The organism is Veillonellales bacterium (assembly GCA_039680175.1).
GTDB lineage: Bacteria > Bacillota > Negativicutes > JAAYSF01 > JAAYSF01 > JBDKTO01.
Window position 1 is genome coordinate 1 of record JBDKTO010000038.1, and the last position, 49555, is coordinate 49555.

The 49555-nt window shown below is 46.1% G+C and carries 43 protein-coding genes, 1 CRISPR repeat array and 1 other annotated feature; of the genes, 10 read left to right on the top strand and 33 right to left on the bottom strand.

Annotated features, from left to right (window positions below; all coding sequences use genetic code 11):
* Positions 1 to 428 precede the first annotated feature (428 nt).
* From ABFC84_06085 to ABFC84_06095, 3 genes are all read right to left on the bottom strand, one after another.
* Complete coding sequence (locus tag ABFC84_06085) at positions 429 to 1211, bottom strand: IclR family transcriptional regulator (protein MEN6412321.1); 783 nt, start codon at positions 1209 to 1211, stop codon at positions 429 to 431.
* Positions 1212 to 1312: 101 nt separating this feature from the next.
* A complete protein-coding gene (locus tag ABFC84_06090) occupies positions 1313 to 2755 on the bottom strand; it encodes a sodium:solute symporter family protein (protein ID MEN6412322.1) in 1443 nt (480 codons plus the stop codon).
* 178 nt (positions 2756 to 2933) lie between these two features.
* On the bottom strand, positions 2934 to 4649 hold the full coding sequence (locus tag ABFC84_06095; protein MEN6412323.1) for a methyl-accepting chemotaxis protein: 1716 nt from the start codon (positions 4647 to 4649) through the stop codon (positions 2934 to 2936).
* 361 nt (positions 4650 to 5010) lie between these two features.
* Between ABFC84_06095 and ABFC84_06100 the strand changes: the two genes are divergently transcribed.
* Positions 5011 to 5358, top strand: coding sequence for an ASCH domain-containing protein (locus tag ABFC84_06100; protein MEN6412324.1), 348 nt, complete (start codon positions 5011 to 5013; stop codon positions 5356 to 5358).
* A gap of 37 nt (positions 5359 to 5395) precedes the next feature.
* Here the strand turns inward: ABFC84_06100 and ABFC84_06105 are convergent, their stop codons facing one another.
* A complete protein-coding gene (locus ABFC84_06105; GenBank protein MEN6412325.1) occupies positions 5396 to 6622 on the bottom strand; it encodes a GDSL-type esterase/lipase family protein in 1227 nt (408 codons plus the stop codon).
* A 169-nt stretch (positions 6623 to 6791) separates the two neighbouring features.
* The gene (locus tag ABFC84_06110; protein MEN6412326.1) at positions 6792 to 8477 is read right to left on the bottom strand and encodes an FAD-dependent oxidoreductase; all 1686 of its coding nucleotides are present in this window, start codon (positions 8475 to 8477) and stop codon (positions 6792 to 6794) included.
* A gap of 197 nt (positions 8478 to 8674) precedes the next feature.
* Here ABFC84_06110 and ABFC84_06115 point away from each other — a divergent pair, with 197 nt between their 5' ends.
* Positions 8675 to 9094, top strand: a complete 420-nt coding sequence (locus ABFC84_06115) for a Fur family transcriptional regulator (protein MEN6412327.1) — start codon at positions 8675 to 8677, stop codon at positions 9092 to 9094.
* 105 nt (positions 9095 to 9199) lie between these two features.
* On the top strand, positions 9200 to 10159 hold the full coding sequence (locus tag ABFC84_06120; GenBank protein MEN6412328.1) for a zinc ABC transporter substrate-binding protein: 960 nt from the start codon (positions 9200 to 9202) through the stop codon (positions 10157 to 10159).
* Positions 10160 to 10191: 32 nt separating this feature from the next.
* Here the strand turns inward: ABFC84_06120 and ABFC84_06125 are convergent, their stop codons facing one another.
* The 12 genes from ABFC84_06125 to ABFC84_06180 all read right to left on the bottom strand — a co-directional run bounded on the left by ABFC84_06125 (position 10192) and on the right by ABFC84_06180 (position 21432).
* Positions 10192 to 10944 carry an MBL fold metallo-hydrolase gene (locus ABFC84_06125; GenBank protein MEN6412329.1) on the bottom strand — a complete coding sequence of 251 codons (753 nt, stop codon included), beginning with the start codon at positions 10942 to 10944 and terminating at the stop codon, positions 10192 to 10194.
* A gap of 45 nt (positions 10945 to 10989) precedes the next feature.
* Positions 10990 to 11826 (bottom strand): DUF6282 family protein, encoded by an 837-nt coding sequence (locus ABFC84_06130; GenBank protein MEN6412330.1) that lies wholly within the window; start codon positions 11824 to 11826, stop codon positions 10990 to 10992.
* 27 nt (positions 11827 to 11853) lie between these two features.
* A complete protein-coding gene (locus ABFC84_06135; GenBank protein ID MEN6412331.1) occupies positions 11854 to 13104 on the bottom strand; it encodes an MFS transporter in 1251 nt (416 codons plus the stop codon).
* A gap of 279 nt (positions 13105 to 13383) precedes the next feature.
* Positions 13384 to 14079: a cytochrome b/b6 domain-containing protein gene (locus ABFC84_06140; GenBank protein ID MEN6412332.1), complete on the bottom strand. Its 696-nt coding sequence runs from the start codon at positions 14077 to 14079 to the stop codon at positions 13384 to 13386.
* Between the two features lie 36 nt (positions 14080 to 14115).
* The gene (locus ABFC84_06145) at positions 14116 to 14427 is read right to left on the bottom strand and encodes an iron hydrogenase small subunit (protein MEN6412333.1); all 312 of its coding nucleotides are present in this window, start codon (positions 14425 to 14427) and stop codon (positions 14116 to 14118) included.
* Positions 14428 to 14445: 18 nt separating this feature from the next.
* Positions 14446 to 15705 (bottom strand): [FeFe] hydrogenase, group A, encoded by a 1260-nt coding sequence (locus ABFC84_06150; protein MEN6412334.1) that lies wholly within the window; start codon positions 15703 to 15705, stop codon positions 14446 to 14448.
* Positions 15706 to 15819: 114 nt separating this feature from the next.
* Complete coding sequence (gene ldhH, locus ABFC84_06155) at positions 15820 to 17994, bottom strand: L-lactate dehydrogenase (quinone) large subunit LdhH (protein ID MEN6412335.1); 2175 nt, start codon at positions 17992 to 17994, stop codon at positions 15820 to 15822.
* A 14-nt stretch (positions 17995 to 18008) separates the two neighbouring features.
* Entirely contained in the window at positions 18009 to 18611 is a 603-nt protein-coding gene (locus tag ABFC84_06160; GenBank protein MEN6412336.1) for a lactate utilization protein, read from the bottom strand.
* Positions 18612 to 18660: 49 nt separating this feature from the next.
* Entirely contained in the window at positions 18661 to 19803 is a 1143-nt protein-coding gene (locus ABFC84_06165; GenBank protein MEN6412337.1) for an iron-containing alcohol dehydrogenase, read from the bottom strand.
* A gap of 2 nt (positions 19804 to 19805) precedes the next feature.
* Positions 19806 to 20762, bottom strand: a complete 957-nt coding sequence (locus ABFC84_06170; protein MEN6412338.1) for an L-lactate dehydrogenase — start codon at positions 20760 to 20762, stop codon at positions 19806 to 19808.
* A gap of 53 nt (positions 20763 to 20815) precedes the next feature.
* Entirely contained in the window at positions 20816 to 21016 is a 201-nt protein-coding gene (locus tag ABFC84_06175) for a CooT family nickel-binding protein (GenBank protein MEN6412339.1), read from the bottom strand.
* A gap of 2 nt (positions 21017 to 21018) precedes the next feature.
* A complete protein-coding gene (locus ABFC84_06180; protein MEN6412340.1) occupies positions 21019 to 21432 on the bottom strand; it encodes a DUF3842 family protein in 414 nt (137 codons plus the stop codon).
* A 358-nt stretch (positions 21433 to 21790) separates the two neighbouring features.
* Here ABFC84_06180 and ABFC84_06185 point away from each other — a divergent pair, with 358 nt between their 5' ends.
* A complete protein-coding gene (locus ABFC84_06185) occupies positions 21791 to 22621 on the top strand; it encodes a polysaccharide deacetylase family protein (protein MEN6412341.1) in 831 nt (276 codons plus the stop codon).
* A gap of 43 nt (positions 22622 to 22664) precedes the next feature.
* Here ABFC84_06185 and ABFC84_06190 read toward each other — a convergent pair whose 3' ends face one another.
* The 5 genes from ABFC84_06190 to ABFC84_06210 all read right to left on the bottom strand — a co-directional run bounded on the left by ABFC84_06190 (position 22665) and on the right by ABFC84_06210 (position 27595).
* The gene (locus ABFC84_06190; protein ID MEN6412342.1) at positions 22665 to 23273 is read right to left on the bottom strand and encodes a DedA family protein; all 609 of its coding nucleotides are present in this window, start codon (positions 23271 to 23273) and stop codon (positions 22665 to 22667) included.
* Positions 23274 to 23397: 124 nt separating this feature from the next.
* The gene (locus ABFC84_06195) at positions 23398 to 24180 is read right to left on the bottom strand and encodes an aldolase/citrate lyase family protein (GenBank protein MEN6412343.1); all 783 of its coding nucleotides are present in this window, start codon (positions 24178 to 24180) and stop codon (positions 23398 to 23400) included.
* Positions 24181 to 24201: 21 nt separating this feature from the next.
* Positions 24202 to 25110: a fumarylacetoacetate hydrolase family protein gene (locus ABFC84_06200; protein MEN6412344.1), complete on the bottom strand. Its 909-nt coding sequence runs from the start codon at positions 25108 to 25110 to the stop codon at positions 24202 to 24204.
* 270 nt (positions 25111 to 25380) lie between these two features.
* Positions 25381 to 26220, bottom strand: coding sequence for an MBL fold metallo-hydrolase (locus ABFC84_06205; protein MEN6412345.1), 840 nt, complete (start codon positions 26218 to 26220; stop codon positions 25381 to 25383).
* Between the two features lie 34 nt (positions 26221 to 26254).
* Positions 26255 to 27595 carry a gluconate:H+ symporter gene (locus ABFC84_06210; GenBank protein ID MEN6412346.1) on the bottom strand — a complete coding sequence of 447 codons (1341 nt, stop codon included), beginning with the start codon at positions 27593 to 27595 and terminating at the stop codon, positions 26255 to 26257.
* Between the two features lie 207 nt (positions 27596 to 27802).
* On the opposite strand from ABFC84_06210, the gene ABFC84_06215 reads away from it, so the two are divergent.
* The 5 genes from ABFC84_06215 to ABFC84_06235 all read left to right on the top strand — a co-directional run bounded on the left by ABFC84_06215 (position 27803) and on the right by ABFC84_06235 (position 31608).
* Positions 27803 to 28996 carry a sugar diacid recognition domain-containing protein gene (locus tag ABFC84_06215; GenBank protein MEN6412347.1) on the top strand — a complete coding sequence of 398 codons (1194 nt, stop codon included), beginning with the start codon at positions 27803 to 27805 and terminating at the stop codon, positions 28994 to 28996.
* Positions 28997 to 29171: 175 nt separating this feature from the next.
* On the top strand, positions 29172 to 29615 hold the full coding sequence (locus ABFC84_06220; GenBank protein MEN6412348.1) for a 4Fe-4S binding protein: 444 nt from the start codon (positions 29172 to 29174) through the stop codon (positions 29613 to 29615).
* A 214-nt stretch (positions 29616 to 29829) separates the two neighbouring features.
* Positions 29830 to 30411: a DUF1847 domain-containing protein gene (locus ABFC84_06225; protein ID MEN6412349.1), complete on the top strand. Its 582-nt coding sequence runs from the start codon at positions 29830 to 29832 to the stop codon at positions 30409 to 30411.
* Between the two features lie 310 nt (positions 30412 to 30721).
* Positions 30722 to 31087, top strand: a complete 366-nt coding sequence (locus ABFC84_06230) for a NifB/NifX family molybdenum-iron cluster-binding protein (GenBank protein MEN6412350.1) — start codon at positions 30722 to 30724, stop codon at positions 31085 to 31087.
* Between the two features lie 158 nt (positions 31088 to 31245).
* Positions 31246 to 31608, top strand: coding sequence for a NifB/NifX family molybdenum-iron cluster-binding protein (locus ABFC84_06235; protein MEN6412351.1), 363 nt, complete (start codon positions 31246 to 31248; stop codon positions 31606 to 31608).
* Positions 31609 to 31775: 167 nt separating this feature from the next.
* On the opposite strand, the gene ABFC84_06240 is transcribed toward ABFC84_06235, so the two are convergent.
* The 9 genes from ABFC84_06240 to ABFC84_06280 all read right to left on the bottom strand — a co-directional run bounded on the left by ABFC84_06240 (position 31776) and on the right by ABFC84_06280 (position 45444).
* Positions 31776 to 32801, bottom strand: a complete 1026-nt coding sequence (locus ABFC84_06240) for a branched-chain amino acid aminotransferase (GenBank protein MEN6412352.1) — start codon at positions 32799 to 32801, stop codon at positions 31776 to 31778.
* 57 nt (positions 32802 to 32858) lie between these two features.
* Positions 32859 to 33124, bottom strand: a binding site (T-box leader).
* Between the two features lie 320 nt (positions 33125 to 33444).
* A CRISPR array of direct repeats spans positions 33445 to 34734; the repeat unit is 32 nt; unit sequence GTTTCAATCCACACGCCCGCGAAGGGCGTGAC.
* A 165-nt stretch (positions 34735 to 34899) separates the two neighbouring features.
* On the bottom strand, positions 34900 to 35190 hold the full coding sequence (cas2, locus tag ABFC84_06245) for a CRISPR-associated endonuclease Cas2 (protein ID MEN6412353.1): 291 nt from the start codon (positions 35188 to 35190) through the stop codon (positions 34900 to 34902).
* Positions 35191 to 35200: 10 nt separating this feature from the next.
* On the bottom strand, positions 35201 to 36232 hold the full coding sequence (cas1c, locus tag ABFC84_06250; protein ID MEN6412354.1) for a type I-C CRISPR-associated endonuclease Cas1c: 1032 nt from the start codon (positions 36230 to 36232) through the stop codon (positions 35201 to 35203).
* Positions 36229 to 36921, bottom strand: a complete 693-nt coding sequence (gene cas4, locus ABFC84_06255) for a CRISPR-associated protein Cas4 (GenBank protein MEN6412355.1) — start codon at positions 36919 to 36921, stop codon at positions 36229 to 36231. The genes cas1c and cas4 overlap by 4 nt, the downstream gene beginning before the upstream one ends.
* A 196-nt stretch (positions 36922 to 37117) precedes the next feature.
* Positions 37118 to 39307 carry a DEAD/DEAH box helicase gene (locus tag ABFC84_06260; GenBank protein ID MEN6412356.1) on the bottom strand — a complete coding sequence of 730 codons (2190 nt, stop codon included), beginning with the start codon at positions 39305 to 39307 and terminating at the stop codon, positions 37118 to 37120.
* Positions 39304 to 40188 carry a type I CRISPR-associated protein Cas7 gene (locus tag ABFC84_06265; protein ID MEN6412357.1) on the bottom strand — a complete coding sequence of 295 codons (885 nt, stop codon included), beginning with the start codon at positions 40186 to 40188 and terminating at the stop codon, positions 39304 to 39306. Before ABFC84_06265 ends, ABFC84_06260 begins: the two co-directional genes overlap by 4 nt.
* Entirely contained in the window at positions 40178 to 42328 is a 2151-nt protein-coding gene (locus ABFC84_06270) for a hypothetical protein (protein ID MEN6412358.1), read from the bottom strand. The genes ABFC84_06265 and ABFC84_06270 overlap by 11 nt, the downstream gene beginning before the upstream one ends.
* Complete coding sequence (gene cas5, locus ABFC84_06275) at positions 42322 to 43023, bottom strand: CRISPR-associated protein Cas5 (protein ID MEN6412359.1); 702 nt, start codon at positions 43021 to 43023, stop codon at positions 42322 to 42324. Before cas5 ends, ABFC84_06270 begins: the two co-directional genes overlap by 7 nt.
* Before the next feature lie 705 nt (positions 43024 to 43728).
* Entirely contained in the window at positions 43729 to 45444 is a 1716-nt protein-coding gene (locus tag ABFC84_06280) for a methyl-accepting chemotaxis protein (protein ID MEN6412360.1), read from the bottom strand.
* 389 nt (positions 45445 to 45833) lie between these two features.
* Between ABFC84_06280 and ABFC84_06285 the strand changes: the two genes are divergently transcribed.
* On the top strand, positions 45834 to 46247 hold the full coding sequence (locus tag ABFC84_06285) for a helix-turn-helix transcriptional regulator (GenBank protein ID MEN6412361.1): 414 nt from the start codon (positions 45834 to 45836) through the stop codon (positions 46245 to 46247).
* Positions 46248 to 46399: 152 nt separating this feature from the next.
* Here the strand turns inward: ABFC84_06285 and ABFC84_06290 are convergent, their stop codons facing one another.
* Together ABFC84_06290 and ABFC84_06295 are read right to left on the bottom strand one after the other, a co-directional pair.
* Positions 46400 to 48115 carry a methyl-accepting chemotaxis protein gene (locus ABFC84_06290; GenBank protein MEN6412362.1) on the bottom strand — a complete coding sequence of 572 codons (1716 nt, stop codon included), beginning with the start codon at positions 48113 to 48115 and terminating at the stop codon, positions 46400 to 46402.
* Positions 48116 to 48156: 41 nt separating this feature from the next.
* Positions 48157 to 49401 carry an HD domain-containing phosphohydrolase gene (locus ABFC84_06295; GenBank protein ID MEN6412363.1) on the bottom strand — a complete coding sequence of 415 codons (1245 nt, stop codon included), beginning with the start codon at positions 49399 to 49401 and terminating at the stop codon, positions 48157 to 48159.
* Positions 49402 to 49555: the final 154 nt, after the last annotated feature.

The window sequence follows — 49555 nt, forward strand, 5'->3', positions numbered from 1 at the left end:
TGGTGAAAGGCGTCGCCATTGCTGCATTAACTCCACTTGGTATGAACAATTATGTCACTTCCCCCATCTAGTATATTTTTCTGAGAGTCAACTTGAGATTCTTTAGAATCCTCTAAATCCGCCATCCCAAATTACTCTTATATCTGCGAATTGAGCTGCAAGCAATCCTTCTCTATCGATGGATTGAGCATTGTTCTTAATTCATATATGCGAATCAAGTTCGATTAGTTGCTTAACAATTTATTTTCCTATCTATCGCTTCCTTCCAGTTCAATACACGCCTTAAATTCACCAGTAATTTTGTCTTGTCTTACCTAAAGGCACGTATAAATAATATTTTTTGATTCGCATATATGAATTAAGTTCGCTATTATTTCTGAAAAATTTGATTCATTTTCATGAATCAAATTTGTAAATTATAATGGATTTTATTTCTCAAAATATAAAGTGTTTCTTCTGAAACCAAGTCTCTTTGATATATCCAAGGCGCTCTTCATAATTTCTTTGCCCAGCATCTCTATTCTATTCTTATTTATTTTAAAATAAACTGTTGCTATACTAATAGCGCCAACGGCATTATCCGTTCGGCCATAAACCGGTGCGGCTACACAGAATATCTCATCTTCCATTTCACGATTATCAATAGCATAGCCCCGTCTTCGCGTTTGTTGGATATCTGCAACCAAATCGTTGTATTCACGAATTGTATTCTTGCCATAAACTTTAAGATCAGCCCTATTCCATATCTCTTCCACCCGATTGGCAGGATAAGTAGCTAACAACGCCTTCCCTAAACCTGTACAGTACATTGGCCGCCTAATCCCTAAACCTGCAGAAGTAGTTATCGAACTGCTTTCTTCAACTCTATCTAAATATACGATATCGCCCTTGTTTTCGACTGCCAAAAATACTGTCTCCCCCATTTTCGAACTTAAATCTTCAAGAATGGGACGGGCCATTGTTGTAAGATCAGCTTTTTCCAGAACAGTCATACCCAGCTCAAAAAGTTTAAGACTTAACTTAAAAGTCTTTAAATCCTCGTTATCAAACTCAAGCATTCCCTTGTCCAAGAGTGTATATAAAAGTTCGTATGTGCTGCTTTTGGGTAAATCCAGCATCTGACTAACTTCCAGCTGGGTTAAAGGTTTCTTGCTCTTTGCAAGCAAATTTAATATCTCCACACTTCTAGCTGCTGATTTATTTAATTTCAAATAGCCATCCCGCCTTTAAATTCACATATGATAATCAAATTCGCAAATACACCTTTTATGGCGATAATATCATTCTTCAGAATATTCGTCAAGTATAAATTTTATAAATTGTAATTACTTTTGGAATTTTCTCTGTCAGCCGGAAAAGCATACATCATCACCAGCATAATGATCACTGTCAACAAAATGGCCGTCGATTGCCCATTCAAAATTCCCAGTCCTTTCCCGCCATTGCCAAATTGCAAACACACGGCGGTGATAATTCCGGCAATAGAGGAAATAAAAGCAGCCGTCGTGCTGGGACGCCGGGAAAACAGGCCAAACAGCAGCGGCGCCGTTAAGCACACCGACATTAAGGAATAGAAAATCGATAGAGCTGTGATAATGTTCGGCAATAAAACAGCCAGTGCGATGCCGATGAGGCCGGCAGCCACCGAAACGACCCTGCCGGTCTTTAAAAGGGCTTTATCCGAAATATCAGGCCGAAGAAAAGCTTTATACAAATCTTCAGTAAAGGAAGAAGTAATCATATATAAAACCGCATCTGCCGCGCTAACCTCAGCCGAAAAAATAGCTGCCAATGATAGCGCCGAAGCCCAAAAGGGCATACAATCCTTCATAACGATGGGCAGCGCCAATTCCCGCTCTGTTAAATTCGGCACAACCGCGGCAGCAGCCATGCCAAGGACAGTGGGTACAATGGCAAAAGCCAGCATGATCAAACCACATAACAGCGCACCGATTTTTACCGTTTTTTCATCCTTAGCCCCATATACCTTGCCGATTAATCCCGGTGAAATAAAAAAGGACGGGGTAAGCATCAGAAAGAAGCCCAGAATCGTTGTCATTCCTGCCCCATCGAAGCTAAAATATGCGGCAGATTTCACCGTATCCGCCATGTTGGCGGCAATCGCAGTTTCCATACCGTTCCAGCCGCCAACAAAACTGAGAACAAAGGGTATGGCTATAGCAAACCCGACCAGCTTAACCGATGCTTCAATAATATTGACATAAGCCGCCGTAAGCAGTCCGCCGGCACCAAAATAGAGGACAACGACCACTGCCCCAATTAAAATGCCTGCTGCTTTCGACGTTCCGGCAATAGCGGATAATATCCAGGATATTCCCATCAGCTGTCCGGCAAAAATGGCAATCGTACCAATCGCCATCATTAAAGAAATCAATCCGCGGAAATTCCGATTATAGCGATAATCCAGATAGTCTCCCAGGGTATAGAAATTGTGCTTTTTCGCCAGCCGCCAAATAGCCGGTCCAACGAAAAAAGCTAAAATGAAAGTGCCTACCGCCGAGGCAATAATCCACCAAACGGCGGATATCCCGATTTTATATCCCAGTCCGGCTACTCCAACTGTAGATCCCGCACCAATATTAGGAGCCACCAGAGTAATAAACAGCAGTGCCGGTCCAAACTTTCTGCCGCCGACAAAAAAATCCGCGGACCCCTTTACCCGCCTGGTAATCAGGAAGCCAATCCCGATCAACAGCAGCGAATAAAGCAAAATCGCCCAAATATAACCATTCACAACCCCATCTCCTTTGTTTTAATCCTATTTCTCTTTCTTGCTATTTTAAATAATTCCTTTATTCCTATGTCTAAATACGCTATATCGACAGTAAAAGCAAGGCGTATCTTTTTGATATGCCTTGCTTTTACTCATCTATCTTTCTGCCGCGTTTTTACCCATCTTTCATTTTCCCTGATTATATCTGAAACTTGCTGACAGTTTCCCGCAGTTCCATCGCCAGATGAGCCAAAGCCTGGCTGGAAGAAGCAATTTCTTCCATGGAAGCCGATTGCTCTTCGGTAGCTGCCGATACCGTCTGGGTTTCTCCTGATGCCTTTTTACTCAACTCATCAATCCGTTCTACCGAACCGACAATCTGCTGGCTGCCAGTTGCCATTTGTTCAATTGCCGCCGATATCTCCTTAATCTGACCGGATACGTGAGTGACCAGATCCGCGATTTCCTGAAAGGCTTTCCCGGCAGAATTAACCACTTCCGCTCCCAGCTTGACTTCCCGAGTACCATCGTTCATGGCGGCCACAGCTTGATCGGTATCGCCCTGAATTTCACCAATCAGATCGGCAATTTGCTTAGCCGATTCCTGGGACTGCTCGGCGAGCTTGCGCACCTCTTCTGCCACTACGGCAAAGCCACGTCCGTGTTCACCGGCACGGGCTGCCTCAATAGCGGCATTCAAGGCTAGGAGGTTGGTCTGACCGGCAATCCCGGAAATCGTACCTACAATCTGGCCGATTTCCTTAGACCGTTCCCCTAACTTATCTACTAACTGAGAGGAAGCAGTAACGGTATGGTCAATTTGAGCCATTTGATTTACTGCTTTATCCACCGACTTATTGCCTTCATTGGCCTTGTCAGCGGCCTGAGCCGATTGACCGGCTACTTCATTGGCATTAGCGGCAATTTGCTGAATACTGGCCGACATCTGCTCTACGACGGCGGAAGTATCATTGGTTGCCGCCAACTGATCCTCCATGCCTTTCGCCACATCGGTAATCGAAGCCGCCACCTGATTGGCAGCCTGAGCCGACTGATCGGCGCTGGCATTCAGTTCCTCAGAAGACGCCGCCACCTGTTCCGATGATTCGTTGACCTGCTTCATCATAATACGGAGGCTGCCCCGCATGTCGACCAAAGAATCGGCCAATTGGCCAACTTCATCTTTTCTCAATAATTTTCTTGGTTTATCACGAAAATCCCCGGCCGCGAGTTCTTTACAAACCAACACCATCGTATGCAGAGGTCCGGCAATCATCTTGGTAATGAAGAATCCGCTCAGTCCTAAAAACACAAAAGCGATCACAAGCATACCCAGCATAATTTGCGTTGCACTCTCAAATGCCGCCTTGTTGTCCTTGTTCATTTGCTCAGATAACTTTGCGTAATAATCGGATAGTTCCTCTAAGTTGCCAACAAATTCATTGGCTAGTGGCGCAACAGCCTTAACATAGAGTGCATAGGCTTCTACATCTTTGTTTTCCATTGCCAGCTGAATTACTTCTCCTCTGGCTGTACGATATTTTTCCAGAGAAGTCCGTACTTTATTTAATAATTCCTTTGCTTTAGGATCTAAGGGTCGTTTTTCAATCTCGGTAAGAGTATTCGTCCCTAGCTTAGCTTGTTCATCGACAACATTTTTTAACTCCTGATTCTTTTTCTCATCGGTTGTGAGCATTAATTCCAATATTGCTGTATTCGCTGTCTTAGTAGCCACACGAGTTTCATTTAAGAGTTTTACCGGAATCAATCGTTCTGCGTACATTCGATTCATGTCTGCATTTGACTTCTGGAGATAATAATACCCGTTATACCCGATAACTCCCATTAATACAAAGGCGACAAGAATCAAGATACTCAGCTTCATGCTTACTTTCAAATTGTTAAAGAAACTCATTTTGAATTCTCCTCCAAGCATCATTTTATTCGTCTAACTGATAATAGAATTTTTTGCCTGCAAGAGGATTTTATCGCTAAACTCCTTTGCAAAGAAATTGGCAATCTTTATGACATCATTCGTCATATTTATACATAATCCTTCATATTTTGCGAACTTATCGGTATATTTTTTTCTGTTTCCTGTTTAATCTCAATTTGTCGTTTATTCTGTCATTTCCGTCCATATATTCCCCTGCCGGAAGCCGGCTACCGCCAATATCTCTCTGATCGCATTGACATTCATTTCGATGTCATATACTATTAAATTATATTGGGAGATTAACTTTCCTCGAACACACACAACAGAGAGGAGAAATACTATGTTTGCCTTAAATTTTCAAGCTGCTTATCACGAAGAAATGTTGCGTAACCGTACGAAAAACTGTACCGTCCGGCTGGGGGATGTCCGCGATACCTATCCTGAGAACTCCATCGTTTGGGTCACCTTCGGCAAAAAGCAATGTCCCCGGCAAAAACTGTACCGGGCCATTATCGACAAGGTACGTGTCAAACATTTCTCCCAGCTGACCGCCGAAGATCTGGCCCACCAAAACCCTAACATTAAAACAGTAGACGAATTAATTGCCGATTTTGAACAGCTTTACCGTCGGTCCATCACGCCGGAGGATTATGTCAGCGTAGTTTATTTCTCGGAAATAATAGATTAAAAAGCTGGCTGGGAAATTTTCCAGCCAGCTTTTTAATCTATATTTTTAGAAAAGACCGCACGGCACGCCCCATAATTCTCTTGCCGGCAATATCGGGATGCAGCCCGTCCTGAGCATATTTTACCGGCAATATTCCCTGATCATTGACCAATTTAGCATAAATATCAATGGAATACGTCTGGGCTTTGATATACTGATTGACTTTAGCTAATTCTTCCTGCCAATTATCCGTCGTTGGCTGATTAAAGACCCGTGAAATCCGCTCCGGATTTACCGGTGGCAGTGTCAAAAAAATCGGCGTGATGCCATTTGCCCGGCATTTTTGCTTAATCTGTTCCAAAGATTCAATCACGTCCTCAGCACTTACACCTTCCCGGATACTGTTGCTTCCCCCCAGAATAAACAAATACCTGGGGTGAAAAGGCAAAACATCACTTTCAAATCGTTCTGCCAAATCAGCCGCCGTATCGCCGCTTCTGCCCAGATTTTTTACCGGGAAAGGCAGATAAGAAGAATAATCAAACCGGGAATCCGACGGCGGATTAGAGATGGCCCCACCGCCATGAGTAATACTGTCGCCAAAAACGGCCCAATTACGGGGACCGGTCTGAACCTTAAAAGAAATGGCATCTGAATAGCCGCCGAGGGGTTGACCGTCTCCGTCAAAGGCAATCACGCGCCAGTAATAAATGCCATCTTCCGTATAAGCATGAGTGTCATAGCAGTCGAATCCATGATCGACCGAATAGGAGCGTATCCGGTAACAGGACGGCGAAGTCCCATTGGGATTTTCCGGTATTCTATCGGTGATTTCCACCTCATACCGGGCTGCGTTCAACACCGGAATCCAGGAATAAACCGGATATAGAGGGGTAAGCCGCCTGTTAAAATAAGCCGTCGGCGTAGGCTTAGGCGGATTGAAATTTCCCTGGGACAAGGCCGCCGGCTGAGTAAATGCAGCAATGGGATTCTTGTCAAGATCTAATGGGCGGACGCGATAATACAGCCTATTTTGATTTTGTCCGTCAAACAAGTCCAGATCCAGCTCAATCCCCGGCGTATATACCTCCGTCGTCCGGTACACTGTCAGGCTCTGCGGTGCCGGCTGATTGCCCCGGAGCGGAACAGTGGCAATTTCAAGCTCATACATCACGGCATCTTCGGCATTTTGCCATAATAACTGCACTTTGCCTTCCTGGGCATAAGCTGTCAGCGAAAAAGCGAGCAACAATACTGTGATAAAAGCAATGCGCAATAACTTCATGGTTTCCTCCTTTCTTTTATCCATAGACAAGTATACCACAATTTTTCTTGCTGGTTAATAATGCTGACACCCCGTCAAAAACGGAGTAGTTCCCTCTATTGCAGCTAAAAATTGAACCCATCCAACGAAAACGGATGGGCTCAACTTTTATTACTGGATTACACGACAGTTATAAATCTTCGTAACGGTAAATTCCCCGGTTTGATTGTTCCTGCACGGCTGCGTGATAGGTTTTGTAACCGCCGCTTAAGTTTTTCAGATTTTGATAGCCGTTTTGAATCAGTATCCGGTAAGCCAGATAGCCGCGTAATCCGACCTGACAATATATAACAATGTCTTTTCTCTTTGGAATCTCCTCCATTCGCTGCCGCAGTTCATCCACCGGAATATTCACTGCGCCCTGAATATGCCCCTGCTTGAATTCTCCGGGAGTCCGCACATCCAAAAATACTGATTTTTCTCTGTCCAACGCCGCGATTTCATCCCAATGAATGACACGGCAATCTTGTTTCATGATATTGGACGCAACATATCCCGCCATATTGACCGGATCTTTGGCGGATGAATAGGGGGGCGCATAGGACAATTCCAGTTTTTCCAGGTCGAATACGGTCATTCCCATGCGAATTGCCGCAGCGATTACATCAATTCGTTTCTCCACCCCCTTCATACCTACTGCCTGAGCCCCCAGTATCTTGCCGTTTTCCGGCGAAAATAGCAATTTTAATGAAATAGGCGTAGCGCCAAGATAATAACCGGCATGGGACAAGGAGTGAGTATATGACTTTTCATAGGGAATCTGGAACCGCCGGAGCATCTTTTCATTATTACCGGTAGCAGCCACCGTTAAGTTAAACACCTTTAACACCGAAGTGCCTTGTGTTCCCTCGTATTTTTCCTGCAAACCGAATACATTGTTAGCCGCAATCCGCCCCTGCTTGTTGGCAGGACCGGCCAACGGAATCAACGCCGGCCGGCCGTTCACAAAATCAATAACCTCAATGGCATCCCCCACCGCATAAATATCCGGATCGGATGTCCGTAAATATTCATCGACTTTAATGCCGCCGCGTTCGCCTAACGCCAGATTCGCCAGCTTAGCCAGCTTAATATCCGGCGTCACACCAATTCCCAGAACGATCATATCCGCTTTTATTTCCGTCTGACTGCTCAGCGTAACAACCGAATAGTTTTCTTCCTGCCGTATGGACTGAAGACCGTCCTCTAAATAAAATTCAATATCATTCAGTTTCAACTGCTGGTGAACCAGCGCCGCCATTTCAAAGTCAAGGGGTCCAATGACTTGATTGGCCAACTCGACGATCGTCACGGCAATATCCCGTTCAGCCAGATTTTCGGCCAATTCAATACCAATAAATCCGCCGCCCACTACCACGGCTCTTTTCGGCTGCTTTTTATCGATAAAATTTTTCATAGCGTATGTATCAGGGATATTTCGCATAGTAAATACATTATCTGCCTCAATCCCCGGGAGCCTCGGCTTTATGGGTGCAGCGCCGGGAGAAAGAATCAGCTTGTCATAAGACTCCCGGTAAGTAGAATGATTGTTAAAATCAGTCACTTCCACCTCTTTTTTAGCCGTGTCGATACCTGTCACTTCACTTAATGTGCGTATGTCAAGCTGAAATCTTGTCCGCATTGATTCCGGGGTCTGCACAACCAGTTTTTCTTTCTCTCTGATTACCTCGCCGATATAATAAGGCAGACCGCAATTGGCAAAAGAAATATGCTCTCCCCGTTCAAACAAAATAATTTCGCATTTTTCATCCAGCCGTCTTAACCGTGCCGCCGCACTGGCACCGCCGGCAACTCCCCCCACAATTACTACCTTCATACCATTCATCCTCCTCACAAGACAGTTACCCCCCCGCAGGGGGGCTATAATTATATTTTGAACGAAAATTCAAAATATGTCAAGCAAACCCCGAACAACTGCCTGGCTATTCCTTAACAGCCTGTTGACCGCATTTGCCTGGTTGGCGTAAATGGATTAAAATTGAACTAGACACTATCTCAAGGGAGCTTATAACCATGAATGATATTCTGGAATTGATCAAGGAGAAAGGATTTAAACTGACGCCGCAGCGCATTGCTGTCATTCATGCTTTATTTCATTGCGGCAAATTTTTTACCGCACAGCAAATATGGCAGGATGTAAAAAAAGTGCAGCCGGAAATTGGCTTTGATACCATCTACCGCAATTTGAATTTACTTGCCAATTTAGGCGTACTAAATCAGATTAGCTCGCCTAGCCGTGACGGTTATCTGTTTGAAGTCGTCACCAGCCACCATCACCATTTAATTTGTTTAGCCTGCGGCAAAACTCAATGTCTTGATTATTGTCCTATCGAACCGGCGAAATTAAACGAATCCCAAACCGACGGATTCCAAATTGTCGGGCATTCCTTTGAATTGTACGGCTACTGTAAAGAATGCAAAAACAAAAACTAACGCACTTCCTAATATTTTCCATACTCTTCTTGACGCAATCTTGTTATCGGTGTATTATCAAATAGTAATATTCTTATTTGATAATTAATTCAAGGAGGTTTTGGGGTGTCAAAGTTTTTACGCATCATGTTAGTTTGCCTGACAGCAGCTGCTTTTATTGTTTCATTAGCAGGCTGCGGCAGCCGCAGCAATAGTACCCAAGCATCAGGTGAAAAAATAAAGATTGTAGCAACCATGTATCCTGTATATGAATTTGCCAAACAAGTCGGCAAAGACAAGGTAGCCGTAACCATGCTGGTTCCCCCGGGAGCCGAGCCCCATGACTGGGAACCTACTCCCAAAGACCTGGCCCAAATCCGGACCGCCAAACTATTTTTATACCATGGCGCCAATCTGGAGCCGGTAGATAAGCTGCTGACCAAGGAAGTGCTGGGAACCACAACAGCCGTTGAAATCAGCAAAGGCATCCCGCTGCTGACAAAAACAGCTGAAGCTAAAGACGAGACTAAAGAACCGCAGGAAGACCATGATCAACATCACAGCGGCACCGATACCCATGTTTGGCTTGATCCGCTATATGCCCAGCAGGAAATCAATAACATTGCCGCTGCTTTAGCCGCCATCGATCCCCAGAACAAAGAATATTATCAGGATAATGCCCGTCAATATAACAGCGAACTGGAAAAGTTAAACCAGGAATACCAAACCGCTTTGGCAAATGTACCCCATCGGGATATTATCGCCAGCCATGATGCTTTTGGTTATCTGGCCAAACGCTACAATCTGCGGCAGGTTGCAATTATGGGACTCAATCCCGATACTGAACCGACTCCGGATAAAATGGCAAAAGTAGTTAATTTTTGCCGCGAGCATCAAGTGAAATACATATTCTTCGAAACCGTCGTAAATCCGAAATTATCCCAAACTATAGCCAAAGAAACGGGGGCCGGACTGCTGGTTTTGAATCCGGTGGAAAGTCTTTCGGCAGAAGAAATGAAACAAGGAAAGAATTATCTCAGCATTATGCGGGAAAATCTGGTCAATTTGCAGACGGCATTGGAATAAAGAGAACCACGAGCAAAAGCTCGTGGTTCTCTTTATTCCTTTGTCGGCAGGCTGGTCGGCTCAATCGTAAGATTGATGTCTCTGCTGCTTTCCGCATCAGCCGTTCCCGGCGGAATTGTAATCGTCTCATGGCAAGAGGTAGTCGCGGCAATTTTTCCCGGCAATATACGCAGAATCCGGTCATGCCCGGGGATAACGACATCCGCGGTCTGCCGGATTTTTCTGATCGTCCTGGCGCTGGCCGCGTTATCCCAGGACATAGCTACTTCACCGGTGGCAAGTTCACTGATATTTTTTACCGCATCACCGGCCAGCACGGTAATCGGCATGTCATGATCCCGCAGTACCAGGGACATGCAGCCGGGAGTATGCCCCGGCGACAACAACGTGGACACTCCGGGCAGGATTTCCTCATCCTTTTGGATTAGTTCCAGGCGGCCGCTATTTTGCAAAACCGGGAACAAGTATTTGGGAACAGGCCAATCTTCCACATCCTGACTGACCCATTCCGCTTCCTGTTCATGCAATAATATCCGGGCATTCTTAAAGTAATCAAAGTTCATAATATGATCATGATGAAAATGGCTGAGTACAAGCAGATCAATGTCATCCATCCTCAAGCCGTGCTCGGCGAACCGTTTCGGCAGCTCGCTCCGTTCCACCATGCTCCCGGTGTCAAACAAAATCTTATGACCGACAGTCTCAACGTATACAACAGAGCTCCAGCTCATGTACCCTCGCGTGATTTTCCCCGGAAATCCCTGAAATAAAACGTCGATTTTCACATCAAGCCGCCTCCCGTTTTTAGAAAACTATCCTGGCTTGCCAAATTATGCGAGCAAACCATTCGGATTCTTCTTAATCATGATCTCTATTTCCAGCGGACTGATCCCGCCTTGCAGCATACAATCCAGGAAGCGCCGGAAGCCGACAGCCGGCTCCTCATTAAACACCTGCCCGAAATCGCTGCTTAAAACAGTGGACGCTGCCCCAACTGCCTTAATCTGGTTCACAAGTTCGCTCACCGGCAGCTTTTGCGGTGAATTGGAAGCATAAAAACAGCGCTCAAAATAAACCCCTTTCGCCGCAAGCCGCTGCTGTACCGCTACCGGCATAGCAGTCACTTCCCATTCCGGATGAGTAACAAGTATTTTGCTCACACCTTTTTTTAGCGCCGCAGCAATTACTTTTTCAGTTTCCTCAGTTGATAAATGTCCTGTGCCCAAAATAACATCAGCCCCGGCCACTACTTCCAGCACTTCATATAATGCCGGCAGCAGTTTTCCCTGATCATCAACAACAGGCACACCTTTTTCTAAATCCTGGTGATTAAACCGTAAGTGATTGAGGGCTGAAATCGTCGGCAGCCAAACCTCTTTTGCTCCCAATGCCACTTCCGTCGCCACAGCACACGGATTCAACCCGCCTACTGCTTGATTTAAAACAACGCCGCCATAAACCCGGATACCCGGGACACTTTCCCGGACCAGTGCCGCCCGGGAAGCCGTCGCACAATAATGACCTTTCAGCAGAACTCCGGCAAGCCCGGCCTGCTTTGCTTGAAGGGCAACGCCAATATCCGTCAGTTTGCGCGGTACAACATCCGGACTGCTGTGTACATGCATATCAACAGCTCCGGCAACCAGTTCGTCAAGAACAGTATCCATTATCGCCACTTCCTTTGATCAGCTGCCCTATTGCTCCAAAGCTCTGCCTTTGGTTTCCGGTAAAAACATGACCATGACAACTCCCAGAGCGTAGAACAAAGCAGTAATAAACAGGGATGTTCCGATTCCGTATGTCTTAGCCAGGGTACCGATAATAAACGGTGCCAAAGCGCTGACTCCCCGGCCGAAATTGTAGATAAAGCCGACAGCAGCTCCCCGTATCCGGGTAGGAAACAGTTCGGAGAGGAATGCACCGAAACCGCTGAAATAACCGGAACCGAAAAAGCCAATAAATGGGCCGACGACGAACAGCAATGTTGCATCCCGCAGGCTGCCGTAAATCGGCACTAAAATAGCGGCTGCCAGCAGAAAAATAGCAAACGCCTTTTTTCTGCCCGCAGAATCGGCTAAATAACCGAAGGAAGTATAACCGAATAGAGCGCCGATCTGCATGGCAAAAACCCAGCCGGATGTCTTTACGATATTCATACCGGCTCCGCCCTGCTCAACCGGCGTTGACAGGAATCCCGGCAGCCAGCTGAACAAACCCCAATAAGCCAGTTGGACAAATGAAACAAATATTGATGCAATGATAGTAAACCTTAACATATCTCCCTTGAAAATCTCAAAAAAGCCCGATCCCACACTTTCTTTTTTAACCGCAGTCTGTTTCACTTTTATGTTTTCCCGCCATACTGCCGGCTCCTCGCAGCAGAACAGCACAAACAGGAACATAATAACACTCGGTATTACGCCGACAAAGAAAAGAACCCGCCAGCCATATACCGGTAAAACAAAACCGGCGAACAAGGCGGCTATCATGTAGCCGATTGCCCAGCCGCCCTGCATGAAGCCGGAGGCTTTCCCACGGTGTTCCGTTGGCCAGGTTTCGCTGACCAGAAGTGCCCCTGTTGCCCAGGCACCGCCCATGCCAAGTCCCAGAATTGTCCGGTACACGGCAAGTTCATTGACCGAAGTGGCAATTCCGCTTAGTCCGGTAAACAGCGTATAAATCGATATGGAGGCAAGCAATGCTTTCTTACGCCCCCAGGAATCGGCTATCACGCCAAAAGCAGTACCGCCTACCGCGGACGAAAGCAGCGTCACAGAGGCAAGCAGGCCGGCAACAGCTGTATCCACTTGAAAATCCTTCATGATTGCAGTCAGCGACATAATATAAAGCAACATATCCATTGCATCAAGGGTCCAGCCGCCCATACCGCCAATTAATGCGTTTCTCTGCGTTTTGTTGATGACTTTGTACCATTTCTCTTCCACTTATTAAATCCCCCTCCCACTAAGATACTTTTGAAAATTTACCTGAACCCTCCCCCCCTTTACGAACCAACCCATTCATTTTAGTATCTTACAACTTTTATTATTGCATTATTCATCATTATTTTTTCAATTCCTGCAAGAGCTCTTATTATTCGACAAATATTTTGAATAAGCTGTAAATTGAAACGTTTATTCCATACTGTATGCTGAAAGCCGCACAGCAAAAAGGCCTGAATTTTATCGGCAAAATTCAAGCCTTTTTGCTGTGCGATTGCAAACTTATGATTTTTGTGATGCCGCTTTCGCTTCTGTCCCGGTATCCTTCTTATGAACCACCAGTTCAACGTGGTGAGCTACCCACAGAGAATTATGCTTCCGGGCCACGTCCAGGGGTATTGTGCCATCGCCAAACATAGCCTTAAATTCAGCCTGATTATAAATACCAAGGCCCATATGCGCAAAAACCGACGCCCCCATAAACAAGCCCACCCATTCATGCCCTACGCCGGCCAGATAGGCGATTTCCCGGGGAACAACCGGCACAAAAGCGTACAATATCCAACCGCTTACCAGGAGAAAAATTCCGCCATGAAACATGAACGCCCCCATGCTTTTTTGCCCTGAATTCAGCTTGCCCATCGGCGGAGTTTCAATCTCTTCTCCCAGAAAAATTTTATGGGGATACCCCCCGCCTACCAGCATCCAGCGAATATCGTTCCTGCTCCATTCCGAAATGTGGCGGATAAATAAGGCCACCCGGTCAAAAGCGAACAGAAAAAAGAGCAGCGCCGCAGTTGTAAATACACCCGCCCCGATAATGTGAATGCGCATGGCCAGATTCAAGACATCCTCCATGGGCGGTTTCCACCAGATAATTAATCCGGTGATCACCGTCGGCAAAAAACCTAAGACAAGCCCCCAATGAAACAGGCGGGAGGAAAGGGGATGACGCAGGATATATGCTTTCTCCGGCATTGATGATCCCTCCTTTTCTGAGTTAGTATCAGCAACCTATCCAATCGCCCTGCGATTGATATATCGCGTATGAAAAAGTTCCTCCGACAGCGGGCTGAGCGGCTGCTGGGCAAAAGTACGATACATAGCCTGCAGCGCCGGATTATTATGGCTCTGTCTTACCTGACTGTTCGCATCATCCTTATACAGCCCCTGGATTCTCAGCTTTATATACTTCGTGTGATCCTGTACCAGATCCGTCGTTAAATATACGCCCGTCCAGATAACGGCACCGACTACCCCGACAATTTCCAGAAACTCGCGGCGGGTAACCTTAATTGCTTTTTCAGCATAGTCATACTGTTTCACCTAAATTACGCCTCCCTTTTAATTCCACGGAAGTATTGCCTTGGCTTTGCTTAACCAGGATGTGCCCATAGGGTATACCGGCTGCCCGCCGCCGTTGACACAGCCGCCGGGACAATTCATAACCTCAATAAATTGGTACGGCGACTTGCCGGACAGCGTTTGTTCGATCACCGGAGCAATATTATCCCTGAGACCGTGAACTACAGCAACCGAAAGACGGATATCCTGATCCGTTTTGGCGTCGCGAATCGTAAGAGCGGCCTCTTTAATTCCTTCCAGTCCCCGTACAGGCTTATATTCCAACGTCTTCATTTCCTGTCCGGTAAAAACAAAATAAGCCGTTCGCAGCGCCGCCTCCATTACACCGCCGGTATTACCGAAGATAGTGCCGGCGCCGCTATAATTTACCAGCGGATTATCGGCGTCGCTGAATTCAGAAACATTCCACAAATTAATATTTCTTTCTTTTAACAGCCGTGCCAGATCGCGGGTAGTCAGAACAAGATCCACATCCGGATAATCTCCGTCGCGTCCCTGCCGGCGCCAATAAGCGGCAGCGCTGTGAAATTCGGGACGGGAGGCTTCAAACTTCTTGGCCGTGCAAGGCATTACGCCGACAACAAAAGTATGTTCCGGTTCCGTTTTCCAGACTTCCCTGACGCCATACGTTTTGGCTAAAGCACCGGCCATCATCATCGGCGATTTGGCGGAAGAAAGATAGGGAATCAACTGGGGGTGATTCAATTCAACATAGCGGACCCAGGCCGGACAGCAGGAAGTAAATTGGGGCAACGGACCGCTGTCAGTACTGCCCTGCTCCTGCAAAAGATGCTGGCGGATCCTGGCCACCAGTTCATAGCCTTCTTCCATAATCGTCTGGTCGGCGGTAAAATTGGTATCCAGCACTTTAAATCCGGCCTGCTTCATCGCGCCATACAGTTTTTTCGTCAACAGCGTCCCCGGTTCGAAGCCAAACTCTTCGCCGATGGCGATGCGAACGGCAGGAGCAATGGTTGCTACAACCGTTGTTTGGGGATCACGCAGTTTCACTAAAACTTTTTCCACCGAGTCGATAATATCCGTGGGAGCGCCAAAGGGGCAGTTCACCAGACACTGTCCGCAAAAGATGCAGTCCTGATTGGCTATGCTGTGCACGGCACCGTATTTCCCTTCTATCGCCCGGGTCGGACAATAGGACTTGCAGGAATCGCAGCCTTTGCATTTTTTCGAATCAACAGCGATAACCTGGGACAGTTCCGCTGATTGAAAACCGTTCACAACTGTTCCCTCCTTTAGAAAAAATAAGAAAAAAGCTTATGAAACGAATGAATCGTTCATAAGCCACACTTCATGTGTATATAGTCTTCATGACTATATAAAGCTTATTGGTCATTACCGGGAAATGTTTTCCGCCAGAATATCGGCCACATGTTTCACCGCAATATTCGGCGCCTGCTTGTCCAATCCTCCCTGCAGCTGCATCATGCAGGCAGGGCAGCCTACCGCCACCACTTCGGCGCCGCTGTTTTTAATATTATCAATCTTTTGTTTTAAAATCGGCATGGACAACTCCGTATACTTAACGCCGAAGGCGCCGGCCATGCCGCAGCATTTATCGCAGTCTTTCATTTCAACAAATTGATAGCCGGGAGCCGCCTCCAAAATTTGACGGGGTTCTTGATAAATGCCCAAGCCGCGTCTCATATGGCAGGAATCATGATAGGTAATCTTCGTTTTACCGTCAGTCTTGCCCAACCGACCGGCTTTGGCATATTCTTCGCTGACAAAACTGATAAACTCGCGTACTTTATGGGCGATATTTTCCGCCCGTTTTTTCCATTCGGGCTCATCGGCAAATAGTTCCGGATATGTTTGATGCCAAGTCTCCGCACAGGTCGGGCAGGCGGCAACAATTACATCCGCATTGGCGGCTTCAAACGCCTCTATATTCCGCTTGGCAATACCTTTGGCGGTTTCCCTGTCGCCCATCCCCAGTACCGGCTTGCCGCAGCAGCTTTGCCCTTCCGGGAAAACGACTTCCATCTTAAGATCCTGAAGAACCTTGAACACCGATTCACCGGTAGCAGGAAAGACAAAATCAATATTGCAGCCGCTGAAAAAGGCCACTTTCTTCACCGGCTTGGCAATCTTCCTAGTCAGCGAAGAAATTCTGTCCCGCAGCGGCGTAGCGGCAATAGCCGGCAAACTGCGATCCTTGGCCATTCCGGCAAGGAACAGGGGTAAATGCCGAATTACATTGCCGGACTGAAATGGTTTTTGGCCGATCGAAGCCACACGCAGCAAAGAATGAAATATTTTCCGGTTGGACAGTACATTTTCAAAAACAACCCGGGTCGCAAAAGGAAGGCCGTGTTGTTTCACCGCTCTGGCCCGCAGTTCATCGATCAGTCCCGGAATATTAATCTTCCCGGCACATACTTCCGTACACTTCCGGCAGCCGATGCACATTTCATTAAATTGTTCAAAATCACCCACACTGTTCAACAGCGCCGTAAGAATCGCCCCGACGCCGCCGGCATAAATATGGCCGTATACATGTCCGCCTACCAGGGTATAAACGGGACACACATTTAAACAGGCGGCGCAGCGCAGGCAATTGTAAATTTCCTTTAATTTCTCGTCATGAGCGGCTTTAAGCCGGCCGTTATCCAACAGGATGATATGCAGTTCTTTATCCTGCTCCACCCATTTCCCGTCTTTTTCCACCATCGTGGGGGTAACGCCGTCCACCATAGTCATATAACTGGTCATCAGCTGGCAGGTGCCGTTGCGGGGCAGTATCCGCAGCAGACAGGCAGCGTCCTGAATTTTCGGGATTAGTTTTTCGTAACCGATGATCACCACATGAATCCGGGGCAAAGTCGTCACCAAACGAGCGTTTCCCTCATTCGTAACTAAGCCGATAGCGCCGTTTTCCGCAATACCGAAGTTGGCGCCGGAAATTCCCATATCCGCCTGTAAAAATTCTTCCCGCAGATTCTGCCGGGCCACCTGTACCATATACGGTATATCGGTGGAAATCTCCCGGTTCAGTTCTTTGGAAAAATAACCGGCCACTTGTTCTTTATTCAAATGAATTGCCGGCATAACCATATGGGAAGGCCGCTGTCCGGCAACGGCAATGATCCATTCGCCCAAATCCGTTTCCTTAACCCGCAATCCGGCATTTTCCAGGCTTTTATTCAAATGGATTTCTTCCGACGCCATGGACTTTGATTTTACAATCCGTTTGACACCTTTTTCTTTGCAGAGATTAATCAAATATTCTTTGAGAGCATCGCCGTCTTTGGCCCGGAATACCTTTGCCCCCCGTTTGCCTGCCTCTGCTTCAAACTGATCCGCCAGCTCTTCAATATGGGCGACTGCACCAATCTTCATATTTTTAAACTGCTCCCGCAAAGCATCCACATCTTCCACATTCTCGAACGCTTTATCCCGGGAAGCGGGATATTCTGCCGCAAATCGTCCCAAAGCGCCGCGAAGCACCGGATCGTTTAGTTTTTCGTCAATTTCTTTTTTTAAATTACGCTGTTGCACCGATTCCATCAGAACACGCCTCCTCAAATAACTTCTTCATCGACAGCAATCAAAATAAACCGGCTGGGACCATGCACCCCGATCGTCAATACACGTTCTATATCGGCCGTCCGGCTTGGCCCGGTAAGAAATCCGGTATAGCCGCGTTTAAAAACTTTAGAAAATACTTCAAATGCTTCCTCCACCCCGGGAACAATATTGCTGCTGTTCATAAAAACCAGATGAATTGGCGGCAGCATGGAAACCAGCCTGCTCTCAACGGAATATCCGTCGTAGGCGACGCTGCCGGTTTCGGCGACACCAAACTCAACGCTGGAAATGCCGATATCCGCCGTCTTGGCATGCTCGGCAATGTCCGTATTGGCCGTATACAATTCAATACCCATAGACTGTATCGCCTGAAATATGCCGGAAGCCTGTTGATACGGCCCGTCCACAGCTACCACTTTTTTCGCCTGAATTGATTTCAGCAGGTCAGTCACAACTTGCTTTGCTTCAGCCGCGTTTTTCACATGAAAAATTTCCGTTGATGCCTTTTTAGCTCTTGCTTCAAAATCAGCAAAGTATTTCCCGCCGGATTTTCCGTTAGGAAGATTCTGTTCCCAATTCTCACATACTTTCTGCATCATTCCACCCCTTTAGGTTATTGTTATCGCCATAATGTGCTTGACAGTATCAGTACGCCAGCCGCAGAATCTGTTCCACATCACTTTTATGCAGCTTTTTCAGCCGTCCCAGCGATCCTTGGGCAACGGCATTCTCCGCCAGCCCGTTCAGCTGCTCCTCCCGGATTCCCAGTTCGTGCAAGCGGGTATGTCCCTGCCACTTTTTAATTCGTGCCCGCATCTTCCTGATAGCTGCCGACAGACTGGCAGACTGCCATATGTTTTGGGCAAACCGGTTAAACTGCTTGGGATTTTCGTCGTATACATACTGCATCCAGGCAGGAAATAAAATTCCCAGTCCCGCGCCGTGGGCAATGCTAGAGTTCAGGCAGCTGATACTGTGTTCCATTCCATGACAGGCCCAGTCGCCGCCTCGCATACCGGCGCCGCTGATACCGTTCAAAGCCAGCGTCGCCGCCCAGGCCAAATTGGCCCGGCTGTCCACATCCTTCGGATTTTCCTGCAGTTTATCCACCATCGCAATGATCGTCTTCATTAAGGCTTCATGGATTGAAATTGAAGTTTCTTCTTCTTTTCCCACAAAATAAAATTCCATAATGTGAGCCAACGCGTCCAGCGCCCCGTTCACAGTTTGTTCCCAGGGCAGACTAGTCTGAACGCTTGGATCAATAATCGACACTTTCGGATACAAAAAGGAACTGCCGATTCCCCATTTTTTCTTGTCTCTTTCGTTGGTGATGACTGCATTCCCATTCATCTCCGATGCGGTAGCCGACAGGGTAAGAACGGTAAAAACCGGCAATGCCTTAGAAATCCGGATCTCCCCTTCAAAGGCCTGCCAGATATCATCCAAAAAAACTCCGGCTGCCACTGCTTTGGCGGTATCAATAACACTGCCGCCGCCTACCGCCAGAACCGCCTCCACTTGATGTTCAAGCGCCAGGTTAATTGCTTCCCGAACCTTGCTCAAACTTGGGTTTGGCTGGACACCGAAACATTCCGCCCATTGAATTTTCTCAGCGTTCAATGACGCCGTAACCGCATCATAAACGCCGTTTTTCTGAATGGAGCCTGCGCCTGCCAGCAGCAATACCCTAGTATAGCCGCTGTCGGCAATCCACTTTCCCACTTGCCCGAGGGTATGTTCGCCAAATACCAGCCGGGTAGGATTAAAAAAATTATAAGAAATCATCATTACAGTACCAGTCCTACCGACCTCAGTACATTGGAGATACTTTTTGCACTGTTCTTCAACTGAAAAATCTCATCCTCAGCCAAGGGGACTTCTATTCTTCTGGCGACTCCATCTCCGGTAATAAGGCAGGGAAGACTCAGGGCAACATCATACAGGCCGTATTCCCCCTCAATAGTAGTAGAAACAGGCAGAATACTGTGCTCATTATAGAGCACCGCCTTGGCAAGGCGGCAGGCGGCCATAGCAATACCGGCGCTGGTAAATCCTTTAAAATTCAGGACATCATAAGCAACGTTGATAACTGCAGAACCGATTTTTTCACGGTCCAGCGGTTCCTCCGGTTGAAAATACTCATCCAGTCTGTCGCTGGGAACACCGGCAATGTTGAGCAAGCTCCATGCCGGAAAAGCTGAATTTCCATGTTCGCCCAGCATATAACCCTGAACATCCTTCGGATCTACATGATATTTATTGGCAATCATTCTTTTAAAGCGGGCTGTTTCCAGCGTAGTACCGGTGCCAAATATTTTATTTTTCGGATAATCAAAAAAGTTTCCCGCATAATAGGCCATCACATCCAACGGATTGGTAATCATAATAATCACCGCGTCCCTGGTATACTGCGTGATGGAAGTCATTACATCCTTCATGACTTTGACATTGCGGTCGGCAAGAATCAAGCGGTCCATTGTCTCGCCCGGTATGATGCTGGGGCCTGCAGCAATAATAATAACGTTGGCCGCTTTGCATTCCGCAAAATCTCCGGCGTGAATATTTACGTTGGTACTGTAAGGGAAAGGCGTACCATGACTGGCGTCCAAAGCTTCACCCCGCGCTTTTTCGTCAATGATATCAATCACCGCGATTTCATCTGCCAGATTAAAGGATAAGGCACAATTCAATACGGCTGAGCCTACATGTCCCGCGCCGACGATAACAAGCTTGTTTTTGGTCATATTCCTCCTCCAATTTGCTTATATATTTATAACAATCCCATCCCTGGGAAGCGTTATAAACTTGCTCCAATCCGTTCTAATATGATGGCATGATCTACCAAACGCAGTTCTTTAATCCTGGCAGCCAGGATCTTCCTCTGGCCGAATATATTTTCAAGATAAATCTCTGTTTCATGCGGGAAAACCTTATCCACACTCTCCAGCAGTAATTCTTCCGTACCATCATGCAGCACATACGCATTTGCTTCACACATGTTCATCCCTCCTGATAGCTCCTTATTTGCAACAATAATTGATTGACACAGTGAGGAAGCGGCTCCGGCCGTAATCCGATAACGTCAACATTTTCACGATAGATAGGAAGCAGCAGCTTTCTTGCCTTGCAGGCCGCAATCGCCTCCGCCATTTTGGGCGTTAGCTCTCCGCCCATCGAATGGGCCAGAACAAGGCTCAGAGAACCAATAATAAAATCTACTTTATCAACATTATACAGAATGGCATTCTCGCCCGTAGCTCCTTCATCCGCTCCTGCTTTCAGCATAGCGGCAGTTGCCAGCTCATTCGTTCCCAGGGCCAGCACATTCACTTCTTCCTGAACCCCCTTTTTGAGCTTTTCAATGATCACTCTTCCCATACCGCCACCTTGTCCGTCAATCACTGCAACACGCATAGCAACCTCCTGATAAAAATAAAAAAATCCATAAAAGATAGAACTTTTCTAAGTTCTGTATCCTTCATGGATCTTTAGTCATCATTCATATAGCCCAGGTCATCAAACCTCTTCATGAGATTCTCGCCATAAGTAAAATTTATCGCCGTATAAAAATTATTATTATGATTACTATTTTAGTATATGGACGAACCATGAATTAGTCAAGAATATTTTGCATAATTCCTGAAAAACTTCACTGGTAAAATCAGTCCCGATAAAATCATATCATTTTATGGAGGATTTAAGAATATGCTGTAGAACTCAATTATGGTAAATAAAAATTTCACTAGCGAAAGGGTTGTCCGTATTGCAAAGATTGAAAAATAAAATGATAGTGGCAGGCATAGTGATTGTATTTTTTTTATTAGCAGGGCTGGGTTACATTATCTTTTCCTCGTTTTCCGGCGTTCCGGTTTTAAATTATCATCAAATCAATGATGAAGCCCATAATGCATTAACACTTAGCTCTTATGAATTCGATGCACAGATGGCTTATTTATATAAGGCCGGTTATACGACCATATCTCCGGACCAACTGCTGGATAATCTGCAATATGGTAAACCACTCCCCCCAAATCCCATTCTGATCACGTTTGATGATGGCTATGAAGACAATTATCAGGTGGCCTATCCCATATTGCAGAAATATCATTTTACGGCAACGATATTTTTGATCACCGATTTCGTGGGCCGCAACGGCAGGTATGTAAGCTGGCGGCAAGTAAGGGAAATGCAGGATAACGGGTTTAGTTTTCAATCCCACACCTTAAGTCATATCTTGTTGGCCAAGGCCTCCGATGAGGAGGTGACTTCCCAACTGACTGGTTCCAAAGAGGCGCTGGAATGGCGTCTCGGCAAAAAAGCGGACTATTTAGCCTATCCCGGCGGGGTCTATGATCAACGGGTAATTAACCTGACAAAACAAGCCGGCTACCGGGCCGCATTTACCATCAACCTGGGACGAAATACGAAAGAATGCGGTTTGTTTACCCTCAACCGAATTCCTATTTTTGAAGCCTCCCACACCTTGCTGCGGTTTTGGCTGCGATTAAAATTCACCGAAACCTTCAGTGCGTTGCAAAATTTTAAATCCTATTTGCGTAAAAACGGTGTCAGTTCCTTGGCAAATTTAATTTATGTTCCATAGCAAAAAAAGACCTCTTCGGCAGCCCCGAAGAAGTCTTTTTTGTCTATGAATCCGGATTCACTTCTCCCTTGCCACGCCTTAGCCAAAGAATTCCGGCTACGAGCAAGCACCCTGCAATGATCAAGCTTATATCATGGCCCACTGCATCTAACTTATGCCAGTTCTCGCCTAGAATCATGCCTCCGTAAATCAAAGCTATCGTCCAGGGCACAGAGCCAAGAATGGTACAGGCTACAAACTTGATGAACGGTACTTTGGCAAAACCGGCCGGCAGCGAAATAAATGTCCGCACCACCGGCAGCAGCCGGCCGAAAAAAGTCGCGGCGATGCCATAGCGGTCAAACCAGCGCTGGGCTAACGCCACGTGCCGCTTGGATAAAAAAAAGAATCTTCCATATCGATCAATAAACGGCCGGCCGCCGTAATGGCCCACGCCATAAGCAAGTATGGAGCCCAGCAGCCCTCCTGATACCCCTGATACAACTGCGGCAGTAAAATCCATTCGTCCCTGGAAAACCAGATAACCGACGAAGCCGAAAATCAATTCGCTGGGCACCGGCAGGCAGGCGCTTTCCATGGTCATTCCGATAAAAATAGCCGTATACCCCCAAGCATCAATATATTGGGTAATAATAGAATAAAATTGTTCCATCTAACACGTATCCTCCAAAAGCAGTGCGGCAAAATCATCTTTAGCGAATTTTTCGCTATTGCGGCTTCTATATCCTGCATTCCTGATTAGTTTAGACCAATACCGGCGCAAAAAATCATATTCTTTAAAATCCAACCTGCCGCCCCATGTCCTGCAGCAATTGTTTTGCCGCCTGAGCAAGAAGCACCGTATCACCGGAAACGGCAAAAATATCGGCGCCGGCCTGTTCCCATCGTTTCGCATCCGCCACACCGGGGCAGAAAATTGCCACATGCTTGCCGGCTTTCCTTCCCCGGGAAATCACATCCAGCACCGTGCGGTGAAAATCAGGATGTTCAAACTGTCCGCTTAGCCCCATGGACTGAGATAAATCCGCCGGACCGATGAAAATACCGTCAATCCCATCAACCGCTATAATTTCGTCCAGATTGCGAACCGCTTCCACTTCTTCCACCTGCACCATTATAAAAATATTTCGGTTCGCAGCTTCCCTATATTCTTTTCCCGCGATAAAACCGTATTTTGCGGCCCGAACCATGCCGGCCATACCCCGTTCACCGTCAGGCCCGTACTTTGCGGCACGGACAACGGCTTTGGCCGCCTGTGCCGTGTTGACCCGCGGCACAAGAATGCCTGTTGCGCCAACATCCAGCGCCTGAAGGATCAGCGCCAGATCGTTGGTGCGTACCCTTACAACAGGTTCGGCACCGCTGCCCTCAGCCGCTCTGACAATATGGACCAATTCGCTGGAAGTAGCAGGCGTATGTTCAGTATCAATCAAAACAAAATCCATTCCGGCATAGCCCAGAATTTCCGCACAGGCCGGCTCCCGGCTGAACAGGAAGCTGCCTGTAACCGTCCGACCGCCCAGGAGCCTAGCTTTGATCTTATTTTCTATTAGACTCATTCGACTCATCCTTGTCATTGATTATTTTTCAATTTGATTCACCAAAACACCGATCTTCTCTATTTCCAGACGCATTTCATCGCCTGGCCGCAGAAACTTGGGAGGATTAAAGCCCGCCCCAACTCCCGCCGGCGTACCGGTTGCAATGATATCCCCAGGCTCCAGGGTAATCACCGATGAAATTGTGGCAATCAGCGTGGGAATGTCAAACACCATGTTTTTCGTATTGGCGTTCTGACGTATCTCGCCGTTGATGAAGCTTTTGATCGCTAAATCATGCGGGTTCGGAATGTCGCTTTTATGGACGATACACGGTCCCAGGGGCGCAAAGGTATCGGGGCCTTTTCCCATAATCCATTGAGAATGAGCTTTCTGCAAATCCCGGGCCGAAACATCGTTCATAATCGTGTAGCCGAATACAGCATCATACGCTTCCGCTTTCGCTGCCCGAAAGGTTTTCCTGCCAATAATCACCGCCAGTTCCGCCTCATAGTCAAGCTGAGAGGTGATCTGCTTGTGGTTTTTCACAATTGCACCTGAACCGACCACACAAGTAGGCGGCTTGGAAAAGATCATCGGCACTTTGGGGACTGCCAAATTAACATCCTTCGTTTTTTCAAATTCAAGAGCATGTTCGACATAATTCTTGCCGATGCAGAATATATTTTTCCGCGGCCGGGGAATAGGGGCCAGAATACGTACATCCCTAAGGGAAATCTTAGGACAATCCTCATCGCTCCCGGCTATAATCTTTCGTACGACAGCAAGATCCGCCTCGCCGCCGTCAATCAAGTCCAGCATGTTATCCGGCAGCACAGCCGATTTACAGTACACCCGTTCAGCCGCCTGCAGCGGAATAACGGCGGTTTTGTCCGGGGACAAAATGCCGATATCCCTTTTCCCGTTAAACTCAAAAGTTACAAAATGCATGATGCACTCCTCCCAGCTTGTTTGCTCAATTGCTTCTCACACTTATCCGTCATTCACATCTATCTGTTTTGCCGCGTTCGGCTAATGATTTGCTCTTCTTCATCCCGGGATAAAAATCCTGCTTTTCGTCACGCCTGATAAACAACCATACAAGCCACCGAATAGCTTGGCAGCAGCAAAAGCCGGCACTTTCCACGGCAAAACAGCCGAAAAAAAAAGCAGACTGTCCGTAAAACAGCCTGCCCGCAAAACATCTATTTTTTAAGGCTATCAGTCAACCTGTATTACCCGGCTTACAAAACCGGGAATAAACCTCTCGCCGAAACGCTTTTGCAGTTCTGCCATCATGGCAAAGCCGGTGCAATGGCTGGCCGCTAAAAATTGAGGCGCGTATTTCTCTAGCTGAAGGATCGTTTTATTTTGCTGCTCCGGCGACACCGGTCCCAGATGAGTACCGCCGATCCAGCCGATCAATTTTTTCATTCCGGTAAGTTTAAATCCCAGCTCCACCGTATTGACCAGGCCGGAATGAGTACAGCCGCCGATCACGATCAGCCCGTCCCGGCAGGAATAATACAAAGACGTATCGTCATCAATCGGGTCCTGGCAGTCGCAGCCTGCTGCGCCGCAAAGCATCAATTTATCATCACCGGTTTCGTAGTCTGTCTGCCGCGGAACTTGCCCGCTGAACATAAGCCCGGGAACGATTTTCAGCGGTGCCCGCGACAAATGCCATTGAGCGCCGAGAGCCGTAAGTTCTTCCCGCGTATTGGGCATACCGATGTACCGTCTCGAACCGCCGGCCAGGGAATAGCGGCTTTGAAAAATATCAGGATGCCCGTATACCCGCACCGGCTTGCTCCGATGTTTCAAAAGAAAGGCCAAACCGCCGGTATGATCATAATGACCATGACTGACTATAATTCCATCCAGCTGATCCGGATGAATCCCCAGCAAGCTTAAATTATGGACAACCGCCCCCGACTGGCCGGTATCCAGAAGGAATTTAGCGGAATCTGTTTCCATCAGCAGCGAAAATCCGTGCTCACCCAAAAAAGGATGAGGCGTTGAAATCGGAACGGAATTATCAACAACAACTGTCAGTTTCAAAAAAAGACCTCCTTGATTATACTTAACCAATATTTTAGCCGATAACGCCGCTGAAAAGCAATAATGAAACCAGCCCGGCAACAGACGCAATCGTCGTAGACAACGTATACGTTTTAAAAAGATCGCCCATTTCCATGCCAAAATATTCTTTAACAAACCAAAATCCCGGATCATTCACATGGGAGAAGCCGATCGCTCCCGCGCCAATGGCCACGGCAACCAATGCCGGATCAAGGCCGGGATACATCGGCAGGACCGGAATAACCAGTCCTACAGCAGTAATCATGGCAATCGTAGCGCCGCCTACGGCGAAGCGCATAATTGCCGCAACGCACCATGCCAGTATCAACGGATTAATATGCCATGCCGTCAAGACTGATTTTATCGCATTGCCTATGCCGCTGTCCATTAAAACCTGATTAAATGCACCGCTGGCACCAATGATCAAAAGAATAGCTGCCATTGGCCCAATTGCAACCTCACTAAATTTCCGCAGCTTTTCCATCTTCATTCCCCGGTTTAACCCCAGCGTCCAATAAGCCAGAAACACAGCCAAAAACAAAGCAGTGACCGGAGATCCAATAAAATTCACATATACCATGGCCGGATGAGCTTTACCAAGCGCAAGCTCAAAAAGAGTCTTGGAAATCATCAATATCAGCGGAAACAAGATTGTAAACAATGTTATACCAAAAGAAGGCAGTTCCTCTTCCGGCGTTGGCTCCGCCTTAAGAAGATGTTCCGGCGGATGCAGTTCGAACTTGTTTCCTACCAGTTTCCCGAACATGGGCCCGGCAATGACCGCTGCCGGAAATCCTACGATCAGTCCATATAAAATCACCTTGCCGATATCCGCATTCAGGCCAACGGCAACAGCAGTAGCCGCCGGATGAGGCGGTACCATGCAGTGAACCGTCAAAAGGCCGATGATCATCGGTATGCCGACCATTACCAGGGACATTCCCGCCTCAATCGCCACACAAAATAACAGCGGCATTAAAAGAACGATACCCACTTGAAAAAAAACCGGTATGCCGCAGATATACCCCACAATCATTAACGCCCAATGGGTGTTTCGCTTCCCCAATACACGAATCATTGTCCTGGCCAAACGCTCCGCACCGCCGGATATTTCCATCATTTTACCGACAATAGCGCCTAACGCCAGGATGGGCGCCAGCATGCCCAAAAAGCCGCCGATGCCAAGTTCAATTGACTTTAGCATCTTATCCAGCGGCATCCCGGTACAAAAACCAATAAAAAAGCAAGCTGCAAGCAAAGCGACAAAAGCATGCAATTTAACACGCACTGTTAAAATAATAATCAATGCAATGGCCAACACCAAAACCGCTATCATCATTCCTGTAGTTCCCATTTATCCTTCCTCCCTGCTGTATCTCTATTTTAGTCTTTTTATACAAAGTGCCTCCTTCCAAATTAATTTAAGCTTTAAACTTGCGATAACTTCTTATATACTAATCCTATAGGATCCTATACCATTATACAATTGTTGAAAAAACAGAAAATTAAATAAAATAATTTGCTTTTTTGTGCAAAATAACCAAAGGCAAGGAGAAACGATATGATTATATCCGACGAAATGGCGCAAAAAATAGTCGATACTACCATGTGCTTGGTTCATCGAAATGTAAACATTATGAATCGGGAAGGCATCATTATTGCTACCGGACATCCTCATCGCTATAAAACCTTTCATAAAGGCGCAAAAGATGTGATTGAAACAGGGTCCGTCATTGAGATCTACCCTGACGAACTGCCTTTATATCCCGGTGCCTTGCAAGGCGTAAACCTGCCGATTGTATTTGACGGCCAAACCGTTGGCGTAGTAGGTGTTTTTGGCAGTCCGGATGAAGTTCGCTCTACCGGAAGATTAGTAAAAACGATAACCGAGCTTATTCTTGAACGAGAACTGCTGCAAAAAGAAATGCATTCCAAATACCTGCTGCGGGAACAATTTATTGATATTGTCATTGCCAATGCTTCCGGTCTCGTTCCGCCAAAAATAAACAGAATTGCCAAAACGCTGGGGTTAAAAATGCAAATACCCCGTGCAGTCGCTTTAATTGACGCAACAAGTCTGATCAGCAAATATATAGCCGAGTATGGCTCCTCCGAACTTGTGCTGGAGCGCGCGGCTGATTTATCCATTCAAAAAATTACCGAACTGGGTTTGATTAACGAACAAGATATTGCAGTTATGCTGGATGAAAAATTCATCATTCTAAAATGCTTCCCCCATAGACTTGACAATAAAAAAATGCACCAGTGGGCCGAAAATCTAATAGCTGCCATTGCTTCAAACGATAACGTTTTTCTTGCCTGCGGTATCGGAGCAATCACAGGTTCCATCCATGCGTATCATTCTTCCTATGAACAGGCAAAATACTGTCTTTCCCAATGTCAGAGCCAATCCGTGGTTCAAACGATATATGACCGTGATATAATCGTTCGTTACGCTCTGCAGGAAGCAGCTGCCAGTCCGGCCGGGCTGTCATTAAAAAATATAGCCGCATCTCTTTCCGGTACAAACTTTGAAAACACCGACATGCAAACGACTCTTCTCTCACTTTTGGAAAATAATCTTAACATCAACGCCACTGCCGATCAGCTTCATATTCACCGCAACACCCTTCTATACCGCCTTACCTGTCTGAAAAATGAAACCGCTCTCGACCCATCCCGCTGTATTGATGATGCAATTTTATGCAAACTGCTTTTAATCCAGCAGCAGACGAAGCAGCCGGAGATATTTTAATATCATTATCTTTCTATTCTTGACATTCCCCGTTAAATCATATATATTTATTTTGAAATATAATTCATAATGAATATACATTATCGCATCAGTTAAATTTCCGTAACGGCACTGAATCGTTCTGGCGTCGAATTATAAATTATATTTCAAATTGCTAGCAAAGGAGTTTTTTTATATGCCAAAAGGAGATGGAACCGGTCCGCTGGGCCGCGGCCCGCGAGGCAGCGGCCGCGGTGGCGGCTGCCGGAGGAATATGGTATTCAATACCGGCCTTGACCGCAGTAAGCGCAGCAGCTCCGGAGTTTCCAACATTAGCACGACTGCAAAGCAGGAACCTTTAGAAGCCCAGGCCGCCCGGCTGGAAGAACAAGCTGCGGCTCTGCGCAATTCAGCCAAGCAGAACCGTGCGGAAAAACGCTGTTCTGCCGGAACGGACGGCAGCCCGAAAGTATATAGTATTACTGACACCTGCCGGGGATGTGATGCTTGCAGAAAAGCTTGTCCCGTGGATGCGATCAGCGGCAATAGAAAAGAACAGCACTATATTGATCCCCTGAAATGTGTAAAGTGCGGCACTTGCATGGACATCTGCCCCTTTAACGCCATAAGAAGAAAGTGAGATAACAAAAGCAGCCGAATGTTCTTGACATTCCTTGGCAGACAGTGTATACTAATTATGAAATATATTTCATAATTAGTATACACTGTGAATCTTCATACAAAAAACGCGGTCTGACACATGACTGAAAGGGTATTTGCCGTGTATTCCGAAAAATTATTTGAATACAATTAAATTTTCCAATCAAAAATAATTATGCAACGGAGATGGTATGATGCAATGCGCACTGTGCAAACAAAAAAATTGCTACACCGGACAAAATTGTCCCGGCCTGCAGCCTGACGAAATCAAAGCAGCCTATGATACTACCGATCGGCAGTTGATGACGGCAGCCGCCAAGATTGAAGGAAACTATTATATGCAGCTATCACGCCTGGAAGAAAGCGTAAAATTTGCCCAGGAGATGAACTGCACTTCCATCGGCGTAGCCTTTTGCATTGGTTTAGCCAAAGAAGCCGGGTATATCGTACAATACTTCCAAAAATTTTTCACTGTCCATTCCGTATGCTGCAAAGTCTGCGGCTTCGATAAACACCACTTTGAACTGAAGCAAATTAAAGATGACCGCTACGAGGCTATGTGCAATCCGGCTATACAAGCTAGAATTTTAAATGATGCGGGAACAGAATTAAACTTTGCCGTTGGTCTTTGCGTGGGACATGATATGATTTTTAACCGTCACGTCAAAGCCCCGGTATCCACACTTGTAGCCAAAGACCGTCTGCTAAGCCACAATCCTCTCGGCGCTATCTATTCCGGCTACTGGCGCAATAAACGTCTTGAATTAACCGACTAACAGGCAAAAAAGCCAAAGGAAAAAACGTCCGACACTGTTGGAATAAACACCGGCAATTCAGGCGGTGAGTCACCCTACTTGAATCAATGCCGCCTATTGCGGAAATTTTGACTCATCACCTAAAATAAAAACTTCCGAAAATAGCAGGAACATACCATAATCTGCAGCAGGGAAAACCAATTATCTATTAGGATGTAACGGCTGCAGGGCTGACCAAACTATTCAAATATACCAAGAATTTGTTTTTACGGTCACTAACTGCATAAAATTAAATACATTTTACCAAAATAGGAAGGTGAGAGAAAGCGAGATGAAAATTGCCATCACCGCCTATGGCAAAAACCGTTTGGCAAAAGTTGATTCCCGATTTAGCCAAGCCGGTTATTTTGTCATCTATGATCAAAAAAAAGAGGTCTGGTCATCTCTGGCGAATACACAAACTGCCGAATCTGTCTATGGGACAAAAGCTCTGGCAGAAAACGACATTAAAATTCTCATTACCGGTTACATTGGTGCCAAATCTTTTAAACTGCTGCAAGCCAATCAAATTTCCATCTATTCTTCGGGGGAAACAACCAGCACTGCAGAAGAAATTCTATCGACGTTTCTGTCCGGTAAATTAGCTCTTCTTTATGCACCAAATGCTTTAGATATGCCAAACAGGAAACAAAAATAACGCCGTCTCAGCCGCTTTCCCCCTTGATATTTCATAATATTTTTTCTTTTAGTTCATGAAACATAATCCGTTACTACAAAAGGAATCGCTGCCGCCAGAGCAGCAAATGTAAAAAATAAAAATTATCTTCAAAAAAACAGAAAGGTGTTGTTTCAACTATGAAAATCGCTATTCCGTTAGCCGGAGGAAAACTTTGCACCCATTTTGGCCATTGCCAGGAATTTGCCATCGTAACCGCAGAAAACGGCAAAATTGTAAAACAGGAAACCATGACTCCGCCGCCTCATGCGCCCGGCGTCATTCCCAACTGGATCGCCGACCAGGGCTGCACCGACATTCTAGTCGGCGGCATGGGGGAAGCGGCTCAAGCCATTTTGCGGGAACGTGGCGTAAAAGTCTTATGCGGTGCGCCCTCAGATACCCCGGAAAATCTTGCCGCCCGGTATCTGCAAGGCAACCTTGCCGATACCGGCAACGCCTGTGACCATGACCATGAGGGCCACGGCTGCGGCAATCATTAATCAATATAAAACAGGGGCCGGTTAGACGACAATTGTCGTCTAACCGGCTCCTGTTTTGCGTTCAAAACTCACAAGCCTCGACCGCGAATTAAATAAATTAAGGTTCCTTCCTAACTTTCGATTCCATTATGCTATTTTCCGTTTAGACCTTAATTTTATTAAAAATTCTAACGGATTACTTTAATCCATCCTTCTGGTGCTTCGATCCGTCCCATTTGAATACCTGTCAAAGTTTCATACAGCTTTTTGATTATAGGTCCCATTTCGCTCATACCGCTCGGGATACAAATTTCTTTTCCATGATCTACAATCTTTCCTACGGGTGAAATAACTGCTGCCGTACCGCACAATCCGCATTCAGCAAAGTCTTTCACTTCATCCAGAAGCACTTCCCTTTCTTCTACCTCCAATCCAAGATATTCTTTTGCAACATGCACCAAAGAACGTCTGGTAATCGACGGCAGAATACTCTCCGATTTAGGTGTTACAAGCTTGTTATTTTTTGTTATAAAAATAAAGTTTGCACCACCCGTCTCTTCAACCTTTGTTCTTGTCGCCGGATCGAGAAACATATTTTCATCGAAACCGGCTGCATGAGCTGTGACAGAAGCATGAAGGCTCATCGCATAGTTTAATCCCGCCTTAATATGACCTGTTCCATTCGGTGCGGCCCGATCAAAATCACTTACGCAAAGAGTAAGCGGCTTCATACCACCTTTGAAGTAAGGTCCAACGGGAGTCACAAAAACTCTGAACTGATACTCGTCTGCGGGTTTTACACCGATTACTGAGTTAGTTCCCATCATATACGGGCGAATATATAACGTAGCCCCTGAACCGTAAGGCGGAACATATGCCGCATTCGCTTCAACGGTTTTTACAACTGCATCGACAAAACGCTCCGCGGGAAAAACCGGCATTTCCAATCTCCTGGCAGAATTCTCCAAGCGTTTTCCGTTTAAATCAGGGCGAAAGGTTACGATATGACCATCTTCAGTAGTATAAGCCTTCAGCCCTTCAAAACATGCCTGTGCATACTGAAAAACGCACGCACATTCGTTTAATACAACAGTATCATCTGAAGTCAGCGTGCCCTCATCCCAGGCCCCATTTTTGAAATTGGAAACATATCTCTTCTCTGTAGATATGTAACCAAAGCCAAGGTTCTTCCAATCCAATTGTTTCTTTTCCATAAAAATAGCCTCCATTCTTTATTTAAATAGTAAAAAATAAAACCTCCGCCCCCTATCTAAAGGGGCAAGAGGTTACTCTCGCGATACCACCCTTGTTATACCTAGCAATACATAAAAGCATATTAACTAGATACATCTCATCAAGCCTAGCAACTTTAGCAATATAACGGTTGCACTCACAAGGAGTTGATACCGGCGCAGCCTACTAAAAGGTTCAGCTTTGCAGTTCAGGAATGACACTCGCATCGTTCTGTTATCGGTTCACACCGCCCACCGACTCTCTGAAACATACTACATGCAACTAGCTCCTTCATTACTTTTCCGGTTACAATATTAAATTTTATTCAGAAAAATATGAATCTATAAAGTGTTTTTAGTATACTACTAAAAGAATTATTTGTCAAACAAAAATAGCATGATCTTCAATTAGTCTTTTGGGGAAAAACAAAAGTATCCGCTTTAATTTAGTGGGATTCTAAATTATAAAAAATCAAGTGATCCTGTTATGATGCAACTGTGCCAAAAAGATAAAGAACGCGTATTGAATGCTATTAAAGCGGGACATATTGATGCCGCCGATGTAAGTTTACCCAATAATATGACAGTAACGAATTCATTGGGTTTGCGGCGTCCCCGATCCCGCGTTTCAATCCACACGCCCGCGAAGGGCGTGACTATCGCCTCCTAAATAACATGATCAAACCACCAACGTTTCAATCCACACGCCCGCGAAGGGCGTGACATCCTTCCGATGGACTTCCTGCTGGAGTATCATTGTTTCAATCCACACGCCCGCGAAGGGCGTGACCTTAGGCAGGTGGGTTACAGCAGATATGCTTGACGTTTCAATCCACACGCCCGCGAAGGGCGTGACCGAAGATGGGTGATGCTGCAGAAGAAGTTAAGAAGTTTCAATCCACACGCCCGCGAAGGGCGTGACATTTGACATGTATGGTTCTAGCACAGTTTAATGTTTCAATCCACACGCCCGCGAAGGGCGTGACGAATACTCGTACATCATGTGCATATCCGATGCTCAGTTTCAATCCACACGCCCGCGAAGGGCGTGACTTTTTCAGCAGTTTATTGGCTTTCTTCATGCGCTCGTTTCAATCCACACGCCCGCGAAGGGCGTGACGGTAATGGAAAGTTTGCAGCCAAACGAGTTATTGAGGTTTCAATCCACACGCCCGCGAAGGGCGTGACCATAGTAAAGCAACACCAACAAACTCTGTCTCTGTTTCAATCCACACGCCCGCGAAGGGCGTGACGTAACACTTTCAGGAACCTTATGGGTATACTGAAGTTTCAATCCACACGCCCGCGAAGGGCGTGACAACTCACATAGAGTTTCCACAGCTTCACCGAAGGTTTCAATCCACACGCCCGCGAAGGGCGTGACTAAGCATTACGCCCCAATTTGCAACCCATTCCCAGTTTCAATCCACACGCCCGCGAAGGGCGTGACCCCTACCCAGCTATTAACTGAGTAGGGACTTTGTTTCAATCCACACGCCCGCGAAGGGCGTGACTAAGCAGCTTGAAAGCTAAGAACCAAATTCAGAAGTTTCAATCCACACGCCCGCGAAGGGCGTGACAGATAGACGGTAAGTTACCTAACTTGGCACTGATGTTTCAATCCACACGCCCGCGAAGGGCGTGACTAAACTTTGTAGCAAAACAACGAGATAGAGCTATTGTTTCAATCCACACGCCCGCGAAGGGCGTGACCTGAATGGCTATACAAACGTAACCATAGCTTAACTGGTTTCAATCCACACGCCCGCGAAGGGCGTGACTAGGTGTTAAAATGGTTGGCACGCAAGGGACAGGCGTTTCAATCCACACGCCCGCGAAGGGCGTGACCCTTTAAGCATCGAGATCACCAAATCCCCAGTCCCGTTTCAATCCACACGCCCGCGAAGGGCGTGACAGTTTATCTTGTGCTACAGAAAACACCTGCCTTCAAGCACGTGTTTTTGCGAACCATTAAAAATTCCTTTTTATTTTACCAAAACTTGGCTACAAAAATCCTCAACCATTGTTTATCACTTGCCTGCGAACCTCCCGGGAAAATCATGACAACTCCAGGTTCGCATCAAACCATGAGCATACCTTCCGGATCATATCCGGTTTTGGCGCCAAAATGTTCCACACGATTCTTCCAGTTGTTCCCGAGAAAATAATAACGCAAGCTGTCCGTTTTCGGATCGATAATACTCTCCAACCGGAATTTCAACTCGGCAAATTTTGTTGGATCAAGTAAGCACTCGAAAACTGAATTTTGAACACGCTGGCCATAATTAACACATTGCTTTGCCACTTTCCGCAGACGACTCTTCCCTGCATCAGTAGTTACATTAACATCATAGGTAATCAATACCATCATTGACAACACCTCATTTCCAGAAAAATGGCGGATAATCTTCTAAATCGCCTCGCATATATCTGGCCAGCAGCATCGCTTGGACATAGGGTATGAGCCCCAACGGAATCTTTATTTCAAGATAAGGATGAACAATTTCCTCTTGTTTTCTTTTTTGCCATGCAGTCAACACTGCTTTGCGGGTATCGTCATCCATAAGCACAGTCCCATTTTCCTTTATAACAAAACCTTTTGCTGAAATCTGATTCCGATTCACCAGCGTTACTGCCAGCCGGTCGGCAAAATGAGGCCGCAATTCTTCCATGATATCCAGGGCAAGACTTGGCCGCCCCGGCCGGTCCCGATGCAAAAATCCCACCTGCGGGTCTAGCCCAACACTTTCCAATGCTGCTACAGATTCATGGGTAAGCAGAGTGTATAAAAAGGAAAGCAATGCATTCATCCGGTCCGTCGGCGGCCGACGGTTTCGATCTGCTATTTGAAAATCATCTTTTTGACTGAGAAGCAGCTCATTAAAATGAGTGAAATAGAGCCGGGCCGCTTCTCCCTCAATGCCCCGCACGGCATCGCCATCCTTCGCCTGTTCCAGCCGTTTCGGCATGCCTGCCAACAGCTGGATTGCACGTCTCAATGAATCCTGATCAACTGCCTCCGGGTGGTCCCGTAATACTCTGTGCAGGACCGCCCGGCTATTCATAATTTTGGCAGCAATAAAGCGTCGGGACAACCGAACAGCCGTATTATTATCATCCGACCAGCGGTATTGTGTCCGCCGAAGCAGCACATTACCGGACACATTGCCGGTCACACGCCCCATAAACTTGCCGTATCCGGTCAAAAAGGAAAGGGCTACGCCGCGTTCACAGCACAAGTACATAAGTTTCGGGCTTGCACCCGCAAAACCGAAACAAACAATGCCCTCCAGATTATGCACTGGAATGCGAAATTTAATCTCGTCTTGGGCTTTAATCAAAACATTTTCACCGTCACAAGCCAAATAGGCATCAGGCATGGTCACATAAAGTGTATTCAGAAGCCGTCTCAACGATCCTCCTCCTCTACACAGCACATCCGTGCTAAATAAGCTTCCACTGAACGGTGCTGCGTCATCCAGTACGGCTGACATTGCTCAACCAGCGAGCATTGGGAGCAATGCTTTCCTTTTTTTGCTTTTGGTGTTATTCCTTCCCGGAATAATTGATGCATCCGTTGGGTAAGAGCGACTGTATGCTGGCGAAGAGTTGCGTCTATGGCTATTGATTCCCGATGCTTAGTTTGTCCATAAAAGAGGAACCCTGAAACAACGGATACCTGCATCATCTCTTCCAGCGCCATAGCCTGCGCACACAACTGTACCGCATCCCGATCATCTCGCTTCGGACGTCCCCGCTTGTATTCTACAGGAGCCGGTCGCCACCATCCGGTACGGTCTTCCAACCGGCACACTTTGCCTGCTTCATACTCCTTACTTTGATAAAACTCCACAACATCCGCGATGCCCCGCAACCCAAGAGTGTGAGAGACCAAGGGCATCGCCCTGACCACGCGGAGTGTTTTCCTGCTTTCATCCTCAAAGGGATCATCCGTACGTTCGTGCAAATGCTTACCTTCTACCGTCCGGACATTCTCCGACCAAACCTGTTCGATATGAATCAGCGCCCACTGCCGTTCGCAGAAGGCCATGTGCTGAATGCCGGAGAGCATGAGGAAATCGTCTTCTGAATAAATAGCCATTATTATTTATACTCTAAGGTCATTTGCCACAACCTTTTCCCTTCATACTTATGAAATTATTTCTGGAATGCATTTCGTCAGAACATTGATAGCCCATAGTCATCGATCGAACATGGGGTGTCTGCTTTCGCAATAATATGTAAAACACGTTAACCATTACGGAGATCCCCTTTGGTATTTTTTCAGAATCAATAAATTAGACTATCAAGACTTCCCCGCTATACTTCTTCAATTTCACAATACCCGCCATATAGCCAAGAAAATCATCATAGTCAAGATTCCACCTATATATGTTATCTACTACCATAGGCGTCTTCAGTTCATCTAATTTGAATTTAGCAATTTGAACTGAAACTTTTTGCAAATTGCGCCAATTTATTTTGCCATATTTCAGTTGTTCTGCTACAGTAGCATCGACCACAACAAGACGCGTATCGGTGTCAATAACTTTAAAGTCATGTTCTACTTGACGAAACTCCTGAATGCTTTCATTGTCAACCAAACTCTTGTGCTTTCCCGATAGCCCATACAGCGCAATTTCATCAACTATAGATTGTGTACTGAGTTCTGGGGAAATCGTTTTGTTAATTTCAAAATACCCTTTCAGAACAGAAGCTGACTCTTTTAAGCCCGGATTAAGCTTCAACATTCCGTCCTCGGAGATACAAAATGTCCACATTTGTGAATCTCCAAGAGTGCCTTCCCTGTTTACACGTCCTGCTGCCTGCAGCAAAGACACAAGCGAGCCAAGTTCTCGAAATCCATTTCTAAAAGACAAGTTTACTCCAGCTTCAACACAAGATGTTGCAATGAGAGTCCAATCAGTATCTTCTTTACTTTCTAATCGATTCCTTACCCGTTGGAGTGTGTTGTCACGATCATCAGAAGTTAGAGCAGTTGATAAATGTTCAACCCGCCCCCGTCCAAAATGTTTCGCAAAATAATCTGCCAATACAGCTGCACTTTGAACGGTATTCATGATGACCAATCGCGGACCAGGAAAGCCAGCAATCCAGTCAGAAGTTTCTTTTGTTCCTCTAGGCTGCAAGTCATTATGATAGGAAATCCGGTTATTTTCATAACTCGAAAGTTGACTGCGAATTTCCTCATTAACGATTTCCGGTATGTTATCGGAGTCATTTCTATCAGATATTTCAGGAATTGTCCAAAAGCGATTCAACGAGCCGGATGCCAATACCCAGTAGCAATCCCATTCGGCGGCATAAATATTGATCCATTTCCAAGCAAGTGGCAGAAGACTGACCGGTAAAGCAGCATGAGCCTCATCTACGAATATGGCACTTCCTGGCAATTCATGCAGACGACGTAACGTTGCAGAAGAGTTAGATGCAAGCGTTTCAAAGAAAGCAACAGCAGTCGTCACAATAATTGGCGCACGCCAAAGTGCGGTTAAATATCTGGTATCCTCACTTTCAAAATCTGCACGATGGTGCAACTCTGCTACAACATCCTCAGCGTTCTCACCCGGCAAAACGAGCATATCTCGATAGATATCAACTGATTGCTTAATGATATTGGTAAATGGCAGTATCACAAAAATACGTCGCAATCCACGTTTTTCTGCTTGTGCAAGCAAATGCGCCATAACTGCCGTTGTTTTCCCAGAACCTACCGGACTATCACAAGAGCTAATTCCTGAATTGATGTCGGCATCTCGACACACGTGATACATCTTATTGCGCAAGGTATTTCTCTCATCATTGGCGCCCTTTTGCTGTAACTCGGCAATACAACGGTCTAATCGTGCAAGACGCTCGTCTGGACGCAACAGAATCGTTTTTTCGACGGATGGATACTGTCGATAATGAGTGGCCGTGTCGGTATGGTCGGCATCTGAAATGCATGATAATAGCAGTCGAAAGAAAACCGAACGGTTTCCCTTAATTGCTTCCTCAGGATATCTGAAGTGGCTTTCTATGAGGCTATCATGAATTGCTTCTAATTGGGGCACTTCTCTATCTACATCAGAAGCAATGGAAACATCACGAAAAATTGCATCACCCTTATTCATTTCAACAGAAAAATCCGGGAAGCCAAGGTGATGAGCCTGTATCGCAGCAGCGGAAATTGCGGAAAAGTGCTTGCAGTTCAAAAAATGGGCCGCCCCTGCGTCCTGATGATGTCGTGGAAGAAACTTTGACGATTTTCTCCCAGACAGCACCTCTTGGTTATCTTTGTTTAACTTGCCCATATCGTGATAGACAGCTGCCTTTTCCACCACTTGCGATAGCAGGTCTTTGTCACATTCAGAATAACTGGTCATAGCGCGTACATATTCGCATGCACGCGATCTTACACCACAAATATGTGTTGAGTATTCCTGTTCGGGAATATTCCCCTTTTTACTGTGTGCTAAGTAAATCATATCAGCATCAAGTCAGTTGCCAAGCTTACCCTTCCTATCAACTCCTCTGGCAGAGCGGTTTTGTCCTCATAATCAGCCCAAGTCGTAGACGCAATGGTCGTATCTCCAATACGCTTTGGCGTAAGTGCTTCCAAAAGCATAAAATCAGGACAGCTGCCAAGAGCATTTTTATGCTCAATATACCAAGCATGACGGATGCGTACATCTGTGCGAATGGCAGAACGATTCAAATCATACGCTTGGGGAATAAGCAGTTTAAGTAAGGCGATGTCCTGCTCAGTACAGCCTGTTTTGTGAGCAAAATTAGGATTCACAAAGAAGGGCATACAATACACACCATGTTCCACAACTCGGAAAGCCAGTGGTGCCATGCCAGCGTTTTTACCTTCCTGTCTTGGAGCTTTTTGCGTATTTGAATGACGTATAGTATTTATTGGTGAAATTGAGACCCCAACACCGAACTGAACAACACCGGTTTTTATAAAATTCTTATTTGCTCCTTTCTCCAAAAAAGTATTTCCGAAGATTCGCGCATCCCAATATTTTTTAACAAAAGTACTTTTCAAAAATTCTTTCTGATCAAAACTTGTTATGTCATGTGCCATTTCTTTAGTAATAGCCCCTAGTTCACGGTCTCTTGACTCCAATATGCAGTAATTATCACTATTCTTAGTATACGTATCAGGGAGACTCTGAAAAAAGTCACTGTCATGGTCCTCTAGTAAATCACGCAGCTTACGCTTGAAGGATACTGGTGAAATCTCGCCTATGCCATTCGGACGCTGGCGGGGATCACTTTCTCTGTCTGGATCGCCATTTGCATTTGAGTTTACAACCTCAATTACCAAAAGACCAGTTGCCCGTTTAATTTCACTGCTCATTATCAGACCCTCCTATATTATTGCCATTATTGTTGTTATCTGTGGTACTTGCTGGTGGTTCACTTTTAGGGAATGATGCAAGATATCCAATGAAAAGCTGCGCCTTGTCAAAATCGTTAAACCTTGTTGAATTTGTCATCGTTAAGCTCCGCTTGTTGGCAACATTTTCAAATAGCTTGAGGTACCAAGCCGCTTTCCAACTTTCTTTTCCTTCATCCTTGATATTCTTAAAGCGGTATTGCTTTGCCCATGTTATGTAGGGATTCATTCGGCAGGACAATTGTGCAATTGCCTGATATGGTGTCTCTCCAGCAGTCACAAACAGCGCACTGCCTGCAAGTTGCGGCGGAACATCCCCATTCCGAACAACTTTGCAATACAATGTATGAAGCTCATCGGATATTTTCAGTAGCTGTCCGACTAAGTACGCCATGTTTTCCATATATTTCTCCTTTCGGTCACTATTTTTATCAAGCAACAGTCCAAGAACGGACAGTAGCAAGACTATTTCTCTTTTCAGCTTTTCTAAGTTTTTCCCCTCTGTCTTGTCTTTGCATTTTGCTCCACCATGTACCCAATTGCCAAAATAGTTTACTAATCCCGACGAGTTTGTAATTACGATATGGAGGTAATTGCAAATCATACTTTTTTGCATAATATCGAGCAGTAACTCCATCCCCTGATAGCACTTCATCCGTTCAACAGTGGATTTCCCTTGTGCCAAATCTCCATTTTGCTTCCATACATTGTTGACGATACGAGCCACTTGTAGCGGAAAAGGAGTTTCCCTCTCTCCAAGTTCAGTCTCTGGAATATTGCTACAGCCAATCGCCCAGTTTTCAGCAGCTTTGATCATCTGCTCCGGTGAGCAATTTCGAGAAAAAATTACCTTTGACCGAGCTTTATCCATTTTCCGAATTGTGAAAATCTGAATAAATTCTGGCTTTTCATGCGTGGGAATGCCTCTAAGTGCCTTAATAAACTCTTCCGCAATATTTTCAAACCGCGCTTCCGTTTGCACAGAGATTTCTGTTTGATTTGACCCGAAAATTGATGCAAACTTGGGCGGAACCTCAGGCAATTGAGATGGGTAAACAAAAACAATCTCTTTTGTGTCGACTTTCTGCCATGTAACCCCCTTTCTATCCGAGCTAGCAACCCATTCAAGCGCTTTTTTTGCTAACGAGCGGTTTTCTGGCGAAATCGGATATGAATTGTTTTCAAAGTATTTATAACGACCTTGACATGGGTGTTCTGAGAACATAGAACGCAATTTTACATCAGATATACCTGCGCCCTTAAGGTCTATACTGGGCATAGGTTTATCAAAAATTTTGAGAGGCTTTCCAAATGCATCAGTTAGGCCTACAACAGGAGGAATTTTAGCTATGGTATTGTGATAGGTTCGTAAAAGTGCGCTGTTTACCCATTCGGTGATATGTTTGCTTGCTACAGGATATCCATATTGTTGCCAATCAACCAAATCTAAGATAATCGATATCGATGTGTCAGTGTCGTTTTTTGGCGCCTTTTTGGGGTTGGCCTTATGGAACAGTATGAAGAATGCCAAATCAACGTCCTCTTGTTTTTGGAGCTTTGCAAAAATGCATTTCTCCAGTGCAGACCTAAAGCTCTTATCGCAATCGTTATCATTGGAAAATTCAGCGGCCAAACGAATCAGTTCTAAGATCAGACAACATTCCGGTTGTTGCTGTGTACCGATTAATTCAAGAAAGCTCTGTGGAACACTATGCAAACTCCGATTGACTTTATCAATAGTCCCTCTATGCCAATTGTCATTAGCACACCACGATTGAATCTTGTCTACGTCGAGTGCTGTGTTTGCTTTTTCTATGCGTTCTAGTTCAGATAGATGTTCTTTATTGGTGATACGATACAACGGTGGAATATTGAAAGCAGGAAAGGTCCCTTGTTTATTCCCGAATTTTCTCAGCGACTGTGCAAGCTCTGCACTTATGCTCTCAAGCTCGCAGATCGAGCCATCCTTGGCAAGCCATATTCTGATACAGGGAGCTTTGGAGGTAACCTTGGGAAGTGCGCCGTAATCATCATACCAATCCTTTACATTTATCCCATTGCTCTCTAATGCGTTTGAAAGGCGATACAATTCATTCAGCATGATTCTCCCTCCTTTTGGGGATACTCCAACACACCGTTTTGAATAACAAGGTCATTGTCGTAAACATAGGAGACCGGAGAAAAATTCTTTTTTGCATAGGAACCCAGAGGGGTATATCCCTTGGAAAAAACCTGTCTAAGCATTGATGGTATGATTACTGGCAGTAAATCAGATAATACCTGCGTTGTGTCACGAAACTTGCCAAAATATGAAGGAGTAAACTCTTTCCATCCCAATACCGGAATGGAATAGCACTGCCCCCTCTTGAGACGTCTTGCAAAAATGCTTTGATAAGCATGTCCGGGTGATGTCGTATTTTTATCCCATCGTATAGCACTTTCCGGCAATTTGCTTTTTTCTTTATTGGGAACAACTGCTGCGTATAGTCGATAACAGACATCAATTAACACGGTAGTATACAACTGATAATTATTTCCCTTTTTTATCGATGTGGGTTTTCGCAAAGGTCCTCCATAATTTGTACAATAGGAGTGGTATTGTATGGGCTCACACAATTCCACTTTTGTTGGAATTATTTCTACATCCGGCCCCCACAAAATAGATTCAAAAATAGCCTTGACCGCAGAATATGTTGGAGCTGGATAACTGACAGGACAATCACCGGTATCCGGTCTTGTCCACATCGCGGTATTTCCGGCTATCTCCATTTCAATGGGATAAGACAATCGTACCATAAAAATCCTCCTTTGCTTTAAAATTAGGTAGTTCGTGGTAATTTTGACAAATGCATTATCCCATAATGTCTATCCCGTAAATCGGACTTTTCATAGTGACATCGGGAAACTGCAAACCTGCATTCCAGCGTAGTTAAAATCATGAGATTAAAATTCTTCAGTAATATAATTTACACATACTTCTTTCTTCTCGTTTTATTCCAAAATTTCCTTCCTTTTTTACAAAATTCCTCCATTTTTTCAAATCTTTTTAGCAAAAAAGCGCTCTTCCCTTTTCCAGAGAAAGAGCGCTTTTCTCAATCTACTATCCTATGCCATACAATTTAGCAAATTCGTTAAAAATAAATAACAGAAAATACTGAAAAGTGCTATAATATAAGTAGGAAGGAGAATAAAGGGAGGTGGCCTTGAGATGGAACTGATTCGGACATGTATCGTTTCTTTTGGGCTTGCAAGCCTGTTTTCTCTGGTCGCCGCATTAGTGTTCGGGCTGACAATAAAAAGTTAACTTTTAGGAGCCGCAAGGCTCTTTTTTTTGAATGCTAAAAAAGCGCCCATCCTGATGACCGAACGCTTTTAGTTTAAATAAATTTTCTGAAGTTTTACTGTCCATGTAAAAATACTCAATAAAACAATTACCCACAGTCAAACAAGCTTGCTTCACTATCGTTCGCACTGACAAAATTCTTACTATAAAAGGCTCTTTTAAATTTTAAAAATAACCGCTGTCTGCTGAAGTTCTTCCGCCATTTTCGCCAGCCCCTGAGCGGCGGCGGCAACCTCCTGCATCGAAGCCGCCTGCTCTTCGGTCGCTGCGGAAACGCTTTGGGCTTGATTGGAAATATGTTTGCTGGTTTTATCAATTTCTCCTATGGAAGAAACCACCTGCTGGCTGCCGCCGGCCATTTGTTCGATGGCCGCTGAAATTTCCTGAACATCGGCTGATACCTTGCTGATCAAAACCACAATATCCTTAAAGGACTGTCCCGCATTGACTACTACGCCGGAGCCAGCTTGTACCGCCTGGGTCCCCTGCTTCATCGCTTCCACTGCGTTATCCGTCTCGCTTTGAATACTTTGAATCAACGCGGCAATTTCTTTCGCCGCTTCCTGTGACTGTTCCGCCAGTTTCCTGACCTCCTCGGCGACTACCGCAAAGCCCCGTCCCTGTTCTCCCGCTCTGGCGGCTTCAATCGCCGCATTTAAAGCCAATAGATTGGTCTGCCCGGCAATCCCGGCAATGGTATCGACAATCTGGCCGATTTCCTTCGACCGTTCCCCCAGCTTGGCAACCATGGAGGCGGTTTTTGCTACTGTGGCATCAATATTGGACATCTGGGCTACAGCCGAATCGACGGCCTCGCCGCCTTTTTCTGCCGACTGAACCGTATCTTCAGCCACTGCCGCAACCGAATTGGCGTTGGCCGCTATCTGCTGGATACCGGCCGACATCTGCTGGACGGAAGCGGATGCATCGTCTAGCGCTGCTGCTTCTTGCTCCGTACCTTTAGAAACTCCGGTAATGCCGGTAGTAATTTGTTCCGCGGCCTGAGCCGACTGCTCAGTACTGGCCGTCAGTTCCTCCGACGCAGAGGTGACATTCTGCGCCGCCCCGGCAATACTCTGTACCAGTTTCCGCAGATGGTCGGCTGTAGCATTAAGCGCATGTCCCAATTCGCCGATTTCGTCTTCCGCCGTAACCGCAAGCTTCTGCGATAAATCGCCCTGGGCTACCTGCTTCAGAGCCGCCACAACATTATGCAGCCTTTTCGTAATCATCCGCGATACCCCGACTCCCGCTATGACCGACAGAACTAAGCAAAGAATCGTAATCAAAGCAATGGTGAGCCCAATGGCGGCGGCATCTTTTCTGCCTGCTTCATCTAGTTTCTCCGCCCGCTGGGCATGAAAATCGGCTAACTGGCTCAATCCTTCGTTAATTTTATCCAAATGGGGAGCAGCCGTAGTGGAAAAGTACGCATAAGCTCCCTGCTTATCTCCCGTCAGCGCCATGTCAACCGCCCTTTGCCGCTCCGCCCGATAAGCCTTTAACTCATCTTGCAGCCGGGTTAGCTGTTCTGTTTCAAAGGACTCCCTATCTGTTCCCGCATAGCTTTGCAGAAGCTTATCCACCTCGCCGGTCCGCTGCCTGGCCTCTTCCAGTATCTTCTGTTCCTGCGCTTTACTCACTCCCGGCTGAAACAGTTCCATGGTCAGTGCTTCCACTGCCCGGGACTGACTGCTGGCCGCATTGATCCACTTCACCGGCAGCAGATATTCCTTGTACAGCAAATTCATTCCGCTGCTCAGCTTGTCCACATAATAATATCCGGCAGCACCGACTACACCCGTAAACAGGGCTATAATTACAACCAGCCCTACAAGCTTCGTTCCTATTTTCAGATTATGAAACCACTGCATTTCAAGTCCCTCCATTCAAAATTGCGACGACGCTTCCCACAATATATTGAACATTCATGGAATCAATCCCAGCCTCCATAGAGACTTGCCTCTAATTCCAAAAAAAGGCGTTTGTAAACGCCTTTTTTGTCATATGGTCCCAATTGATATGGAGAATGGCATACGCTAAGATAATTTACTAGGAATAATTACGAGTTTCATTAATATAGAGGGATTATTTTAGAGTATAATAAAACAATGGATAGGTATGAAAATTTCTCTATTTCCCCCTGTAAGGACAAAACGTTTCGTAAGTATTCCGTTCAATAAATATTTCTATTTACATTTTAATTCAAATATGAATAAATTTCAAGATAAAAATTCATATTTGAACTAAATGAGGTGAGCTTTTGGTTGAAAAAAATAATCAAATGAATACCTTGGGAGAACGTCTCCAATTTCTACGCAAGCTTTCAAATGTCACCCAGAAAATCATCTATGAAGCAACGGGAATTTCTCAAAGCAATTTGAGTAAATATGAACGGAACATCACGCAGCCGACAGCGGATGCTATCGCAGCAATCTGCCGATTTTACAATGTATCCGCCGACTGGCTTCTTTTTGGGATAGAACAGAAAAATTTCGTAGTTACTAATGACCCCGAGTTATCTCATATGCTTTTTTTATTGTACAAGATGATGCAGGGAGACAAAGAAACCCGGTGCTGGGCTAAAAAACAGTTTGAATACTGCTTTAAGCCTTTTATTGAAGAAGAGTCAGACAGATTTAAAAAAGAAAGCGCTTCTCCCACTCGCTCAGAATAAGTAATAGCAGCAGCCGGTTAGTATTCTCTTGAAAAGCTGATTGACAGGAGCCCCGGGGCTCTTTTTTTTATATACAAAAAACGCGTGATCACAAGGATCCCGCGCTTTTTCGTCTAGACAGCGATTCGGTTGTCGTATAAATTAAAATCGCTTTACACTTTAAAAATAGTCGTTGCCTGCTGCAAGTCTTCCGCCATTTTCGCCAAGCTTTGGGCAGATGCGGCAACCTCTTGCATCGAGGCCGACTGTTCTTCCGTTGCGGCAGAAACACTTTGCGTTTGACCGGAAATATGTTTGCTGGCTTTATCGATTTCTTCTATGGAAGAAACAACCTGCTGGCTGCCGCCGGCCATTTGTTCGATGGCCGCGGAAATTTCCTGAACATCGGCTGATACTTTGTTGATTAAAGCCACAATGTCCTTAAAGGACTGTCCCGCATTGGCTACCACGCCGGAACCGACCTGGACCTCGTGCGTCCCCTGGTTCATCGCTTCCACCGCACTGTCGGTTTCGCTCTGAATGCTCTGAATCAAGGCCGCAATTTCCTTGGCCGCGTCTTGTGACTGTTCCGCCAGTTTCCTGACTTCTTCGGCGACTACCGCAAAGCCCCGTCCTTGTTCTCCCGCTCTGGCGGCTTCGATAGCCGCATTCAAAGCCAGCAGATTGGTCTGCCCGGCAATCCCGGCAATGGTATCGACAATCTGGCCGATTTCCTTCGACCGTTCACCCAGCTTGGCAACCATGGAAGCGGTTTTTGCTACTGTGGCATCAATATTGGACATCTGGGCTACAGCCGAATCAACGGCCTCGCCGCCTTTTTTCGCCGACTGGACCGTATCTTCAGCCACTGCCGCAACCGAATTGGCGTTGGCCGCTATCTGTTGAATACCGGCCGACATCTGCTGGACGGAAGCGGATGCACCGTCTATCGCCGCCATTTCTTTTTCCGCACCGCTAGAAACTTCCGTGATGCCGGTTGTGATTTGTTCCGCAGCCTGAGCGGACTGGTCGGTACTGGCCGTCAGTTCCTCCGATGCGGCGGTAACATTCTGCGCCGCCCCGGCAATACGCTGTACCAATTTCCGCAGATGGTCGGCTGTAGCATTAAGCGCATGTCCCAATTCGCCGATTTCGTCTTGCGCCGTAACCGCAAGTTTCTGCGATAAATCACCCTGGGCTACTTGTTTCAGCGCTGCTACGACACAATCTAACCTTTTCGTAATCATCCGTGATACCCCAACTCCCGCCAGAATAGACAGAGCTAAACAGAAAATCGTGATCACAACGATGATAATCCCGACGGAAGCAGCATCCTTTTTGCCTGCCTCATTGATTTCTTCCGCCCGCCGGGCGTTAAAGTCGGTTAACTGATTCAAGATGTTATTGACTTTATCCACATGGGGAGCAGCGGAAGTGGTAAAGTAGGCATAAGCTCCCTGCTTATCTCCTGCCAAAGCCATGTCAACGGCTTTTTGCCGTTCGGAACGATAAACCTTTAGTTCACCCTGCAGTATCGGCAGCTGTTCTTGCTCAAACGGATCCAGTTTCGCCTGCGAGTAGCTTCCCAACAGCGTATCGACCTCTCCAATCCGCTGCTTTGCCTCTTCCAGTACCTTCTGTTCCTGTTCCTTACTCACTCCCGGCTGAAACAGCTCCATGGTCAGCGCTTCGACTGCCCGGGACTGGCTGCTGGCCGCATTGATCCACTTCACCGGCAGCAAATAATCCTTGTACATCGCATTCATTCCGTCACTTAGCTTGTCCGCGTAATAATAGCCGGTGAAACCGACCACACCCATAAACAAGGCTATAATCAAAATGAGCCCGACAATTTTCGTCCCTGTCTTCAAATTATGAAACCATTGCATGTTCAATTCCCCCATTCAACGCTTGCTATTGTTCATCCTTACTAATCAAGGATTGTCAAGAGCTTCTCTCTCGGGCTTCCGCCCATTCCCAGGACATCCATATTATGAGAAAAAGTTATACTTTGCTGCCAATATTTTTGCACTTTTGTTTGCAAATCCGTAATTTTTCCCTCGGCGATACATTCCAAAAATGCGTCCAGTACAACAGGATCAAATTTTTTCTCTCTGCCCTCCCGCATAATGTTTAATGCCTGTTCAAAGCTCATAGCTTTCCGGTAGACCCGGTCTGCCGTTAACGCTTCAAAAACATCGGCCACGCTAAGAATCCGGGAAATCAGCGGGATGGCTTCCCCTTTCAGTCCAAAAGGATAGCCGCTGCCATCAAAAGCCTCATGATGATAGCGGACGTATTCGGCAATCCTTTGCAGCGGTTCAATATCTTTCAACGCATTATAGCCGATTTCGCAATGCCGCTGTATCTCTTTGTATTCCGCCGGCGTCAGTTTCCCTTGTTTCTTCAGAATATTCTCCGGAATGCCGATCTTGCCAATATCATGCAGTAAGGCGGCAACGCCAATTTCTTGCATAACTGTGAGGGGAAGCTGCAATTGCTTCCCGATCAGCAGCCCAATGCCGCATACCCTTTCCGAGTGGGTGCCGGTGGAGTGATCCCGGCTTCCAATCAGTTTTGCCAGGGAAGAAACCGTCTCAATAAACATATTGCTATTTCTGTTTTTCAACTCATACTGTTCCGTTAAGTTAACGGCGGATTCCAGAATGCATTTTACATTCCCGTTATTGTCAAAAATAGGAATGGCGGTTTGCTCAACATAAAGCTCGGATCCGTGAATTCTCCAGATATGCTGCTGAACACGGCAAACCGTCTTTTCTGTCATCACCTTTGGCACCGGACAATCTTCGCACATTTTGCCGCTGCCAAAAACATCGTAGCACTTTTTCCCCAGTATTTCCTGCTCGTGAACCCCGGATAAGCGGGAACCTTCCCGATTCAGCATGAGAATATCAAACTCCGGCGATATGAGCTTGATGGTACATGGCATATTCTCAAATATAGCTTTGCTGTTTACCTCCCGCTGCATATCCGCCAGTTTACTTTTACCCACCGTCGCCCGAAGCAGAATGAGCAAAATAAGGGACAGGCCAATATCATCCAGATATTGCAGATAGGCAGCAATCGTGCCGCTGATATGTCGAATAGTACCAAGCAGGTTTAAACCAAGATCGGCCGCAATTACGGCAATCAGCATCTTTTTCAGATTTTCCATTCATCGTCCATCCCCCAACTAAAAAACGACCAGCAACTCTGGTCGCAAAGACAACTTATCAAACGAAAACAGCGGCCTAACAACCATTGTCGTATAACGTCGATCTCTGTGAAATACATTATACCCTTTTATTCTTGCTTCGTCTATCCATTCT

Coding starts and splice junctions, on each gene's coding strand:
- ABFC84_06105 (MEN6412325.1), bottom strand. CDS start 6,622: ATGAAGTTATTGCGCATTGCTTTTATCACAGTATTGTTGCTCGCTTTT.
- ABFC84_06290 (MEN6412362.1), bottom strand. CDS start 48,115: ATGCAATGGTTTCATAATTTGAAGACAGGGACGAAAATTGTCGGGCTC.
- ABFC84_06215 (MEN6412347.1), top strand. CDS start 27,803: ATGATTATATCCGACGAAATGGCGCAAAAAATAGTCGATACTACCATG.
- cas2 (MEN6412353.1), bottom strand. CDS start 35,190: ATGATGGTATTGATTACCTATGATGTTAATGTAACTACTGATGCAGGG.
- ABFC84_06210 (MEN6412346.1), bottom strand. CDS start 27,595: ATGGGAACTACAGGAATGATGATAGCGGTTTTGGTGTTGGCCATTGCA.
- ABFC84_06160 (MEN6412336.1), bottom strand. CDS start 18,611: ATGCAGAAAGTATGTGAGAATTGGGAACAGAATCTTCCTAACGGAAAA.
- ABFC84_06165 (MEN6412337.1), bottom strand. CDS start 19,803: ATGATTTCTTATAATTTTTTTAATCCTACCCGGCTGGTATTTGGCGAA.
- ABFC84_06280 (MEN6412360.1), bottom strand. CDS start 45,444: ATGCAGTGGTTTCATAATCTGAAAATAGGAACGAAGCTTGTAGGGCTG.
- cas5 (MEN6412359.1), bottom strand. CDS start 43,023: ATGGTACGATTGTCTTATCCCATTGAAATGGAGATAGCCGGAAATACC.
- ABFC84_06225 (MEN6412349.1), top strand. CDS start 29,830: ATGCAATGCGCACTGTGCAAACAAAAAAATTGCTACACCGGACAAAAT.
- ABFC84_06175 (MEN6412339.1), bottom strand. CDS start 21,016: ATGTGTGAAGCAAATGCGTATGTGCTGCATGATGGTACGGAAGAATTA.
- ABFC84_06100 (MEN6412324.1), top strand. CDS start 5,011: ATGTTTGCCTTAAATTTTCAAGCTGCTTATCACGAAGAAATGTTGCGT.
- ldhH (MEN6412335.1), bottom strand. CDS start 17,994: ATGGAATCGGTGCAACAGCGTAATTTAAAAAAAGAAATTGACGAAAAA.
- cas4 (MEN6412355.1), bottom strand. CDS start 36,921: ATGGCTATTTATTCAGAAGACGATTTCCTCATGCTCTCCGGCATTCAG.
- ABFC84_06095 (MEN6412323.1), bottom strand. CDS start 4,649: ATGAGTTTCTTTAACAATTTGAAAGTAAGCATGAAGCTGAGTATCTTG.
- ABFC84_06230 (MEN6412350.1), top strand. CDS start 30,722: ATGAAAATTGCCATCACCGCCTATGGCAAAAACCGTTTGGCAAAAGTT.
- ABFC84_06195 (MEN6412343.1), bottom strand. CDS start 24,180: ATGAGTCTAATAGAAAATAAGATCAAAGCTAGGCTCCTGGGCGGTCGG.
- ABFC84_06170 (MEN6412338.1), bottom strand. CDS start 20,762: ATGACCAAAAACAAGCTTGTTATCGTCGGCGCGGGACATGTAGGCTCA.
- ABFC84_06200 (MEN6412344.1), bottom strand. CDS start 25,110: ATGCATTTTGTAACTTTTGAGTTTAACGGGAAAAGGGATATCGGCATT.
- ABFC84_06220 (MEN6412348.1), top strand. CDS start 29,172: ATGCCAAAAGGAGATGGAACCGGTCCGCTGGGCCGCGGCCCGCGAGGC.
- ABFC84_06235 (MEN6412351.1), top strand. CDS start 31,246: ATGAAAATCGCTATTCCGTTAGCCGGAGGAAAACTTTGCACCCATTTT.
- ABFC84_06190 (MEN6412342.1), bottom strand. CDS start 23,273: ATGGAACAATTTTATTCTATTATTACCCAATATATTGATGCTTGGGGG.
- ABFC84_06260 (MEN6412356.1), bottom strand. CDS start 39,307: ATGATTTACTTAGCACACAGTAAAAAGGGGAATATTCCCGAACAGGAA.
- ABFC84_06115 (MEN6412327.1), top strand. CDS start 8,675: ATGAATGATATTCTGGAATTGATCAAGGAGAAAGGATTTAAACTGACG.
- ABFC84_06295 (MEN6412363.1), bottom strand. CDS start 49,401: ATGGAAAATCTGAAAAAGATGCTGATTGCCGTAATTGCGGCCGATCTT.
- ABFC84_06270 (MEN6412358.1), bottom strand. CDS start 42,328: ATGCTGAATGAATTGTATCGCCTTTCAAACGCATTAGAGAGCAATGGG.
- ABFC84_06240 (MEN6412352.1), bottom strand. CDS start 32,801: ATGGAAAAGAAACAATTGGATTGGAAGAACCTTGGCTTTGGTTACATA.
- ABFC84_06130 (MEN6412330.1), bottom strand. CDS start 11,826: ATGGATACTGTTCTTGACGAACTGGTTGCCGGAGCTGTTGATATGCAT.
- ABFC84_06180 (MEN6412340.1), bottom strand. CDS start 21,432: ATGCGTGTTGCAGTGATTGACGGACAAGGTGGCGGTATGGGAAGAGTG.
- ABFC84_06110 (MEN6412326.1), bottom strand. CDS start 8,477: ATGAAGGTAGTAATTGTGGGGGGAGTTGCCGGCGGTGCCAGTGCGGCG.
- ABFC84_06140 (MEN6412332.1), bottom strand. CDS start 14,079: ATGCCGGAGAAAGCATATATCCTGCGTCATCCCCTTTCCTCCCGCCTG.
- ABFC84_06265 (MEN6412357.1), bottom strand. CDS start 40,188: ATGAGCAGTGAAATTAAACGGGCAACTGGTCTTTTGGTAATTGAGGTT.